Below are 53,158 nucleotides of genomic sequence, written 5' to 3'. Positions count from 1 at the left end.
CACGCAACCTTTCCCTCAGATTTGCGCGAATATGGCGGGTTAACGCAAAGCGAGGCGGAGAGGTCAACTTTGGCCTGCCTGCCACCATTGCTTGAGGCTGTGGCACGACGGCAAGGTCCACCCAACCGATCTGCAAGATACCGCGTCGAACGGCAGGTATTGGGGCTCCCTACTCCGGGGGTGAACGACCGTCTTGAGGGCTCTCAGCTGCCGGATGGCTCAGGGCCTGGCAGCGGCCCGCTGGCTCGGGGGCCGTCTACAGCCAGGCAGGTTACGGGCGGCCGACCCGAGGAAGCAGACGGTCACAGGGTACGTCGCTTGCTATTCCAACCAGCCCAGACCCGCCCTGTATTTGGGCGCAGTCGGGCCCCAGACCGCCATTTTAGCCGCAGGTGATCCGCAAGCGGCACGTCACGGGGTTTCGGTCGAGCCGCGGGAGGCCTTAACGGGCCTTCGGTTATCCCGCGTGCCGGGCGATGAAACCCTGCTCAGACCCCGCGAAGCTCCGCCATTGTCGGGAAGGCCGATAGGACGCCCGCCCGGCCGACGGTGCGCGCGGCAAGGGCCATGGCCCGCTCGATCGCCTCCGGCAGGGGTAGCGCCCCGGCGCGCAGCGCAGCGATCGCGCCGATCGCCATGTCACCGGCGCCCGCGGTGTTGACCACCTCCACCTTGGGGGCGGGAAAGGCCTCAGCCTGACCGGCCTGGAGGAGCAGTGCCCCCCTTGCGCCGCGGGTCATCACGATGTCGCCGGCGCAGCGGCCCCGGAGCGCCGCAAGGTCCTCCGGGGCGGTGCCGCCGGCCAGCATCCCGATTTCCGGTTCATTGCCAACGACGAGATCGGCGAGGCAAAGCATCTCGCTCATGTCCCACCAGATCGGCGCTGTGTTTAGCAGAACCGAGGCGCCGCGCGCCCGGGCGAGCCGGGCCGCCGCCACAGTCGTCTCGGCGCCGAGATTGCCCTGCAGCAGCAGGATGTCCCCCGACGCGAGCGTCGCGACCGGGCCGAGTTCTTCGGGGCGCAGCGACCGCGCGCAGGCGGCGGAAGATACGATCTGGTTCTCGCCGGCCTCGATCGTCCAGATGGTGGAGATATCGGTCGGCGCCTCCCGGGGCCGCCAGTGCGGGGTCAGGCCGGTCTCGCCACGCAGGGCCTCGTCGATGAAGGAGGCGTTCGCATCCTGCCCGATCGGCGCGAGAAGCTCCACCCGGACGCCGAGCCGGGCCGCGGCCACAGCCTGGTTCAACCCCTTGCCGCCCGGGCTCTGGGTCATCTCGTCGGCCAGGACCGTTTCGCCCGGCGCGGGCCAGCGCGCCATGCGGAAGACGAAGTCCACCGTCGCATTGCCGATCACCAGGATGCGTGTCACGGGAAGGCCTTCCGCGCAATGGCCACGAAGTCGCGCACCCGCTGCGGGTCGACATCGTTCCACCAGGAGCCGTCGTGCTTCAGCGCGCTGGCGATGATAACCGCGTCGGCGTAGCGGAAGATGTCGGCGACATTTTCGCCAGTGACGCCGCTTCCGACCATGACGGGGAGCGCCGTGGCCTCGGCAAAGAGCCGAAGCTCATCGAGGTCGACCCCGTGGCCGGTGCGCTGGCCAGTGACGATGATGCCGTCGCTGTCGAAGAATTCTGCATCGCGCGCCAGCTCGGCCAGCGGCCGGTCGGCGACGATGGCATGGGCGCCGTGCTTGACATGGACATCGGTGAAGACGCGGATGTCGCGGCCGCCGATCCAGGACCGGTACCGGCTCGCCGCGCCGGCCTTGCCCTCCACGAAGCCCTCGTTGGCGACATAGGCATTGGCCCATTGGTTGACGCGGATGAAGTCGGCTCCGGCCGCCTTGGCGACGGCGAGTGCGGCTACCGCGGCATTTGCCAGCACGTTGACACCGACCGGGCCGCCGACCGCGGCGCGGACCGCCGCCGTCATCACCGCCATGGTGGCCACCGTTTCCGGCCCGATCTCGTCGGGCTTGGCGAAGGGGATGTCGCCGTGGTTCTCCACGATGACACCGTCGCAGCCGTTCTCGCGGTAGCGGCGGGCCTCGGCGATGGCATAAGCGCAGAGGCTTTCGACGGTTTCGCCGGAGTAGCGCGGGGCGCCGGGCAGCGGGCGCGCATGGATAACGCCGATGATCGCCTTTCCGCGACCGAACATGGCGCGGATCGGATCCGGTTTGGACTGATGGATCGAGGCAGGATGGGGCATGGCTTTTTCTCCGGGGTGGCCGGCTGGGTCAGGGCCCGTAGGCGGCGTCGTGGAAGTCGATTTCAAGCGCCATCGCTTCGGCAAAGACCTGCGACAAGCGGCGGCGGCAGGCGGCGTCGGCACCTTCGCCGAGGCTGTCCAGTTCCCGCTTCAGCCACAGCGCTTGGTCGGCAAAGTCCTGTGCAGCATGCAGGCCGACCCAGGCGCGCAGCTCCGGATTGCCGATTTTGCAGGTGTTGGCGGCACGGCACCAGGTCCAGTACATCCATTCGGCAGCGAACATCGCCGTGATGATCTCGGCATGGCTGCCCCGCTCGGCGATGGCGCGCATCCCGTCGTTGAAGGCGACCACGCGCGGGTCGCCGGGAACCGCGGCGGGGTCGATCCCGAGGATGGCAAAGCTCCGCTCGAAATAGCCGATCTGCTCGTTGGCGAGCGCCTCGAGTACGCCGATCAGCCAGCGCCGCCCGGCGATCGACGGCGCCTTCGCGACCGCGAGCGCGAAGATGGCAATCGCGGTTTCGACGAAGCCGGCCTCGTAGACGAGGTAGCGGCGGAACACCGCATCGTCGAGCCGGTCTGCCATGATGTCCCGCACGAAGCGGTGGTCGACCATCGCCTCGAACCTGCCGGCGTTCTCGGCGAGGATGTCATCCGAGAGCATCGCGTCCAGCCCCGGTGCCCGCCACGCGGCCACTCCGCACGCGGCTCATGCCCGCGCCTCGGACAGCCAGCCGACGAGATTGGTCCAGAGCCGGCCGTAGCCCTCCCAGGCGCAGAACTCCGGAGACAGCCAGTGCGGCCCGATGTCCGAGGTCCAGGCTGCACTCCGCCCCTTGCCGGAGCGACCGAGAACCAGCAGCGGATGGCCGCCCTGATCCTCGGGCAGCCGCGCCACAACCTCCACGTCCGGACGCTCCCGCACCACGACCTCGTTGACGCCGAGAAGCGGCGGCCAGTCGCCCGAGAGCCCGGCGAGCACCGGATGCCCGGGCCGGGTCAGCACCGCCTGCGCGCCTTCCGGCATCTCCACCCGGTCGTCGTAAGGCAGGCAGGTCACCGGCAGCGCCGCCTCGACCGGGGTGCGGTGCCAGCGGGCGCGGCCGTCGATGCCCTGGAACGACAGGTAGCCGCCGACCATCAGCAGGCCGCCGCCCTCCTCCTCGACCCAGCGGCGCAGCAGCTTGAGCCGGTTCGGCACCGTGCGCGAGTGCAGCCAGACCTCCGGCGGCAGCAGGATGGAATTGGCGCCGATGTCGGATAGGATCACTGCATGATAGGCTCGGAGCCCCGCCATCTCGTAGGGGAAGTGCTCCACTGCCTCATGAGCCTTCATGTAATCGACCTCGAAGCCGCCGGTCCGGAGCGCAGCAACGAAAGGCTCCGCCCCAAGATGAAAGGTGACGCTTCCGAATGCGTCGAAGCCCTTGTAGTGGGTCGCCGAACTCATCCAGCTTTCGCCGACCAGAAGAACCTTCTTTGTCATCTTTCCTCCCAAATACGGTTCGGCCGCTTATACATCGAAGGTCGCATCGAAGACGCGGCGGGGGTTGTGCTGCATAAGGGCCACAAGCGACGGCTCGTCGAAGCCGTGGCGCTGCAGTCGCGGCAGGAAATGCCGCAGGATAAAGGCGTAGCCGTTCCCGCCATAGCGCGTGAGCATCATCTTCACGAAGACATCGTGCGACAGCAGCACTCGATCGAGATAGCCAGCTTCGGCGAGCCGGGCAATGCCGCGGGCGGCCTCGTCGTCGCTCGGGCACTGGACCTGCTGGTCGGCATAGAAGAAGTCCATTCCGATCATGTCGTATTCAACAAAGGCGCCGCGCGCGGCGAGCGAACGCTGGTAATCGAAATCGCCGTGCGACGGGTTCATGTGGCAGAGCACGGTGTGGCGAAGGTCGGCACCCTCCTCTGACACGATGTCGAGCACCCGGTGGGCGAGCCGGAACCACCCCGGCAGGTGGACCATCAGCGGCAGCCCGGTCCGGGCTTGCGCCCGGGCGGCGCCGCGCAGCGATTTTTCCTCCTCGGCGGTAAATTCGGAGGAGACGCCAATCTCGCCGATCAGCCCGATGCGAACACCGCTGCCGTCGACGCCGTCGCGCGCTTCGGCCACGATCTGATCGGCAACATCTGCCGCCGACATCGCGGCCAGCTCTGCCGGATGCGACGAGGCGAGGTAGTACCCCGCCCCCATGACGATGCGCAGGCCGGTTGCCCCGGATATACGGACCAGCGCTGCCGGGTCGCGGCCGATGCCGCGGCAGGTCGGGTCGACCACCGTGCGGCCGCCGGCGGCAGCGAACTGGCCCAGCTCCTCGATCGCCAGTGGCTCGTCGTCGAGGGCGATGTTGTGGAGGTTTACGAACGGATCCTGGCGCAGCTCCGACAGGATCTCGATGCTCACCGGACGATGCGCGAGGTGCTCCCGCTCGGACTCCTTTGGGGCGTGCCACCAGCAGCGGCAGTCGTTCAGGATGTGCTCGTGCATGAGGGTGACGCCGAGGTCGGCGGCCGCGACGGGGCCGGTGACGGTCATCACCTGACCGGAGCGGATATGTGCGGGCGACAGGTCTTCGGCGGGTGGATTGGCCACGACGCTAACCCTCCTTTCGCTGCTTCAGACGAAACCTGGTGGAGAAGATGCGGGTGTTGATCCAGATCGCCGCAAGGATGATCGCGCCAGTGACGATCTGGGTGAAGAAGGGCGAGATGTGCATCAGGATCAGCCCGTTGCCGATTACCGCGATGGTGAGCGTGCCCAGGATCGTGCCGAGGATCGTGCCACGTCCGCCCATCAGCGAGGTGCCGCCTAGGACGACTGCGGCAATCGCCTGCAGCTCGAAGCCGACCGCGGCGTTGGAGGAGCCAGAGCCGAGTCGGGCGGCGAGCATGATCCCGGCCAGGGCGGCGCATACGCCCGAGACGATGTAGACAGAGGCGACGATCCAGCGCGCGGGCATCCCGACCCGCCGCGCCGCCTCGGCGTTGGACCCGACGGCGACGACCTGGCGGCCGTATTTGGTCCGGCCAATCGCGACATAACCGACGAGCGCCACTGCGGCGGCGATGATGGCCGGAAGCGGGATGCCATAGACCGTCGCGCGACCGATGGCGAGAAAGCCTGGAACACCGGAGATCGGGATCGAATATCCCTTGGTCAGATAGAGCGCGACGCCGCGCAGGATTGACAGCCCGGCGAGGGTGACGATGAAGGCCGGCACGTCCTGATAGGCGATGAACCAGCCCTGGGCGAGGCCGATCAACCCCCCGAGGGCGAACATCGCCAGCACCACCAGCGGCCAGGGCAGCCCGGCGGCGAGCGCGATTGCGGCCACCGCGTTGATCAGTGCGATCAGCGAGCCGACCGAGAGGTCGATCCCGGCTGTGACAATGACGAAGGTCATCGCGGTGGCGACTATCAGGAGTGGTGCCGCCTGGCGCAGAATGTTCAGGATGTTGCCTACAGTCAGGAAGTAATCGGCAGAGGCCGAGAAGAAGATGGTGCAGGCGACGAAGAACACGGCGATCGACAGGACCTGTGCATTGTCGATCAGGAAATCGGCGATGTCCGGGCCTTGCCGGCGTTCGGCATATTCGGTCACTGCAGAGTCCCCTGTCCAACGATGAGCTTGACGAGATCTTCGAGGTCGGTGTTCTCGATCGCCCGCTCGGCGACCTTGGTGCCCTCGTACATCACCGCGATCCGGTCGCAGACTCGAAATAGGTCCTGCAGCCGGTGAGTGATGAGGATGACCGAAACGCCGCTCGCCTTGACCCGGTTAATCAGGTGCAGCACCGCCTCGACCTCTGCCACGGCGAGGGCAGAGGTCGGCTCGTCCATGATCAGGACCTTGGGGCGGAACGAGGCAGCGCGAGCGATGGCGATCGCCTGGCGCTGTCCGCCTGAAAGTTGAGCGACGCGGGTCGTCAGCTTCGGGATCCGGATTTCCAGCGCGTCCAGCATCTGCCGGCCCTCGGCCAGCATCCGAGCGCGGTCGAGGAAGGGGCCACGGGTGCGTTCCCGTCCTAGGAACAGGTTCCCGACCACGTCGATGTGGTCGCACAGGCTCAGATCCTGGAAAACCATCTCGATGTTGCGGCCGCGCGCGTCGGCCGGGCCGGTCAGCCGGACCACCTCGCCGTCGATCTCGATGGTGCCGGCGTCTGGGATGTAAGTGCCGGAGATGATCTTGGTGAGCGTCGACTTGCCGGCGGCATTGTCGCCGACAAGGCCGAGGCATTCGCTGGGAAAGAGCTCCAGATCGACGCCCCGCAGGGCGTCAACCGAGCCGAACCGCTTGCGGATTCCCCGGAGGCGGATGCGGGGAACTGTCCCGCCCACGGCGGAGCGGAGGGGCGATGCCCCTCCGTCCGTTAGCGATGCGCCTGTCGCCATCACTTGAACACAGACCGGTAGGGGGCCACGTTCTTCTCGGTGACGATGGTCACGGGGACGTAGATGTTCTTGTCCACCGTCTTACCGTCGGCGACCTTGACCAGCGCCTTGATCGCCTCCTCGCCCATCAGCGCCGGATCCTGCTGGACGACAGCGATGACTTCGCCCTTGTCGATGCCTGCGATTGCCTCAGGGCTCAGATCCCAGCCGAAGATTTTGATCGACTTCTGCTTGCCTTGGCTTGCGACGGCGGCGATGGCACCGATCAGCGCCGGCTCGCCGGTGGCATAGATTGTGGTCATGTCCGGGTTGGCGGTAATCAGGTTCTCGGCCGCATTCAGCGCAGTGTCCTGCACGTTGCGGCCATCGACCACGCCGGCGATCTTGATGCCGGGCGCGGACTTGACGACATCCTCAAAGCCCTTCTGGCGGACGTTCTGGATGTAGGAGTTCAGCGCTCCCACGATGCCGAGCGTAGACTTCCCGCTCATATGCGTCTTTACGTAGTTGAGGTAGTAATGCGCGAGATCAGCACCGGCCTTGGCGTTGTCGACGCCGACCTGTGCCTTCTGCGGACCGGCGGGCAGAATCGCGTCGAGCGCAACGACGGGGATGCCGGCCTTCGTCGCCTGCTCGATCGCCGGCATAATGCCGTTCACGTCGATCGCGTCCACCGCGATGCCGGCCACCTTCTGCTGGATGTAGGTGTCGATCGCGTCGTTCTGCTTCGACGGGTCGTTGTTGGCGTTGTAAATCACCAGCTTATTGCCGGTCTCCTTGGCGCCCTTCTCGGCGCCGGCATTGACTTGGTTGAAGAACAGCGCCTGCTGGTTGATTTGGACCAGCACGAAGGTCTTGCCCTGGGCCCAGGCCGGAGCCGTACCGGCCAGTCCAAGCACGAGGCCGGCGCCCATCGCCGAAAGAAACACTCTTCTGGGTATGCCCGTCATCATGTCGTTCTCCTCTGTTGGGGTTCGCGTTGCACTGGTTGTTCCGCGGGCGGCGCAACGGAATTCCGCACCACGAGTTCTATCGGCAGGAGCTCTTCTGGCATTGTCGGGTCGAGGGCCTGCCAGCTGGTATCGAGCAGAAGCTCCAGCGCTCGGCGGCCGATCTGCCGGACCGGCTGACGAACCGCCGTGATCGCTGGAGCGAAAAGATGCAGCGGTCCGACGTCGTCGAAGCCGATGACTGAAACGTCGCGCGGCACTACGATGCCGCGGTCGCGGAACACTTCAATCACGCCAATGGCAATCTCATCAGAGCTGGCGAAGATCGCTGTTGCCGGACAGCCCTCATCGAGGAAGCGACGGGCCGCGGCGCGACCAAATTCGATGGTGTATTCGCCCTCGTAGCGGGTCAGCTCGGCGCGGGCACCGAAGGCCTCGCGTAGCGCGTGCTCCAGCCCGGCGTAACGGCGGTGGGCGCTGAGCATCCGGTCGCCCTGCCCCGCGAAGAGAACATGCCTGTGCCCATTTTCGGCCAGATGCGCGCCGGCAAGATAGCCGCCCATCTCGTTGTCGCAGAAGAGCCGAGGGGCGCGCGCGTCGGGCACGTCCTCGTCCACAAGCACCACCCTGCCGGTGCGGTTGATCGCCCTGCCCAGATTGCCATCGTCGGCGTGGTTGGTGATGAAGATTAGACCGTCGACATGATTGTCCTCGATGCGCCGCAGATAGGACAACTCGCGCCCCGGACGGTTGAGCGTAGCATAGAGCGTCAGCGCCATGCCGCGGCGGTCGGCCTCCTCTTCCACCGAGGCCACCAGCATGGCGAAGAACGGGTTGGCTATGTCCGGAACAACGAGTCCGATGGTGTCGGAGCGCCCGCGGCTCAGGCGGCGGGCATGCGGATTGGGTTGATAGTCGAGGCTGCGGATCGCCGCCTCGATCCGCAGCCGCGTCTCGTCCGGTAGCTGGAGCGAGCCGTTCAACATCCGTGAGACGGTGGTAACGGAGACCCCCGCTGTACGAGCAACATCCTTGAGGCTGGGAGAGCGCCGGTCTGCCATCGCTTCGTGGATTCCTGCCAGATACGCTAGTGAATCGGTTTACTAAACCGCTTTACAAGACTTGGCGGGCATTAACCTGTCAAGAGCTTTTGCCAGTCCGGCCGATCGAGGCGGGTTAACCCAGATGAAACGCCCACCGTTCGTGCATCGTGACGCTACGACCGCCTTCGGTTTCGGCACTCCAGAGCGGCGAGCCGTGGCTGAGCCGTTCTGCCGGGGCCCGACCGATTGCAGAGCGACGCGGTCGCTCCTGGTCTTATGGTGTGAGACTTCCAAAGCGCCTTCGCACTTTGGTTCGAAGGCCGTCTTAACTTCTCAGCAGCGCGTCGATCTCGCCCGGGGTGATAGCGGATCTCCTCGAACCGCGCGTCGCCCATGTCGTCGATCAGCAGCCGGCCAAGAACGTCGGCCTTCACGTACTCCGTCGCCAGAAGTCCGATCACCGGATTGTCGGTGCGCACCGCCTCAACGCTATCGTCAGGGTGGAATTCGGCCACGATCGCCTCGCGCCCATCCGCAACCAAAGTCATCAGGCGCCGTCCTGCCATGCGCTCCATCGCCGAGCGCCCACAGGCGGTGAGGTCATAGGCCACCGGCCCCTCCAGACGTGCGGTGTCATAGAGCGCCAGATGGACGCGGCACGTGGTGAGCTCTCGGCGGCGCTCTCCGCAATCCCCGTCATTTCCTGACACGTGACGCGGTCGGGCGCCGAACGTGCGGAGACGACGCGGAGAGAGCGAATTTGGTGACGGGTCGGGGAGTTTCTCGCGCCACTGAAACAAAAGTGTGGCTGTTGGCTATGGTAATTCATACCAATCTACAATCAATACAATATTGATTGTAGATTGGTATGATGAAAACGTCAACCCATTAAGCTATTGGAAAATATGGCGGCACATAGCAATTAGAAAGCGTTCTGCTGCAGAAGGGAGCCCTTGCAGCGGGGCAGCCTTCGCCTCATGTTGCGGGCATGGACGACGTATTTCAACACATCCGCGCAAGGCAGGCGGCGATCCAAAACGAGATCGACGACCTCAATGACGAAGCACGTTCGTGGAAACTGGCCGGCGATCTCTACTACCACCGTCACCTTCTCATTCCTGAAGATGTAGTCACCAAGCGTACCGCTCACAAGTTTGCGGTGCTTGGACAGGTGGCTAAATATCTGACGAAAAATGCGTATAACCGCCAAAGCGGCGCGTCGGCGACTGACATCTATCGGCAGATCGCGCGCGATTTCCCGACGATGTCACCCAGTACGTTCCGTAGCCAGCTCACGCGTTTCAAGAATGAAGGGCGACTGATCTACGACGACGACAAAGGAACCTGGAACTTGGCCAAGCGAGAGGAGGTAGCGCCTTAGGAAATTAGCGGACGGGAGGCCGGTCCAAGTTTGGCGACTACGAGCCGGCCCCCGCCCTGACTTTCACACCCAGCACGCTGAGCGTTGCCACCAATTTGCCAATCAAGAAGCTAATGTCAAGTTGACGTGGCGTTCAGCGTGTCCTCAGCCATAGGACGCTGAACATGAAAATCTTGAACTACGACACCGAGTCCACTGGGCTCGAAAAGCCCTTCGAAGCACCGCTCCAGTTTGCGGCGAAGGTCTACGATGCGACGGGCAGCGAGTTGTCCGCCGTAAACTTGAGGGGCCGTCCGCCGCTGCACGTTCTGCCAAGTCCCGGCGCGCTTGCTGTCACTGGTCAGCGGATCAACTCGGTCATGAGGCAGGAAACCAGTGCCTATGCCCTTGCGAGGCAAATCCACCTTTTCTTCGAGCAAGCAGCACCTGCCGTGGTCACTGGCTATAACATAATCGGATACGATGAGGAGATTCTGCGGCATACGTTTTACGCCAATCTTCTGCAGCCCTACGTGACCCAGTTCGGGGGAAACGAACGTCTCGACGTTCTGCTCGCTATGAAGGCGGCGGCGATCTGCGACCCGGATGCCTACGACCTGCCGGTGAACGAAAAAGGGAAGCGGTCGTTCAAGCTGGAACACCTGGCACCGGTGTTCGGGTTTGAGAACCACGACGCCCACGACGCCTTGGGGGACGTGGACGCCACCATGCACGTCGCGAACACGATCCGCGCCCGTTCGCCGAAGCTCTGGCGCGCTACCCACTCGCTCCGATCGAAGAACTCGATCGACGAATTGCTCGCCTCGGGTCAACCGGTGGTCAAGCTGGACTGGAACCACCGCGGCGACAAGGCCACCACGCGCGTCCTGCTGCCGATCTGCCGTGACGCTGAAATCTCGACGAAGTGGTGGTGCGTCAACTTGGCAGCCGATCCTAGTCGCGTGATAGGGATCCAGCCCGACCAACTCGTTCGCGCCTTCAAGTCGTCGGGCGGTCTCACGCCTATCGTCGGGGTCACGACCAACAAGATGCCGCTTGTGTTCTCGATGGAGGACCCGGCCATTGCGGGTCTGATCGTCGAGTTCGACGGCATGCTCGCCGAACAGCTGCGCATGGACGGCTCGCTGGCCACGAGCATTCTGACGGCGAGCCAGATGATACGCGACGGCTATGAAGAAAAGGTCCATGTGCAAGAGCAGTTGTACTCGGGCGGCTTCTTTCCGGCTGCGGACGACCGGGCGCTATTCGATGCGTTCCATCGGGCCGATCCCGCGCAGAAGCCCGAGATCATCGCGGCCTTCCACGACCCGCGCGCTCGTGAACTGGGCAAACTGCTCATGGGTTCAGAATGGCCGGAGGCAATGCCTCCGGGCGACCGCGCGACCTACCTCGATGAATTGCAGTATCGCATGACAGCCATGGACGTGCCGTGGATGTCGATCCCCAAGGCGCTCGACGAGATCAAATCCCTGCGCCCGGCGGTCGGCGAAACCGCTGTCATCCTGGATGAGTATGAGGCCTATCTCCGGGCGTGGTCGTTGCGCGGTGCCAGCTTCGCGGCGGAATAGTTCACCGAGTGGAAAGGGCTGCGCGAGTTTATCCTCCCGCCGCTTTTCGCTTACTCCGAGACCTGAAACGCTGCAGCATGATCTGGGCGCAGTAAGATACATGGATGGCGTAGCCCGACCCTGTTCGAGGGCGAAGGCGTAACATGACCGCGTCGAAAGGGGTGAGATTATGTTGCCGGCTGTCTGTTTCAGTTGTCGGCGACAGTTGTCCTCGCTCTCCGGAGAAAGTCGTCTGTCCTGATCAATGATAACCGCCCGTGGAAGTGAGTGTGCGTTGTCATTCGGCCCATAGCGCCAGAGCTACCCACGCGCAAGAACCGCGTCATTCGCGTGGCAATCGAAGGGATCTAGGCGGCTTCCGGCGTCAGGCCGAGGCGATCATAAGCTTCTGCTGGGGCATCACTTTTCCGCATCAGCCGCAGCATCTTCGCGACCATTTTCGCTTCCAGCCGGTCGTCGTGGAGGGGTTTTTCCTGCATGGGATCGCTGGTCAAGTCGTATAGCCGGCTGTCGTCCTCCATCAAGGCGCCCGGGCCGTAGTTGTTGTACATCGGTGAGCGCTCGATGACCGGGACCTTTAGCAGGGGCACTTCCTTGGTCCAGTCGAAGGGCGGCGCGAGGGTCGCGGATCGCAGCTCCTCTGGCGTGAAGCGCGAGGTGATGTGGGTGGGCATTAGGGTATACTGATAGATCTCCTGATCTTTTAAGTGCTTAGGGAACCGGTGGTAGCTGGTCTGACCGTCGGTGACATTAACTGCCCCGCCGAAATAACCGAAGATTACCGCCTCTCGTTTGTTGTCCCGAATCACCGACACGCCCTGGGTCTCGACCGGGGGCGCAACCCCCCAGAAATCAAGGAAGGTGGCCGCGATGTCCGTGCTCTGGGTCAGGCGCGAAACGCGGGCGGGACCGGGACTATGCGGGTTGTGTACGAACAGCGGGATATGTGCCAGCTCCTCGTAGAGGTGCATTCGGTTCTTTGCCCAAAAGTCGTGCTCACCTAGAAGGAAGCCGTGGTCGGTCGTCACGACAAGCGCGGTGTCCTTCCACATGTCGTGCGTGTCGAACTCGTCGAGAACGCGGCCAAGAAGCTCGTCGCACAGCGCGGCAAGGGCGTAGTAGTTGGCACGCAGTTCCGCGGCTTCTTCCGGCAATTCCTCAACACGACCATAGCGCGGCCAGTCGTAGATGCCGCCGGTCCAGCCGGTGTCAAAGCGGTCCCTGAACCTCTGCGGCGCATAAAAGGGCTCGTGCGGATCGAACGTCTCGATCTGGAGAAACCAGTCGTCAGCCTCGCGGTTCTGGTCAAGGAATTCGAGTCCCTTGGCGAAGACCTGGACTGACGGAAAGTCCTTCTCTTCGCTCATGTATTCACGGTTAATGATATGGGCGCGGTGATGGGGTGCGGCGTCGAACATTGCCTGTTGGCGGGCGTGATATTTCTCTCGCAGCCGCTCCCACGGTGGCTGGACCATGGCCTTCCACGGATCGCTCTCTTGCCCCCTGACAAAGTCGAAGGTGGAGTAACGATTGTGGTAGGTCGCGCCACCATCTTCCCAATAGTGATAGTGGTCGGTGACGAGGTGGGAATGTACACCTTTCGTCTTCAAAAGCTCAGGGAATGCATTATCGAAAGGCTCGAGCGGGCCCCAGCTCCGGTGTAGAAAGCTGAGGTGGCCGGTCAGCATGTCCCGCCTCGCGGGCATGCATGGCATCGAACCCACATAGTGGTGATCGAACACCTGCGCCCGAGCAGCCAACCGATCAAAATTCGGCGTCGATATACGGGTACCGCCATAGGGACCGAGCAGATGGCGGTTGAGGGAGTCGAACAGGACAAAGACGGTTTTCATGGCGGGCTCTCTGATTTGACCGACCCAGGCTCAGGCCAGCCGAAGGCCTGTATCTTGCCGGAATAAGTGAAGATGGTTCTGGTTGGCCGCTAGGCTTACCTGCTCGCCGACGTTTATGCGGAGGGTGCCCGGCACTCGCCAACAGAGCTCGACGCCTGAGCAATTCAGGAAGACATAGGTCTCCGCGCCAAGGTGCTCGACCACCGTCACTTTCCCTGCGAGCGGTCCGTTGTCGGCCTTCTGAAGGTCCTCTGGACGGATGCCGACGTCCACCGCGCCCGCTGGCGCGCGCTTGAGGTTCAGTTGATAGCTGCCGTTGCCCATGGCGAGGCGGCCGCTCTCGGACAGCTCGCCGGGCACGATGTTTATTGCAGGCGAGCCGATGAACTCGGCCACGAAGCGGTTGGCCGGGCGCTCGTAGAGCTCCAGCGGACTGCCGGCCTGGACGATGCGGCCCTGGTCGAGCACGACGATCCGGTCAGCCATCGTCATCGCCTCCACCTGATCGTGGGTGACGTAAATCGAGGTCGCGTTGAGCTGCTGATGCAGGCGCCGTACCTCGGTCCGCATATGAACCCGAAGCTGGGCATCGAGGTTCGACAAGGGTTCGTCGAATAGGAACACCTGCGGCTGGCGTACGATGGCCCGTCCCATCGCTACCCGTTGGCGCTGTCCGCCGGAGAGCGCGCGAGGAAGCCGGTCGAGAAATTTCTCCAACCCCAACGCTTTGGCCGCGCCGCTGACGGCTGATTGGGTGTCCTCGGCCGGGGTCCTTTTCAGCTCCAGCGAGAAGCTCATGTTCCGGGTGACGTTCATATGCGGATAAAGAGCGTAGCTCTGGAACACCATGGCGATGTCGCGCTCGCGGGGTTCCAGCTCGTTCACGACCCGCCCACCGATGGATATCTCGCCGCCGGAGATCTCCTCCAACCCCGCGATCATCCTCAGAAGAGTGGACTTGCCGCAACCCGACGGGCCTACCAGCACGACAAACTCGCCGTTCCCGATCTCAACATTGATGTCCTTCAGTGCTTGAAAGGCACCGTAAAGCTTCTGGACGTTCTTCAGGACGACCTGCGACATGTCTTGCCTTTCGACCTATTTGACCGCGCCCATGGTCAGACCTTGGACGATGAACCTCTGACCGAAGAACATCAGCAGAAGCGCGGGAATGGTGGACAGAATGGAGGCGGCGGCCATTTGGCCGTTCTGCACCTCGTACTGCTGCGAAAACTGGGCGATGGCGACCGGCACGGTCGCAGTGGCCCGGCCGGTGAGGTTCAGGGCAACCGCGAACTCATTCCAGGAGAACACGAAGGCCAGCACGCCCGCCGCGATCAGGCCAGGCCGGACCAACGGCAGGGCTATGCGCCAGAAGGCGTCAATTCGGCGGCATCCGTCGACCATTGCCGCCTCCTCGATGTCCTTCGGCAACTCGTTGAAATACGCCATCATCATCCAGACCGTCATCGGCAGGTTCAACGTTATGTGCGTCAGCGTTAGCGCGAAGAGCGTCTGATAAAGGCCGATCTCGCGGAAGATCAGGAACCATGGGCCAACGAGAGTCAGAGGCGGGATCATGTTGAAGATCAGCGTCCAGCCAAGGAAGACCGCGGCAATCCAACGCTTCCATTTCAATCGCGAAAGGGAATAGGCCGCCAGCGTGCCCACGAGGAGAACGCAGATCGTCGAACTGGTCGCCACGATCATGCTGTTTGCGACATTGGTCATAAAGTCGGACCGCTGCGACCAGAGGACGTCGATATAGTTGTAGAGCGTCGGCATCGTGAACCAGGTGCCCTGAAGGATCTGGATCTCGTACTTGAAGCTCTGCATCGCAACCCAGAGGAAGGGGGCGACGATGATGAAGACGCCGAGCGCCAGCAGAAGGATGCCGACGATCCGGGAGTATCCGCGCAGCACAAGCATCACAGCCGCCCCATCGCGCTGGAAACCCGATGGCCGATCCAGATGAAGACGACCGTCGCGGCGATGATAGCGACGGACATCATCGCCCCGTAGCCGAGCTGATTCTGTTCGAAGAACACCTGATAGAGGTGGAGGCTGACGACTTCCGTTGCGTTGCCAGGTCCACCGGATGTGAGCAGGAAGATTTCGTCGAACACCTTGAAGGCCAGGATCATCCGGAACAGCGCCGCGACGACGATCGCGGGCTTCAAAAGCGGAATGATGATCTTGAAGACGATGCTCCAGGTCCCGGCGCCGTCGATCCGCGCGGCCTCGATCACCTCGGACGGCAGCCCCTCGACCGCGGCAAACAGAATGAGGAAGACGAACGGCGTCCAGTGCCAGACATCGACGATGATAACCGACATGAGCGCGAGGGAGGTGGAGCCGAGCCAGTTTACAGGCTGCAAGCCAACGCCGGTGACAATCTGGTTCAGCACTCCGAAATCGAAGCTGTACATCAGCTTCCACATCGAGCCGATGGCGACCGGAGGCAGCAGGATCGGCACGATCAGCAGCGTCCGCAGGATGCCCTTGCCGCGGCGCATCGAGCTTACGAGAATCGCAAGGCCAAGACCGAGGACCATCTCCACAGCGACCGAGATGGCCGCATAGATCGCTGTGTTGCGCAGCGCAACGCCGAAGATGCCGTCGTGAAGAAGGGTGGCGAGATTGCTCCACAGCGAGAATTTCCAGATTTCATGACCCTGCTGAAAATTGATCGTGGAGCCCGCCATCAGCACGAGGTTGACGATCGGGTAGATCGTGAGCAGCACCAGCAGGACGATGGCTGGGCCTAGCGTAAACCAGCCGAGGTGCCGATCGATGAAGTCGGAAAGGCCAGGCCGGGGCGCCTCGGACGCGGGGGCTTGCGCGAGCGCCATTGAGTCAGGCAGGGGCATAGCTTCGGCGCGCGCCAAGAGCGACGCCGGATACGAGAAACAGGTTCACGCGGTATTCCATCTCGGCTCCTTCGGTTCCAACGCTTCCTGGTTGGGTTGGCGAATGCAGAAATGCAGGAAGTCAAAATCATGAAGTGGTCGCCGCCACACCGCTACTTGGTGCGGCGGCGACCTGTTGGCCTTACTCCGGAAGGGGAGGAAGCATCCCGGTCTTGCGGCCATCCTTCTTGAACAGGTCGTACATGTCCTGTGCGCCCTTGTTCAGCGCGGCAGCGGGGCTCAACTCGCCAACGAGCGCCTGGTTGTATCGCAGGCCAAGCATCTGGTTGATCGCAGGACCTTCCTTGAAGCCGAGAATCTGCTTGCCGTATTTGATCTCGTCCAGATAGGCCGTCATCCAACGATACTTCTCCTTGTTTTTCAGATCAGAGGAGAAGACGTCGGTCCGGACCGGAATCCCGCCGGCTTCGGCATAAGCATACTGCGCTTTGTAGGTCAGGAACCATTTCGAGAATGCAATCGCACCTTTCTTTCCAGCTTCAGAGGCGTTCTTCGGGATAGCAAACACCCAGCTGCCGATCGCAACGCCGGGCTTCCCGCCCGGTGTCGCGGCAGGTAGAACTGCAGCGTTCATCTTATCGACGACAGCGGACTTTCGTGGGTTGTCGAAGTTCGGGAAAGCGGCGATGACGGCCTGAGCCTGCAACCCCTTACCGGTCTGGACCAACTGAATCAGATCCCCCTGCCCTAGCGAACCGGCATTGGCCGGGCCGCAGGCCTTCTGTATTTGAATGTACTTCTTGAGCGCTGCCAAAGCCTGTGGGCTGTTGATCTCTACAGTAAAGTCACCGTTCTCGGCGTCTTTGACGTATTTGGCGCCGTACGCCAGCATGAAGGCGTTCATGTCGTAGAAGATCGAATCACCTTTCTGGCCGCGGACGACATAGCCATAGGACTTCGGCGGCTTCTGCAGCACCTTGCAGTTGGCCAGCACGTCGTCAAAAGTCTTCGGGACCTTGAGGTGCAGTTTGTCGTAGACGTCCTTGCGATAGTAGAAGAGCTCGATGTTGCCATTAGGGGCATAGCCCATGAGCTTTCCAGTAGAGCACGTGCGAAACTGCTTCTTGGCGTCCCAGCAGCCTGCATCGTCCAGCGTCAGGACTTCCTTGGGCAGGGCGAAGCTCGGGTCGATCTCTTTGAGTGGCTCAAGGAAGCCGCCAGCATAGAACTCAACGACATTCTGGCTGTCGATATTGAGTAGATCGAGTGGACTCGTGCCACCGGCTCGGACGGCGTTTCGCGCTTTTTCCAACATGCCGGGGAATGGGGTGACCTCAAGATTCACCTTGTTTCCGGTCTGCTTCTCATAAAGCGCGACGACCGCTTGAAAACCATCATACCATGGCGACGCATTGATCAGAACGTTGATCGGGGCCTGTTTGCCGACGTCGAGAAAACTTGCCCCAAGCGCAGGTGCTGCCAGTAGTGGCGCGATGATGGCCGTGGCAACCAGCCGCCGGCCCGTCGTTGTCCATTTCATTATAATCTCTCCCTGTTTGCCGACGATTTCCTGCGGCGTTTTGGCCAATGCTTGCTGGCGCAGGCCACGCGCGCAGCCACCGATCCCTCCCCGGTCGAAGGCAGCTGCCTCGGAGGACGATAGCTTGCGCAACGATGACAAAGAAATGATATATTCTACCCACATCGATAACCGAGAGGAATGGAATGGATCGCAATCTCAAGGCGTTTCTGGCGGTCGCTCGATCAGGAAACCTTACCGCAGCGGCTGAACAGATCGGCCTGACCCAGCCTGCGTTGACCAAGGCCATCCGGAGGACCGAGCAGGAGTTCGGCGCCGAGCTTTTCGAGCGATCCGTCCGGGGAATGGCACTGACGCAGGCTGGGCGAATGCTCTTTTCACGGAGCGAAATGATCGAAATGCACCACCAGCAAGCTCGGGAAGAAATCCAGCTGATCCGGGACGGAACGCTCGCCGAGTTCAGGATTGCTGCAGGGACGGCCTACCACAGCGCCGTCGCGCCCGATGTCGTCAAGCAACTCAGTCTGGAGTATCCGCGCATGCGCTTCCGGCTTGGATTCGAGGCGGCCAACAACGCGCTTCCGAAACTCATGGATGGCGAAATTGATCTGCTGTTCGGAGCGTTGCTCTCCGCCTTTACCGAAGGGATCGAAACCCGCCCTATCATCAATGTGCAGATCATCGCATACGCCTCCCAGGACAGCGCCCTGGCGCAGGCTGAGAGAGTCACGCCCGCCGATCTCGTCAGGCGAAAATGGGTGATCTATCATCGCGACCGCCTCAACGCGGAGCGGCTGCGGGAGTTCTGCTCGGATCACATGCTGCCTGATCCTGAGATCGCGATGGAGGTAGACTCGCTTGTCGCCACGTTCCGCATCGTCGCCGGAACCGATTACATCACACTGGCGAATCCTTACGTGCGCGACCTCGCCGAACGTGCGGGTCTGGTAGCGCTTCGGCTCGAACAGCCGATTTGCTCCTTCGAGTCGGGCGCTTGGTATCGACAGTCCCTGCGCGATCACCCAGCGCTGCTCCGCGCAATCGAGTTGGCCCGGCATTTTGCAGAGACTCAAATCTCCGGGCATTCCTAAGAGTTATCGAGGCACAACCCTAATATCATTATTCCGTCATATCTGGACCTCCTATGTTCGGCACAACATCAGGAGCAAAGCCGAATGTCACAGGGCCGACCGAACGTTATCGTCTTCTTCACTGACCAGCAGCGCCACGACACGACCGGTGTGCATGGAAATCCAATGGGGTTAACCCCTAACTTCGACCGCCTGGCCCGGTCAGGGACGCATCTCTACAACTCGTTCACAAGCCAGCCACTGTGTGGGCCTGCGCGCTCATCGATGCAGACAGGTCTCTTCGCAACTCAAACCGGGGTCTTTCGCAACGGAATTCCGCTGTCAGAGGACGCCGAGACAATGGCCAAGGTCTTCGCCCGGAACGGATACGACACCGCCTACATCGGCAAGTGGCACCTCGGTGGAAGTGACCCAGTTCCGGCGCGCGAGAGGGGAGGCTACCAGACGTGGCTTGCCGCGAACCTGCTGGAGTTCTGCTCGGACGCATATGACTGCGTCCTATTCGACACTGAAGACCAGCGCACCAAGCTGCCGGGTTACCGTGTAGACGCAATAACCGATGCGGCGATCCGCTATTGTGATGCGCATCATGACAATCCGTTCTTCCTCTTCGTGTCCTTCCTCGAGCCTCATCACCAGAACCACGTGGACGACTATCCCCCGCCGGAGGGCTACCGCGAAGACATGACGGCGAAGCTCTGGATCCCGCCGGACCTCGCGACTCTGAAGGGCACCAGCGGTTGGCACCTGGGCGGTTACTACGGGATGGTGAAGAGGCTGGACGAGGCCTTTGGCCGGCTAATGGATGCGCTGAAGAGCCTCGGCATGGCAGAGAACACTATAGTCATGTTCACGTCCGATCACGCCTGCCACTTCAAGACTCGCAACAGTGAGTACAAGCGCTCCTGCCATGAAAGCGCGGTAAGGGTTCCGACGATGCTCACCGGCCCGGGCTTCAACGCCGGCGGGCAGGTCAGGGCGCTATTCAGCACCGTCGACGTGGCCCCTACGCTGATCGAGGCGGCGGGTCTTGCGGTCCCAGAAGGAATGGTGGGCCGTTCGATCATCCCAGTTGTACGAGACGCACGCGCACCGTGGAGGGAAGACGTTTTTTTCCAGATAAGCGAGACGGAGACTGGCCGTGCGCTGCGAACGCACCGCTGGAAATACGGCGTGACCTCCGAGTACGACGAGGACGCGCCGCGATCGCAAGTGTATCGCGAGGCCTATCTTTACGATCTCGACAGTGATCCCTACGAAATGGTCAACCTCGTTGGGCTGACTGTGTTCCGAGACTTGGCGGACCAGCTCAAGTCGCGCCTTTTGGCCTGGATTGCCGAGATAGAGCAGGGTCATTCGCCGGAGATCCTGAATGCGGAGCCACGATACTCGCGTCAATATCGGCTCAAGCCGACAGACTTGACGGGCTTCAGCGACGCCGAAGCTCCCGTGGGCGCGATCCGGGGCGGCTGAACTCAGCATCGGTGCGGAGCCTCGGCAGCAGTTTCTCACGGGCCGCATTATTGGATAGCCAGCAAACAAGCGCGAATATTGACCCTTTTCAGCTCGCAACTCTACCTCCGTCGCCTCCAGGACAGTGCCTTCTGCCTTAGGTTTTTTGGATGTTGAGACGGGCCCCTACCCGTTTAGTCTGGTCGCACGGGTCTGCGGCAGTTCACGCTTACCCGCCCGCGAGCACTCGACCACAAGGGCGCCGAAGACTGTTCAGTTGCGAGCGGAAAGTCGGGGGAAGCTCTTGCGCATGAAAAGATCCCCTTACGAAATCCAAACTTTTTGCCGAAGATTCGGCCTCATTTTTGCCATTTTTTGTCACTTTCAGAACATCTCTACCAAACGTTTACGAAGCGGAACCCAATGCCATCGCAGAGCCGATGCCGCTCTTGCCAGATCCCACACCTATGGAGTGCCAATCGGCAATCCCAGAAATTCAACCGCGCTCAAGTGCCGCTTCACAACATAGCCTCCACGGGTAGAAGGCCGCGTCCCCAACAGGGCAATCCCAATTCGAGGAACGGCAGAGGCACAAGCAGGTCCGGTTGCTTGAACTGAACCAATTCAGCCCGTGAAGCCGGATTGCTGATCTCAACCAAGGTTGCGCCCAGAAAATGACGCCTCAGGTGCACCAATACGACATTTTCCGAGGGTGAATTCTAAGGCACGGGGCTTGCGCGGCGAAAAATGTGAAAGCGCTCAGGAGCAGACGAAGGTGCCTCACCGACCTACCAGTTCGACCGGCCATGGCCTCCCGGCCGCCTTCTGCGAATTGATGCCCGCGGAGCCGTCGCAGACCTATGCCCCCCGCACGAGTGTTCGCTCGATACTCCCGCGTCTTCGCCGGCACCGTAAATCCGCAAAAGGCGTTGCGCGCCAGCAAAGACGGATGATCGATCAAATACCGGGCGCCAGAGCGATGCTCGTTGCCGTGATCCTATTCGGAGCGGCACTCGTTGCGAGCACCGGTGCCGGATTGCTTGCCGGCGGTCAGTTTTAGGCCACTCCCCCCCATCACGCTGCCTCGATCTCGGAGAGATCGTCGTGCATTATCTTAAAATTACAATGTCTTAATCACATTTCTTAATTATGGATTGGCCTTGCCCTCTACCCACACACCCTGCAATTCATAGTCATCTGAAAACCAGACAAAATCGGCACGAGCACCCGGCTTGATAAGCCCGCGCTCAGCCTCAAGCCCAATGCAAGCCGCTGGAGCTGCCGTTATGGCCTCTAACGCCGCCGCTTCCGACAAACCCGCGATTTCAACGAGAAAACGGAGTGACACGGGCAACGTGACATCTGCTCCTGCAAGGGTGCCATCGGCCAGCGTCAAACGGCCGTCGCGACGCAAGACCTCCCGACCGGCCAGGTGGAAGGACGGCAGGTTGGTACCCGCAGCAGCCATCGCGTCCGTGACGGCAAACAGTTTCACCCTGCCCCGCTTGGCGGCGAAGGCCACTCGCAGGACCTCGGGCGCGACATGAATGCCGTCGCAGATGATGCCAGCGAAAACATCGGGGGCATCCAGCGCGGCGCCGACTACTCCCGGCGCCCGGTGGGACATGGGGCTCATCGCATTGAAGAGATGGGTCACGCAGGTGGCGCCGGCGGCAATAGCGACGTTCGCCGTCTCGAGAGACGCATCGGTATGGCCCAGACTTACAATTACGCCGGCCCGGACCAGTGAAGAGATCTGGTCCGTTGTGACGGCTTCCGGGGCAAGCGTCACCATCAGGCGGGGCAGTTCGGCGGCCGCGTGCAGCAAAAGCTCCAGATCGTCTTCCGTCATCGGCCGGATGAGCCCGGCATCATGCGCGCCCTTGCGCCGCGGGTCGAGGTGCGGGCCCTCCAGATGTAGGCCGATAAAGCCTGGCACACCCAGGTTGGCAGCCGCGATCCCGGCCTCAATCACCCGCGCCGTCATCTCCGGGGTATCGGTGATGAGTGTCGGCAGCAGGCCCGTGGTTCCGGCCGACAGATGCGCCCGGCAGATCGTTTCAATCTCCGCCAGCGTGCCCTTCTCGCCGAGCATTACGCCGCCGCCACCATTCACCTGCAGATCGATCAGGCCCGGAGCGAGTATGCCACCGGCAAGCTCTGTCACCTCGCCGGGCGGCGCATCACATCTCCGCAAAAGCGCGGCGACCCACCCGTCTTCTACGACGACGGCCGCGTCCTCAAAGAATTCAGACCCATCGAAGACACGAGCGCCAATCAGGATCTGTCGGGTCATACCGTCTCCGTCACTTTCCGCAGATGTTGTGGGATATCGGGATTGAGGCCTCTGCGGCGGGCCAGTTCTTCGACGAAGATGTAGAAGCTGACGACCAGAACCAGCGGCGCTACGAGCGGGTGCAACCCTTGAACTGCAGGCAACGCTGTCGCGCCCGAGACCGGTTCCGGGCCGGTGAAGAAGGCGTCCGCGCCCTGCCCCACCAGCCTGGTTACGGTTTCGGTCGCCTGTTGAAGTGCAGCGTCCTGGACGCCGAGGGCAAGAACGGGAAACCGCGCGTTTACGATCGCGGCCGGTCCGTGAAGCACCTCAGCCGAGGAATATCCTTCGGCATGCAGGTCGCAGGTCTCCTTGAACTTCAACGCCATCTCGCTGGCGATGGCGAAGCTTGGGCCGCGACCAAGGACGTAGAGAGATCGGGCCCGGACAAGGCGATCGGCCAAGGGCGTCCAATCGCAGGTCAGCGCCTGTTCGAAGGCGATGGGAAGCGTGGCCACGGCACGGCGGAGGTCGTCATCACCGCTCCATTCCGCCAGCAGTGCGAGCCCCGCAAGGACGGATGTCACGAACGTCTTTGTTGCTGCGACGCTGCGTTCACGTCCGGCATGAAGGGCCAGGGTATGAGCCGCCTCTTCGGAAATTGGGGCATGGCGATCGTTGGTGATGGCTATGGGGAGCGCTCCGCCCTGCCCCGCCGCTCGCATCATAGCGACGATATCCGGGCTGCGACCCGATTGGGAAATGCCGATGCAGGCCGCGCGCTCCAGTCGCATCCTTGCGCCGTAGATAGACGCGATAGACGGGCCGATCGAGGCAACCGGCACGCCGATCATCAGCTCGATCGCGTATTTTAGATAGGTCGCGGCGTGATCCGAAGAGCCGCGCGCCACGCTCACGACGAACCGCGGATCAAGCTCCCGAAGCGCAGCACCGGCAGCGGCAAGCGCAGGGCGGCCGGTGTCGAGAAAATGGGCAGCGATTGCGGGGATCTCTTCGATCTCCCGCCGCATATGCGTCTTGGCTGTCATTGTACCTCTCTTTGGAAGATTTGCGTGCCCCGACTGGCCGTCCTAGGCGGAACCGCGTTGCGAGCCGCGCAAGGCCAGGTCGGCGACCCCCACCACACCTGCTTTTGCGCCGAGCGCAGCCGGCACGATGACCGGGAGGAAGATTGAGGGATAGGCCTTCAGGGCACCCTGCAGGCGTGCCTGGTAAGACGGAAGCAGACCGACGCCACCGCCCAATACGACGCGCTCGATATCCGCGATGGCCTGCAAGTTGACGAGCGCTCGAGCGACTTCGCCCGCTGCATCCGCGATGATGGAGGCGGCCCAGGGTTCACCGTCCGCGAGCGCCGAGAATATGGCCCGCGTATCGTCAGGCCAGCCCTCGGTACCGGCGCGCCGGCTCATCGCGAACCCGGACGCGAAGCTTTCCAGTCGGGTGCCATCCGTGAGCCGGGTCTGTCCAAGGCTTCCAGCGAGACCCCGGCTCCCACGCCAGAGTTGTCCGCCAATGACAATACCTCCGCCAATTCCGGAGGAAACCGTGACAAAGGCCATGTCTGTGCCACGCCCCGCGCCGTACCGATATTCCCCCCATGCAGCGGCCTGAGCGTCGTTGACTGCCAACGCGCTATCGCACTGAAAGATTTCAGCCAGTCGCTCGGCTAGAGGTGTTTCGGGCGGAATATCGAGCGTGTCGGAATTCAGAGCGCTCCAGCGCCCTTCTCTGACGACACCCGTCACCGCGGCGCCGACGGCACAGTACCGGCCGGCCCAATCGGCGGCCAGGGTCCTCAATTCGGCGAACCAGTCCTCAGTAGCGATCCGCCGCATCGTGGGAGCCGTCCGCTCGTCAAGGATTTCGCCGTTTTGGACAAGCGCAAGCAGGGATTTCGTTCCGCCAATATCAAGCGCCAACGCCGTTCCTCGGCGCACAGCGTTGGCATGCGCGATCGCATCCCCGAACCAGCGCGTAACATATTCCTGGCGGGTAATTGCGGATCCCGCACAGACGGCATCCGCTCCAGCCTCGATCGCTGAACCCGCAAGAGCTGGTGTGTTGAACCGCCCTTCAGCGATAACAAACGTGCCCAGTCGGGAGCAGACCGACAGCAACTCGAAATCCGGGGCTGTCGGTATCGGACCGCCGGTGTAGCCGGACATCGTGGTCCCGATGATATCGAAGCCGAGGTCGCATGCGGATCTCGCCTCATCCAGCGTTGCCAGATCCGCCATTGCAAGGCATTCGGTAGACCTTATCGCGGCAAGCAGATCCGACACAGACACGGGGCGCACCCGTTGGGTCGCATCGACAGCGATGACCGTCGCGCCGGCTTCGGCAAGTGCCCGAACATCTCGGACGAACGGGGTAATCCGTACCGGGCTCTCGTCAAGATCCCGTTTGACGATGCCAATTATCGGCAGGTCGCAGGCGGCGCGCACCGCGGCAACCCGGCTTGCACCCTCGATTCTCAACGCCCGCGCGCCACCATCTCGTGCAGCCAACGCCATGGCGACCACGGTTTCCGTCGTATCCATCGGCCCGCCATCCACGGGCTGGCAGGACACGATCAGGCCGGCCGCCAGTCTCTCAAGGAGCGGTTCGCGGGGCATCATATTATGGCCTCATCCCGAATGCAGGCCATGCTGTGCCCGGGCACCATCTCGCGCAGCGGCGGGACCGACGTAGCGCAGGCATCGACCGCGAGAGGGCAGCGGGTGCGGAAAACACAACCCGAAGGTGGGTTCGCGGGGCTGGGAATGTCCCCGGTCAGGACCTGCCGCTTGGCCCGGCGGATCGGATCCGGTGTCGGGATCGCTGAGAGCAGGGCGCGGGTGTAGGGATGCCTTGGGCGTGCATAGAGTTCAGCCGCCGGAGCGATTTCCATGATCCGGCCGAGATAGAGGACGATCACCGTATCGCAGATGTACTCGACCACGGCCAGATCGTGGGAGATGAACAGCATGGTGAGTCCCAGCCGCATCTGGAGACCGCGCAGCAGATTGAGAACCTGTGCCTGAATCGAGACGTCCAGAGCGGACACCGGCTCGTCAGCCACGACGAACTCGGGCTGCATCGCCAAAGCCCGCGCAATCCCGATCCGTTGCCGCTGGCCACCGGAGAATTCATGCGCGAACCGGTCGAACGCGTCTTCAGGAAGCTCGACCATCTCAAGCGCTGCTCTCGCTCGAGCCTGCCGATCGGACTTGGAGCCCAAACGCTGGATATCCAGCCCTTCCATCAGGATCCGGCCGATCGTCATGCGCGAAGACAGACTCGCGAAGGGATCCTGGAAAACGTATTGCATCTTGCGCCGCTGACGCCTCAGACCGCGTGCCGACAGTCGCACGACGTCAGTACCGTTCATGATGACCTGTCCGCTCGTCGGCTCAATCAAGCGTAGGATCGAGCGCCCGATTGTCGTTTTTCCCGACCCGGATTCTCCGACCAGGCCAACGACCTGCCCGCGAGGAATATCGAAGGATATGTCCTGCAGCGCCTTCACAGCAGGGCCACGGGAAAACCCGGAAGGCTGGAAATGCTTCGTCAGGTTGCGGACCGAAAGGTAAAGATCATCCATTACTTACACCTCCCGCCAGCGGATGCAGCGCGCGTGGCGACCCGAGCTCACCTCCTCAAGCACCGGGACCGCGGCCCGGCAGCTCTCCGTTGCGAGCTCGCAGCGGTTCGCGAAGGCGCAACCTGGAGGCAGGTGGCGCAATGAGGGAACATTTCCGGCAATGGTCGGCAGGTCCCGACCTTGCGCCTTCAGCTGGGCCGCCTCCCCGAGCTTCGGCACCGATCTGAGGAGGCCCTTGGTGTATGGATGACGCGGGTGGTCAAAAACGTCCTGCACCGGACCGGTCTCGACGATCCGGCCCGCATACATTACGGCAACCCGGTCCGCGATCTCTGCGACGACGCCCAGATTGTGGGTGATGAACAGAACTGCCATGCTGCGCTCGGCCTGAAGCTTCGCCATGAGCGTGAGGATCTGGGCTTGAATGGTCACGTCGAGGGCCGTTGTCGGCTCGTCGGCGATCAGCAGCTGCGGGTCGCAGGCGAGCGCCATCGCGATTGTGACCCGCTGACGCATGCCGCCTGAAAGTTCATGCGGATATTGCTTCGCGCGCCTCTCGGGATCAGGAATGCCAACCTCGCCGAGCAAACGTACCGCGTCGGCCGCCGCGCTCCGATGCGACTTGCCCAGGTGAATCCGGATCGGCTCGGCGATCTGCTCGCCGACCGTGAATACCGGGTTCAGGCTGGTCATGGGCTCCTGAAACACCATTGCGACATCGTTGCCGCGGAGCCGCCGAAGCGACTCCGGGTCAAGCCCTGTCAGACTGGTCGTTTGCCCCGACTTGCAGCGCAGCCGGATCGAGCCTGCCGCTACCTGCCCCACTCTTCTCGGCAGCAACCCCATGATCGAGAGGCTCGTGACGGATTTGCCGGAGCCCGACTCACCGACCAGGGCGACGGTTTCCCCCGCAGCGATGGCCAGGTCGAGATCCTGGACCGCCGGGATAGCCCGCCCGCCGATGGTGAACGTGGTCGTGAGGCCGGAGATATCGAGCACGGCGTCCTTCATTTTGCCATCAGCCCGGTCGCGGAAAGAATGGCGTCGATCCGGCTGGTCTCGGACTCGTTCAGCGCCCGCTGCGGCCGCGCCATGGTGTTGCTGGCGATGATACCGAGACTGCGCATTGCGGTCTTGAACGCGCCGACACCGGCCGAGCCCGCACTTGTGCGACCCAACGAGACCCAGACGATCTCGAAGAGCGCGCACAGCCGCTCCTGCTCTGCCCTCGCTGCAGCGTGATCGCCGGCTTTCATGAAGTTCCAAAGCCGGACGTAGCCGAGCGGATCGACGTTTGCGAGGCCGGGGACAACGCCGTGTGCGCCCATTGCAAGGCAGCTGTCGACTACAATCTCGGAGCCGGTCATGCCGAAGAAGGTCTTGTCCTCCTTCATATCGGCGAGAACGTAGCGAAGGTTGCCATCGTCGCCGCTTGAATCCTTGAGCCCAACGATGGTCCCTTCGCGCGCAAGTGCGACCGTCGTTGCGCGCTCAAGCTTCAGGCCGACGCAGACCGGGATGTCATAGGCGATCAACGGCAGATCCACCGCGTCCCGCACGTAACGGAAGTGATCGAGCGTTTCGGCCTGGTTCGTGCGCGTGTAAAATGGCGCGGTGACAACCGCCGCGTCTGCACCCAGATCCTTCGCTTCCCGCGCATGCGCGATCACGCGATCGGTGGTCGGGTCGATCACGCCGACGAGCACGGGCACCCGCCCGTTAACAACGTTTAGTGCATGTTCGACGATCTTTCTGCGTGTCGCCAGGTCGTGGAAGACAACCTCGCTGGTAGAGCCGAGCACAAAGAGGCCATGCACACCGCCCGCGAGCAGATGCTCGAGAACCCGGGTGAAGGACGCATAATCGACGGTGAAATCCGGGTTGAGAGGAGTGACGACCGGAGGAACGACGCCAGTAAAGAGGGGCATTTCAGAGCCTTTGCTAATTGAGATCAGAGCGCGGATCGAACGCATCGCGTAGACCGTCGCCGATGAAGTTGATGGCCAGAACGGTCAGCACCAGGGCGGCGCCGGGAAACATCCATTGCCAGGGGTATTGTTCCAGAACGACGCTGGACCTGGCGGAGTTGAGCATGTTGCCCCAGCTCGCCTCCGGCGGTGGGATGCCGAGGCCCAGGAACGACAGGCCCGCCTCCAGCAGCACAGCGTTGGCGATCTGAAGCGTCGCGAAGACCACGATGATGTCCATACAGTTGGGCAACCCGTGGCGCAGAAGCAGATGGCGTATCCCGGCGCCCATGCCCCGCGCCGCAACGACGAAGTCACGTTCGCGAAGCTCCATCAGCCGGGCTCGCACCATGCGCGACAGAACGGGCCACGACAGCAGCGCAATCACCATGATTGTGGGGAACAGGCCGGTCCCTGCGATCGACGCAAGCACGAGAAGGAAGATCACCGGGGGAAGCGTCATGGCCAGATCGACAAGCCGCATGAGCGTGCCATCCACAAAGCGCCCTCCGAAGGCGGCAAGCGCCCCCACAAGGAACCCGAGCGCCGTGGAAATGACCACAGAGACGACCGCCACGGTCAGCGATGTCCGCCCGCCTTGCAGGAGCCGCGCGAACACGTCCCGGCCGACTCCATCACTGCCAAGCCAGTGCGTCATCGAGGGGCCTTGGTTGAGAGCGGACAGATCGATCGCGTTGGGCCCATAGGGCCACCAGAGGCTGTAGGTGCAGATCGCCAGAAGAATCGGAAGAAAGATCACAAGTCCCATGACGGCGGCGCGATTGGACAGGAAGCGCAAGGTCGCGCGCATCATTGACCCCGAGGGTGCCATGCCAACATCGTTCGGTGCGGTAGCGCTCATTTGGACACCTGAATTCGTGGATCGATGACCGCATAGAGCAAGTCGGTCAGCAGATTGACGAGGATAACGCCGGCTCCCGTGATCAGCGTCGCGCACATGATGACCGGGTAGTCGCGGCTGCTCACGGCATCGACGAGGAGAAGCCCCATACCCGGCCAGTTGAAGACGCTCTCCAGGAAAATCGCCCCGCCGACTGCAACGCCGATGGTCGATCCGATCAGCGTTATGACCGGAAGCAAGGCGTTGCGCGTGGCGTGCTTCAGGATCACCCAGACTTCCCGGACTCCCTTTGCGCGTGCGGTGCGCACATAATCCTGGTTCAGCACCTCGAGCAGTGACGACCGCATGTAGCGCATGATCATTGCGGCATAGCCGAGCGACAGAAGACAGGCGGGCAGGATCAGGTGCGCGAGAAGGTCAGTCAGCGAGAATGGTACGCCAGGCGTCAGCATCCCGCCGGCCGGTGCAACGTGGAACTTGACCGCGAACAGATAGAGGCCCAGCAGCGCCGTCAGGAACGCCGGGCTGGAAATACCGAGCGATGCCACCGCCGAAAGCGCGACATCCAGCGATGAATTGCGACGAACCGCGCTGACGATTCCAGTCGCGATTCCGGCGACTGTGGCAATGACGAGACCGGTTCCCATGAGCAAGGCAGTGGGGCCCACCCGCCCGAGGACCAGAGGCAGAACCGGCACACCGCCGCGCTGGATCGAGTATCCGAAATTCCCGCTGAGCGCGGCCCGCAGCCAGGCCAGATACTGCACGGGCAGAGGCTGGTCGAGACCGAGCCGGGCGCGCAATTCGGCCAGCGCTTGCGGCGACAGAGGCGCGGAGGGATTGATATAGGCCGCCACGGGGTCGCCCGGTGCGAGGCGCAACAGAATGAAGACGAGAACGCTCAGCGCCAGGAGCATTGCAAGCCCGACGGCAAGACGCCGAAACATATAGGTAAGCATGATCGGTCCAGGTCGGAGGGAGGCGGACGAAAGGCCGGCGGCGCGATCTGTCGCGCCGCCGCAGTTGGGGAGGATCGTTACTTGATGTCCCACTGTTCCGGATGGTCGGCGAACGGGCCGCCGGCCGGCGCCGGAGTCCAGACAAAGTTGACCAGCTTCTTCGAGGCGACCCCGTAGCGGTTGGCCGCCCACATCGTTCCCCAAGGCAGCTCTTTGTTCATCAGACGGCAGACATCCTGCCACCTCGCGTCGACCTTGGTCTTGTCGGTCTCGCCCAGGGCCGCGTCGAAGGCTGCGCTCAGATCATTGAACTGCACCCGCATGATGTTGGCGCCGGCGGGCGGAAGCTGTGACTTGTTCAGCCCGACGTTTATGCTGGCCGGGTTCGGTCCGTCCTGCAGGCCGGCATAGACCATCGGGAAGGCGCTCCAGTCCGGATTGTTCTGCTTGTAGACGATGCCGTTGTAGGTCGGCGCATCGACTACCCGAGGAACGACATTGATCCCAACCTGCGCGAGCATCGACTGGATGGCCGCCATCACATTTGCGGCCTGCTGGCTACCGTAATAGGTCAGCCAGGTAATCGGCTTGCTTCCGTTGATCTTGTTCCAACCGGCCTCGGCGAGAAGCTTCTTCGCCTTTGCCGGGTTGTAGGCGTAGTCGTTCAGCCCGGACGGTACCAGTTGCGGCGCAACATATCCGCATTGTGCGGCCTTCGCGGCGCCACCGTAGAGGCTCTTGATGATGGCCTCGCGGTTGATCGCATACATGACGGCCTGGCGAACCCGGACATCCTTCCAGAGATCAACCTTCTGATTGAAGCCGATGTAGTTCACGACATAGGAGGAGCCTTCGATCACGCGGAAATTGGGCTTGCCTGCGAAGGTTCGCGCGTCGTCCGGCTCGACATAGGTGAATTGAATTTCACCGGCCCGGAGCGCGGAGACGGCCGCGGCAGCATTCGCGAAATACCGGTTGATGAGATGGTCCACCTTGGGCTTGCCGCCGCGGTAGTTGTCGTTGGCCGACAATTCCACGTATTGATCCGTCACGTACCGGCTGAAGGTGAACGGCCCCGTCCCGATTGGCTTCGTCGACCACCAGGAGCTGGTCGCAAGACTTGCGGGCGCCTTGTCAGCGAGCGCGTGCTTCGGAAGCATCATCACCTGTGTCAGCGTCGAGAGTAGACCGCTGTCCGGCCTCTTGAGCTTCAGGATGACGGTCTGATCGTCCGGCGTCTCGACGTCGGCGATAGCGCCGAGGCGTGCGACGAAGACGCTGCCGGTCGCGGCGTTGCGCGCCAGATCCAGCGTGAACTTCACGTCGGCAGAGGTGAATGGCGCACCATCCTGCCAGTTCGTCTTCACCAGCTTGAAGGTGTAGGTCTTCTGGTCCGGGCTAAGCGAATAGCTCGACGCCAGATCGCCCTCGATCTTCGAAAGGCCCGCATTGTAGATCACCAAGGGCTCGTAATAGGTCGTGAGCCAGGTGAAGCCAGCCGTGGCCGCCAAGGGATTGAAGTTTTTCGGGAACCCGCCGGGCCCGACGTCAAATCCACCGGTGATGGTCTTGCCCTGCGCGAGCACGGGCCCCGGCAGCACCGCCGCCCCCATCATCAGGCCCGCAAGCATGAGGCCCCGCGACACCGTCTTCACGTTCATCATTCACTCCTCCTCTGATTTTTCTTGGTTCAGGGCCTTGCGGCTCCGACCGATCACGTCGCGGATGCCGCTGTAGTGGTCGCGCAACCGCGACTTCGCCAACTCCACGTCCCGGTTGGCTATGGCCTCGACGATTTCGTGGTGGTCGCGCCAGGTGCTCAGCGGATCGGGGTTTTGCAGATTGCTGAAGTCCGACGCCTTGTTGAAGGCGAGCCAGAAGATGTCGATCAGCGCGCTCAGCATGCTGTTGCCCTGGCAGCGAAACAGCAGCTGGTGAAACCTTTGGTCTTCCGCCGCGAAGCTCTCGTGGCGCTCGGCGCGCGCCTTCATGCGCTTCGTTACCTCACGAAGCTCCGCGAGGTCCTCCGGACCAATCATCTCGATCGTCTTCTCGATCAGACCGGTCTCAAGGACGCTACGGATCTCCCGAAGCTCATCGACGCTGCGAAGTGAGTCCTGCAGTCCGTAAGCCAGGTTGTCGAGCAAGGGCTCGAAGGAAAACTCCTTCACGAAGACACCGATTCCGCGGCGCGTCTCGAGAATGCCAAGCGACTCGAGCGCCTTGATCGCCTCCCGGACGGAGTTGCGACCAACCCCGAGCTGCTGCGCAAGGATAGCTTCGGCCGGCAGCGGATCCCCGCCCCGCAACCCATTGCTTTCTATGTATCCCTTCAGCGTCTCCTGCACGGTCACGTGCAGCAGCTGCGGACGCTCGACCTGCGGTATCGTCACTTGGCGCTCCATCCTCAGGGTCCCGTTTCTCTTTCTTCATCGGCCCACACTTAAAGGCGCGGCACACTTCGCGGCTTGTGCTATAGCAACATATGGGATATCCCACAACCCCATATCGGATAGGGAGTCAAAATGAAGATCGCGTTGCTGGGAACGAGTCATTGGCACGCAAAGATGCACCATGAGGCCGCCCTGGCCGCCGGCGCCGAAATCGTGGCCGCCTGGGATGCGAGCGAAGCGCATTCGGCAGAATTCGCGGCGCGCACCGGGATCCCCAATGCGGCGACACCTGAGGCCGCCCTCGCCGGTGCGGACCTCGCCGTCCTGATGGGGCATCCGCGAGAGATCCCCGACCTGGCGAGACGACTCTTCGCCATGGGAATGCCGATGATCCTTGAAAAGCCGGCTGCTGCAGGGACAGTCCAGCTGGAGGCGCTCCTGGCTGAGGCGGCACATAACAATGCTTTTGTCGCCGTGCCTTTGCCCAACCGGCATGGCCCCGCGATGACAGAGCTTCGCCGACTGATGGCCGAAGGGCACACCGGGCACGTCCGCCACGCGGGGTTCCGCCTGATCAACGGCCCCCCGAAGCGCTACCGGCTGGACGGGGTGGACTGGATCCTTGACCCGCACATTGCAGGCGGTGGCGCACTGCGCAATCTCGGCATCCATGGCGTGGACGCAGCAATTTCACTCGCCCGCGGCCCGCTTCGAGTGGCATCGAGCCATATTGGGAAGAGGATCCACACCAATGAGGCCATTGAGGATCATGCGGTCGTCGTTCTGTGCGACGAAAGCGGCGCACTCTTTGTCATCGAAACCGGCTACACCTATGCCTCGATGGAGCCCGGCGGCGATTTCGAATGGCGGATCGCGACCACAAACACCACTCTGATCGATCGCGGCGACATGGCCTTCGCCGTCCGTCTGGATGACGGCCAGAGATATGAACTTCCGCCAGAGCCGACCTCCCTTCGCTACCGCCGATTCATGATCGACACATTAGAAAGGCTCGCGTCCGGCCGACCACCGGCCGTCACGCTTGCAGACTATGTCAAAGCAATGCGGCTCATCGACGTCGCATACGAAAAGGCAAAACAATGATCGGTATCGGGATCATCGGCGCGGGTCACTTCGGCGCCGTCCACGCGCGGGCAATAACCGAGGTCGAAGGATTGGAGATCGTTGCTGTCTGCAGAGAAGACCAACAACAGGCGGAAGTCTTCGCAAGAGAATACGGAGGCAAGGCCTATTCCGACTGGCAAGTCCTTCTCGAGGATCCCGATGTCGATGCGGTGGTTATCGCGACCCCCCACCACCTGCACAAGGAGATTGCCCTCGGCGCCGCACGGGCCGGCAAGCACATCCTCCTGGAAAAGCCCATGGCCCCATCCGTGGCAGACTGTGACGAGATCGCGCACGCCGTCAGCGAGGCGGGCGTCCAGTTTATGGTGGGGCACGTGATGCACTTCGCTCTCCCTTGCCTGATGGCGAAGGAGATCATCCGGTCGGGAGCCATTGGCCTGCCGGCCGTCGGCACAAGCGGGATGATCAAGCTCTGGATGGAAGGAAACCGCAGGCCATGGCATCTGCATCGCGAGACCGGTGGCGGGATGCTGATGACGGCCGGCATCCATGCCCTCGATCGGCTCGTGTGGCTCATGGGGCAGGACGTGGTCGGCGTATCGGCTATGATGGGTAGCCATTTTCATCAGCAACAGGCGGACGATACCGCGCTCATCGGCTTGCGATTTTCCGACGGTGCTATCGGACAGGTCCAGAGCATCGGCTATCGTGACGGCGGCTCAAGCTTCGCGATGGATCTCGTGTGCGAACGCGGCGCCCTTCGCATTGATTTCAGCAGCGGGCTCTGGCTCGGACGAAACGGCACATTCGAAAAGATACCCGACTCGCTCGAACCGGAATGGATGCATCGGGCGGTCGTACGGGAATGGGAAGCTATGTGCACAGCCATACTTGACCAGGCCGCTCCGCCGGTCTCGGCGGACGATGCGCGTCAGATCCTGGCGATCATCGAAGCGGCATATCGTGCCAACGATGAGCGTGCGGAGGTGGAGATCGCTTATGACCGTTGAAATTGACCTGATTGCTGGCGCTTTGGTCGCGGCACGAACCGGCGCTGGACCACTGGTCGGCGCCGAACAACTGAGCGGGCTCTCGGAAGATCAGGCAATGGCTGTTCAGGCCGCCGTCAGACGACGGCTCGGTCAGAGTGCCCCGGTAGTCAAATTGTCCCTTTCCGGCGAAACGGCCCTGGTCGCGCCCATCCTGTCCGACGAAGTGGTGACATCCGGAGCAAGCCTCGTGGTCGGCGAAGGCACCTTTCTCGGACTGGAAATCGAAGTTGCCGCCGTTCTTGGCGAGGATCTCACAGCCGAACACGCGTCCGCCGGACGGGCAGGTGTGCTTGCTGCGGTCAGTCATTTCTCGGTTGGAATCGAGCTCATCGGCACCCGCCTCGACGATCGAACAAAGGCAGGAAGATTTGGCGCGCTCGCCGACAACTTGTTGAGCATGGGCTACGTGATCGGACGCCAAGCCATCCCGCAGCTGCCAGCGGTCGACGGATTGGCGGTCAAGGCATTGATTGACGATCGAGCCCACTATTTGGGCGAGGCCAAACATCCTTTTGGCGACGCCTTGGCTCCACTCCTCGCTTACGCCCGACACCCCTCGGAGCCCTTTGGGACTCTGCGCACAGGCACCGTTGTGACCACCGGCTCGCTCGTCAATCTGTTGAATGCGCCAAAGGTCTCTTCTGTTTCAATTGCGCTTGGGGACTATCAGGCAATCGAAGTCCATCTTCTCGAGCGTCCAGGCTGAATGTCTGCATCCGAACTGGCTTGGCTCGGCGTTTCTTAGAGCCTCTTGTGGATTTCGCCAATTGAACCACGCTCGATCAGCCGGGTTGGGACAACGAGGCGCCGGTGCTCGTCAACGCCCCCCGAAATCCGTGCGAGGACCAGGTCAGCAGCGCTCTTGCCAAGCTCATAGATGGGTTGGTCCACAACGGTGACTTCCGGCGCGGTTACCCTCGTCCAATCGGCGTCGAAGTAGGAAATGAGAGAAACGTCGTCTGGAATGGACTTTCCAAGCGCCCGAATTGCCGAAAACGTCTCGACTCGGCCATTACCTATCGCACTACCGGCGGTCGGCCGGGGCGACCGTAGGTCGCCATAACCTCGCAGAGCCGCGCGGTGTCGATCCCTGGGCAGATGCCGCCGACCGGCTTGATGCAAGGAACATCCTCCCCTTGCACGATTGAGTTGATCACGCTTTCCTCCACCGCTTGGGCAGCGGCCTCATAGATCGGGTTCATCTCGTCCCAGTTCAGGCTGTGGCGGGTGATAACATGGCCCGCCTTCGACGGCGTGGGTATCTCGTCGGCAACCGAGAAGGCCAAGAAGATGTCGCCGGAACTGTTGCCGCTCGGCGTTCCCGTTCGCGCGATCCCCATCCCCGCGCGCTTGGCAAGCCCGCGCAGGAGCGTGTCCGACAGCGGCGCGTCGGTGGCGAGTACCACGATGACCGAGCCCACCTCCTCCTTCGCTCCGCGGAAGGGTTTCACCGGCATCTCTAGGCCGACGGGGACGCCGAGAACGTTGAACCATTCGCGGATGCCGAAATTGGCTTGGACAAGCGCGGCGACTGTATAGCTCTCTCCCCCGATCTCCACGCGGCGCGAGGCGGTGCCGGTGCCGGCCTTGAACTCGTAGGCGATCATTCCGTTGCCGCCGCCCACCGAACCCTCGGCCACCGGGCCAGAGGCAGCGGCCTCGAGCGCAGCCACCGCGTGCTCCGGGCAAACATGGGCCGTGTTGATGTCGTTCAGCACGCCGTCGTAGGTTTCTGCAACGACGGGCATCGCCCAAGCGTGCTCCTCGCGGAAGTAGGTGTCGTACGTGCGGATCATCCATTCGATCGCGCCTTGATGGCAGGCGCCGATTCCGTGGGTGTTGGTAATCAGCACCGGGCCGAGGAAGTAGCCGGCATCGTTGATCCAGTGGACGCCGGTCATCTCGCCGTTGCCGTTGAGCGCGTGGAACCCGGCCCAGACCGGGTTCGGCCGGCCGGTATCGGGCCGCGGCAGGATCCCGGTCACCCCGGTCCGCATCTTTCGCGCGGGATCGGTGAGCGTGGTGAAGCCTACGCGGACGCCGGGCACGTCGGTGATTGCGTTGAACGGCCCGGGCGTTCCGCGGAACGGCAGGCCGAGCGCGCGGGCACGGGGTTTCTGGGTCATGCTGGCCTCCTTTGCGCCGGCGCGAGCCCTCTATTTGGACGGCGGGGACCGGTCCGGTGGGTCGCTCGTCTCATACATGCCGGCGGCCGCGAAAAAGGCCTGCGTCGTCTGCGTACTGAGGCAGATCGAGATGATCTCGGCCTCCCCCTCGCCGATGCTAACGAAGGCATGTTCCATCTCGCTGTCGATATAGGCGCTTTCGCCGACCTTGAGCTCTACCGGGCTGTAGAACTCGGTGTAGAGCCGGACCGTCCCCTTCATGATGAAGATGAACTCCTCACCGGCATGCGAGCTCCAATTGGTGATGTCCTCGAGCGAGCGGGCCTTGATCCTCATGATGAGCGGAATCATTCGCTTGCGTCGCAGCTCGCCGGAATGCACCTCGTAGTCATACATGCTGGTGGCGAAATGGACCGTGTCGCCGGGGCCGGTGACGACCAGCCGTCCACCTGCGCGCGAGGCGCCGACATCCATCAGCATGCTATCGAAGGTGACGTTCAGGCCCTGGGCTACCTTGACCAGCGTGTCGAAGGTCGCAGCAACCTGGGCGTTCTCGATCTTCGACAGCGTCGCCGTCGAGACCTGCGCCCGGCCGCTGAGCTCCTTCAGCGTCCAGCCCCGCTCCTTGCGCAGATGCTTTATGCGCTCGCCAATCTGGTTACCTGAGAGGTCCATCGTCAAAGTTCTCTGATACGGTTCCTACGAGTCTCCGGGATAATGCAAACCGCGGGTGGCGGCAGGTCTGGTCCCCTTTTGTCCCAGTCTCCGGGTTCTGGATCATGCGGAGCCGTTGTTCAAGCGGCGTAATCGATCCCCTCGCCCCGCGTGGCCTCAGCGCAAGACCGCTGACATGGCGGAGATCGCGTTCATCCAGCCGATTGCCTCGGCGACCGTGGAGATCGCGAAGCGGACCGTTACGGCATCCGTCCGCTCGGCCGGGGGCAACGCCTCAACCAGATCGGCGAGCGACGGATGCGTCAGCGTGAACTCGACCATACGCGGCCTTTCGATCACGAAAGGGGCTTGCCGCTTCTCCGCGCCGAGCGCCGCCTCGGCCCCAGCGCGTATCGCGTCGCGTGCCGCCTGTACCGAGATTGCCTGTGCAGCGCGGTTGGCCAGTGCTGTCTTGACTACGACGAAGCCCGCATCGGGGAAGAAAGGCCGGTTCTCGGCGGCACAGCGATCGTCGCCGGTGACGAGCACAACAGGCACGCCCATCTCACCCGCATAGGCGCCGTAGATCCCGGGCTCGCCCAGCCGCTGGCCGTCGATGCTGACCGTGCGGAAGGCGAAGCCGTTGGTAGTGTGGGCGAGCACGCCGAAGCCGGAGGCGCTTGCATGATGGCCGACGCAGAACACCGCGTCGAACTTCGGTGTGAGGCCGGAGAACATGTTGAAGGGCTTGGGCCTGCCGATGATAAAGGACGCCTCGGGCCGGAGCATCTCCGGCACGAGATTCGTCATTGGCCCGTGAGCGTCGTTGACGACGACGGTTTCAGCTCCGGCGGCCAGCGCGCCTTCGATGGCGGCGTTGGCCTCCTCCGTCATCAGGCGGCGGGCGCGTTCGTATTCCGGGTTGCCGGGCATCCCCTGTTGGGGATTGACCACGCCGGCCACGCCTTCGATGTCAACACAGATATAGACCTTCATCTTACGCTCCCTCTGCTCCGGACGGTGGGCCCCGGAAACGATTGTCGTCTCTGCCGATCACGGATCGGTCGCCTCGACCCGGAAGGCGAGCATCTGGATGCGTGCTGGTTCCGGCGGACCGAGCCAGACGGTGGCCGTGATCACTCCGGTGCGGCACGGCATCCGGACCTCGAAGCGGCCGAACATCCCCGTGTCGGCCGGTCGGATCTCGATGTGACCGGCATCAGGCGAGCCGACCTTTGCGACGAGTCCGGCAAGTTCCGCGCCACGCTCGGCGAAGGGGCGGTCCATCGCGACGTTTTCGAGGCAGAGTTGTGCGAGCACGCTTTCGTCCCAGTTCGCAACCAGCCAGACCAGCTTGCGGCCGAGGACGACGATCTCCTCCGGCGGCTCGGGCGTCGGTGCGTCCGGGTGCAACCGGTCAAGAATACGCCGGAGCCCAGCGGCAACCGGCTTCCAGGCGCCGGAATAGGTCGCATTTTCGAATCCGACGATGCCGATCTGCGCCTCCGGGCTCCAGCGCATATGCGAGCTGAAGCCGGGATAACCGCCCGAATGGTGGACAGTCAGCCCGTGGCGGGCGTCCGTCTCGGCCATCAGGCCGAAGCCGTAGCCCTTCAATAGCAGGCCCTCCCCCGGCTCAGGAGCGATCGGGCAATGCACCCGCTGCATCTCGCGCCGGCTCGCCGCCGAGAGTGGGCCGCGCTCGGGCACATCGTCGCGGAACGCCTCGAAGAGCCAAGCGGCCCATTTCGCGAGATCCGCGCCGGTGGAGATCACCCCGCCGATGCTGGAGAAGGCACCTGGCTCGCTCAGCTGCAGGGCCAGCCAGTCGCCGCCCACAGGACGGTAGCCGGTGGCCATCTGCTCTTTCGGCACGGTGGTATAATCGAATGTCGTCATCCCGAGGCCGAGCGGGCGCAGGAGCGTCTCGGCCACGAAATCCGGGAAGGTCTGGCCGGTGACCTCCTCGATCACCTGGCCGAGAAGCGCGAAGCCGAGGTTGGAATATTCGAACCTGCTACCTGGCACGGTGGAGAAGCGTACTCCCTTCGTCAGGATGGCGAGGAAGGCTTCGCGAGAGAGCGACTCCTGCCGGTCTGCCCATGGGTCGTCGGTCGGTAGGCCCCCTGCCATCGACATAAGCATCCTGAGCGTCGGTGCGACCGGGGAACCGGTCGGCAGCGTGGCGCGCAAAGCCGGCACGAAGGTGGTGACCGGCTCGTCGAGAACGAGCCTGCCTGCGTCGCGCAGAGTGAGGAGGGCGGCGATCGTGAAACTCTTGGTGCAGGAGGCGATTCGGAACCGCGTTTGCCGGTCGGGCGCCGGCCCGTCGAGGGTGCGACAACCGAAGCCGCCCTCGAACAACACCCCGTCTCCATCGAAAACCGTGAAGAAGGTGCCGGGGGTCCGGCCCTCGCGCACCCGCGCCTCGAAGAAAGCGGAAATCTCGGATTTCATCTCGTCGAAATCGGCGCGGGTGCTCGCTGATGGCATCGGGTCCTCTTCGCTGCGGCTCTCGTGGCGCTATGGCAGATCGGGCGCAGCAGCTAGGAGCTGCCGCGTGTAGTCGTGTTGCGGGGCGTCGAAGATGGCCTGGGTAGCGGCCACCTCCACGATCTCGCCTTGACAGATGACTGCCACCCGGTCGCAGAGCGAACGGACAACGGCGAGGTTGTGGGAGATGAACAGGATCGACAGGCCAATCTTGTCGCGCAGGTCGGCGAAGAGATTGATGATGCCGGCTTGCACCGAGACGTCGAGTGCCGATGTCGCCTCGTCCGCCACGACAAGCCTGGGATCGACTGCAAGCGCGCGTGCGATCGCCACCCGCTGGCGCTGCCCACCAGACATGCCGGCCGGGCGGACGTCGAGCAGGCCCGCCGGCATGTGGACGAGGCGCATCAGCTCCCCGCAGCGCTCGCGCCGCGCCTCTCGCGTGCCACCGATGCGGTGGACGACAAGCAACTCCTCGAGCATCTGCCAGACCGTCATCTGGGGATCGAGCGAGGCGTAGGGGTCCTGGAAGACCATCTGGATCGCCCGGCGCTGCGCGATGGTGCGCCGGTGGGCGAGCGTCTCGCCGTCGAAGCGGACGCTGCCGGTGTAGCTCTCCTGCAGCCCCACAATCACCCGGCCGAGGGTGGACTTGCCAGAGCCGGATTCGCCGACAAGGCCGACAATCTCACCCTTGCCGACGCGCAAGCTCACATCGGTCAGGGCGCGGTGACCGGGATCGTGCCGCCGCGTGGCAAAGGTGACGGAGATCTTCTCCGCGACGAGCTCCGAGCCGCTCATGCCTCGCCTCCAGCGCTGAAGAGTTCGATCTCCTCCTTGCTCGCCGGCGCGGCCTGCCAGCCGGGCCCGACCTCGGCCAGCGACGGCCCGGGCTCCTGCGACCGTTCGGTCAGCGGCGGGGCGGAGGAGGAGAGCCCCTTGAGCCGCTTCGTTGGGCCCTTAATGCGTGGCACCGAGGCCAGCAGCGCCCGCGTATAGGGATGGACCGGCGCGGCGATCATCGCCTTGAGGTCGTCGGCCTGTTCGACGATCCGGCCGGCGTACATCACGCTCAGCGTGCTGCAGAATTCGGCCACCACCGAAAGGTCGTGCGTGACGTAGAGGAAGCCCGCGTGCAGATCATCCTGCAGCTTCTTGAAAAGCTTCAGGATCTGCGCCTGTACCGTTACGTCCAGCGCGGTCGTCGGCTCGTCGCAGAAGATCATCTCCGGTTCGCAGGCGATGGCGGCGGCGATCATCACGCGTTGCCGCATGCCGCCCGAGAGCTGGTGGGGATAGGCGTCCACCCATCTTTGCGGGTCGCGGATGCCAACCTGCGTCATCAGCTCGACCGCGAATTCCCGCGCCTGCTTCCGGCCCCAGCCGCGCCGCCAAGCGACGCTGTCGACGATCTGCCGGCCGACCCGCAGCACCGGGTTGAGCGCCACCGCCGGTTCCTGGAAGACCATGGAAATGCCGGTGCCGCGGATCGCGGCCAAAGACTTCCCTCCGTCTGTCAGTAGGTCGCTACCCTTGAAGCGTACGCCGCCGGAACTCACGGAGAGCGTCTGCGGCAGAAGTCCCATCGCCGCGCGCAAGGTGATGCTTTTGCCCGACCCGGATTCGCCAACGAGGCCGCGCGCCTCGCCCCGCCGCACGGTGAGCGAGACGTTGTCGAGCGCCTGCCAGTCCCGCCCCTCGATCCGGGCCGAAACGCAGAGGCGGTCGATCTCGAGCAATGCATCGTTGCCGGCCTGGGCAACGCCGCGCGCACTGGCTTCGCTCATCTCTTCACCCTGAGCACATTGGCAAGGCCATCGCCAATCAGCGAGAGGCCGAAGCTCGTGACGATGACGGCGAGCGCCGGGATGACCATCAAGCCGTAATAACCGCCCACAAAGAAGGGCTGGCCGTCCGCCATCATGCTGCCCCAGTCCGGCGTCGGCGGCACGATACCCATGCCGAAATAGCTTAGCGTGACGATCACCCCGATGTTGGCCACGATGTCGCTCATCGCATAGACGATGGCCTGACTCACGACGTTGGGCACGAGGTGGCGGAACACGATGCGCACGGTGCCGATGCCGCCAACGCGGAGCGCATCCATGAAGTCGGTCGAGCGGATCACCAGGGCCTCAGCCCGAACGATACGGGCATAGGCGACCCAAGAGACAATGGAAATTGCGGCGAAGATGCTGCCCACGCCGTTGCCGAAGATGAAGACCAAGCTGATGACGAGGACGTAGAAGGGAAAGGCCACCACAATATCGGCGATCCGCATCACGATGACGTCGAACCAGCCGCCGAAATAGCCGCTGAGGGCCCCGACCGCCGTGCCGATAACGAGCGGCGCGGCCACGGCGACGGTGGCCAGGAACAGGTCGATCCGCCCACCATAGAGGATACGGCTCCACAGATCGCGGCCGAGGTTGTCGGTGCCGAGGAGATGGGTCCAACTCGGCCCTTGCAGCGTGGCAGAGAAATCCTGATCGATCGGGCTGTAGCGCGTAAGCAGTGGCGCGAAGATCGCCATCATGACGACGATGCCGACGATCGCCACCCCGAAATTCAGATGCTGGTTGCGCCGCCGTCCACTGCGGGAGGTGCGCATCATCGGCCCGACGCGTTCGGTGATTTGGGACGCCTCGGTCATTTCAGCCTCACCCGCGGATCGAACAGCCCATAAGCGATATCCGTCAACAGATAGATGAAGATCACCAGAAGCGCGAACACTAAGGCGCTCGCCTGCACGACAGGGAAATCACGGTTCAGAATCCCTTTCATCAGGAAGGTTCCCATTCCGGGGATTGCAAACACATTTTCGATCACAAGAGACCCCCCGGCCAAATACCCGACCTGTATGCCGAGAATGGAGATCCCGGTAATGGATGCATTCTTCAATGCATAATTGATCCAAATCGCCCTGCGATTGAGCCCCTTCGCCTTCGCAAAATTCACGTATTCGCTGTTCAGCGCGTCCATCAGGGCACCGCGCAATCCCCGGATAAGGAACGGTACGATCACCAGCGCCACCGAGAGTGAGGGCAGGATGAGCGAAGCGATATGCTGCGAAACGGTATTTCCGTATCCCGCGACGGGGAACCAGTGCAGATTGAGACTGAAAATCGCAATCAGTACCGCACCAGTGAAGAATAGCGGCGTGCCCTGCGCTATGGCATTGAAGCTGCGCACCCCGGCATCGACTGCTCCGCCCCGGCTCACCGCCATCCAAGTTGCGAGCGGGACCGAGATCACAATGCTGAACAGCGTCGCCATCGCCATGAGCCAGAGCGTCGGCGGCAGCCGGATCGCGAGAAGGGTGATAATCCGGTCGTGAAAGAACATCGACCGCCCGAGGTCACCGACAGCCAGGCCGCCCATGAAGTTAAGATACTGGCGCCAGAGCGGTTGATCGAGCCCCCATTCGTGGCGCAGGGCGGCAATCGCAGCGGGGTTGGCGCGATCGCCGAGATAGGTTCGCGCCGGGTCGCCAGGCGCCATATGCATCAGCATGAAGGTCAGCGTAGCAACTCCGAGGACCACGGGAACGAGAAGCAGCATGCGCCTTGTGAGAAATCTCAGCATCAGTCCTTCCTGAGGAGACCGGTGGACGGGCAAGGCCCGGCGGCACCGCCGCCAGACCCCGCCCGGATCACAGGATCACTTCGACATCCAGACGTTGACCAGCCCGTAATTGCCGGTCACGAAAGGATGGAAGCCGTGGACATTACCCGAATAGGCATAGACTTCCGGCGTGTAGAACAGCGGCACGTCGGGGGAATCCTTGTTCCACTGCTCCTCTACCTTGAAGTAGAGCTTCTGCCGTGCTGCTTGGTCGTTCAGCATCGCCGCCTTGTTGATCCACTCGTCGATCTGCTTGTTCTTGTAGAAGGAATAAAGCGAGTGCGACCCGCCTTCGTACGAGCCGACGAAACGGATGATCTCGTCGGGGTCGACGATATCAGTCGTATCGTATCCGAAGCCGATCTCGTAATTGCCGTTCTGCAGCGCCTCATAGGCCGCCGAGGGATCGAGCGTCTGGATCGTCAGCTTGATGCCGAGCTTGGCCACCGAGGCCTGGATGATCTGCGCCATGGTCTGCTGGTCGGAGTTCCCGCTGGCCACCATGATCGTGCCGGAGAAACCGTTCGGCACTGGCGATTTCTTCAGATACGCCTTGGCCGCCTTCATGTCGTAGGGATAGCCCTTGATGCTCTTGTCGAAGGACCAGGAGCTTGGCGACATGTAGGCGCCGGCCGGCGTGCCATGGCCGAACAGCACCACCTTCACCAGCGTATTCTTGTTGATCGCCGAGGCGATGGCCCGGCGCACGTCGACGTTGTCGAAAGGCTTCTTAGTGTTATTGATCGACAGGAAGTCGACCCGGCTGGAGGGGAAGGTGCCGACCTTCACAGACCCGCCCGAGTTCTGTAGTGCCGAGATGCTGGAATATGCGGGAAACTCGTCGATCTGAGCCTGACCACCCTGCACTTCATTGGCCCGCGTGTTGCTGTCGGCCACGGTTTTGAAGGTGATCGAATTCAGATAGGGCAGGCCTTTGCGCCAATAGTGCGGATTGCGATCGAAAGTCGCCTCCACGCCCGGCGTCCAGCTTTTCAGCATGAACGGCCCGCTGCCAATCGGATGCTTTGCAAAGTCCGCAGGCTTCATGCCGGCATAGTTATAGGGCACGATCGAGTTGGCGAAGATTGCCATGTCGGAGGGCAGCGGCGCGAAGGGTTTCTTCGTTGTTATCACGACCGTATAGGGATCGGGCGTTGTGATCTTGGCGATCGAGGCATCGATGAAGGCGAAGGGGCTGGAGGGCTTTGCAGTCTGCTCGATTGAGAATTTCACATCCTTCGAGGTCAACGGCTGGCCGTTGGTGAAGGTCACGCCGTGGCGCAGATGGAAGGTCCATTCGAGCCCGTTGGAGGATTGCGTCCACGAGGTCGCCAGATCGGGAACCACCCCTGTTCCGTCCGCCTTAGGCAAGAGGAGCGTGTCGAAGACCTCTTCAATGACCCAGATAGAGGCATTGTCGGTCGGCTGCGAGGGAAGGAGCGTGCGAAGTTGCTCCGCCCGGAGCATGACAAGGTTGCCGCCACGCACTGGCGTGTCCTGGGCGCTCGCGGCGGAAAACGCGAGCGGGCTCACGCTCATTGCGACCCCCGCCGCCAGACCAAGTAGGCATGAGCCGATTGGTGATGCTTTCATTGTAGATACTCCCTGTGGATTTAAGGTTATGGCCACTGGTTCCCTTCGTGCGGCATTTGATGTCTTTTCCGAATCGGAACTCCAATTATGCTGATTGCTCTCAGTCATTTTTCTTCGGTTTCCCGAACTATACAGCGAAACTCAGGATGTGCCCGATAACTATAGCGTTAGGGTCCGTTGCGCTGAATTATTCACCAAGGCTACTTCACCAATTGCGTCGGAAGAGGCAGAAATTGAAGCTTTTGCGTTTGACTTGAGTGAGCTTCGGGAAAGGGCTTCCGCGAAGCGCACCTCCATTGTGGAGGCGACCGGGATAGCCGGCTGCGACGGGGTCTGCCGACCTTCCCGCGCCGATCGACGGCCAAGTCAAGCTCGGGGGTCAAAGGCAAATGAACCTCAGGGCGCGTTGGATCTCAAAGAAGTCGGTTGTCTCGAAGGCCACGGCGCAGGGCCCGTGGGCCTTCGCGCCAGGATACCAAGACGCCTTGTAGGCGTCTGATGGGTTATTGAACTCGATGATCATCTCGAAGCGGTCGGCAATCGTTGGGATTTGGCCGGCCATGTCCTTCGATAGGGCTCGTTCCACGCCCTCCCGGATCATCGCCCGCGCACGCTCGGGAGAGTGCGAAGAGGCGCCATAGCCGGCACCTTCCAGCGTTGCGACGGTCACAATCCCGGGCAGCATCGCCTCCGCGTCGGCACAGATGCCGGCATCGCCCGACAGGAACGCCGAGGGCACGCCGTAACCAGCAGCGCAGAGCGCGTTGAGCGTAAGTTCTGAGGCCATCTCGCCATTCAGAAGGAGCCGATTGATGCGCCCGGTGAGCGTATGGGCCAGCGGATTGGCATCGCTGCCTGCCTTGGCGTGGTAGCCGGTGTAGATCGCGGCCGCGAAATCCGGATCAAGCCCGTACATCATCAGATCGGGGTGGCCCGACCAGCCGCGGATGATGCGGGCATAATCCGGTAGCCTGTCTAGGATAAGATTCCGTGCACTCGAATGGGCATCTTTGATAACGATCTCGTCAGCCCCTGCCGCGCGGGCACCCTCGCAGGCCGCGACGACCTCACCGGTCATTAGCGCGTGGAATTCGGCATAGTCGGAATGGGTTCGGGTGGCTTCGTCCCAATGCACGATTCCGGCCGTGCCCTCGATGTCGGCGCTCAGAAAAACTTTCATGGCGATGCGGCCTCCTCAACCCCCTGGAGGCCGGGACTGGCGGGGCATCGAATTACGGCCCCTGGTGTCCGGGTCTCGCGCTACGGCTCGCTCACCCGTCGAGCTAGACCCTACGGGCGAGCCCTGCGGACCACTCGCCGGGCCCACCGATGGGGCAACCATGCGAATGGGAGTGATCACCGTCAAGGGTAAAATTTTCTTTTAAGAATTTTTTTTACTATTATAAACTGCACGGATTCCGCCAGTTGCGGTAGGGCGGGCCAGCTGCACTCAGCTAACCCTTGAAAAGGATCGAACAGAGATGCTGGGTGTCTGCGACTCCCTCAATGACCTGCTGACACCCTGCGTTTGCGTCGACGAAGACCGTATGCTGGCCAACATCGACCGCATGGCCGACTTGGCCCGTAGCAGCGGCGTGGCACTGCGCCCGCACATCAAGACCCACAAGTCGATCCGGCTCGCGCGCGCGCAGATAGCACTGGGCGCGAGCGGGATCACTGCGTCGAAACCGGCCGAAGCCATGGTGTTTATCGAGGCAGGCTTTACGGCGATCACCCTAGCGTACCCGCTGTTCCATCCGCAGGTGGTACGTGAAGTCCTCGCCGCGGCCGCACGTCACGGTACCGCGCTACGACTGATCGCGGACAGCCCCGAGACTGTGGCAGTCGCCGCCGACGCCAGCCACGCGCTCGGTCAGCACACGGAGGTGCAACTCAAAATCGATGTCGGCCTGCACCGCTGTGGGGTCGATCCATACTCCCGAGATGCGGTCAGCCTGGCCCTTGCCATCGCCAGGGCCCCTTACCTCGCCTTTGCCGGGATATTGAGCCACGCGGGCCACGCCTATGCTTCGGGCAGCGCCGATGCAGTACGACGGATTGCCCGTGAAGAATGCGCGACCATGGCCGACATGCGGGCGCGGCTCGAAGCTGCCAAGCTGGAGGTGCCCGAAGTCTCGGTCGGCAGCACACCTACGGTTCTGCTGAACGATGGTTTGGACGGCATCACGGAGATCCGACCCGGCAATTACGTGTTCTTGGATCGGATGCAGATTTCGCTCGGAGCTGCCCGGCCAGAAGATGTCGCGCTAACCGTCCTGGCGAGCGTGGTCAGCTCGAACCAGCAGTACGCGATCATCGACGCCGGATCGAAGGTGCTCAGCTCGGATCGTGGGCCGCACGGCTCCGACAATATTCCGGGTTTCGGCATAGCGGTGCGCCTGAACAACCCGTCGGACCAGCCCTTCGTCATCTCCCAGCTGTCGGAGGAACACGGGTTCATCGCCCGTGAGGGGCGCCCGCTGGCCGTTGGCGAAAAGCTACGGATCATTCCAAATCATGCCTGCCCCGTCATGAATCTGACTGACCGTTTTGTGATGGTTCGAACCTCAGGCCGATGCACGGCGGTGCCGGTCGACGCCAGATGCACCTCTAGCCAGGCTCCTTTACCCCAATCCGCTTCCACCTGACTGACAGAGCTTTGTTTTCAACGAGCCACGGCTTAGTGCGCTGGAGCGGTCGAGCGGGTCCGATCATTGTGTCGAAAAGCCAATAGGTCCACTGACAATCAAGACCCGGAAGTCGCGCAGGTGGTTGTCGGAAACTGTAAGGTAGGCCTTCGCGGAGAACCGCGGTCAGTCGGCCTTGACGTGACACGGCAGTATTCCAGGCCCAGGGCAGTAGCTCGGGCAGGCGTGAGACCGTCATATCCGAGACGCGGGCGATGACACGAGCAAGCCAGGCCTGCGGGACGATGCCGTTGAGCTTCGCCGAGCCGATCAGGGAATACTGGAGGCTGCGCGGCGGCCCCCGCGTTCTGAGCCGGCAAAGAGCCATGATTTTCTGCCGAGAGCGCCCCCCGCAGTGATCTCTCGGCACAATTGTTCGTAAGGCAGACCCTGCCGTCCGACATTCCGGGGCGGTTATCTGCCATCTCTAAACCGCGACACGCAATGGGCGAGGCAGCCGCGCGAATGCTTCTTGAGCGCTTTTCCGGCTTGGCTCTTCCGGCTCGGCGCCTTGCAATGGCACCTCGATTCATTCGGCGCGACTCCGCGGCACTACGCGGTCGAACAGCCTCACGTTTCGGCGCACGGAGAAATTGACGCAGGTCTTCCGCAGATGGTTGTCAATCTGCCGCTGCGGGTCCTTCTGCCCAGTTGACCCTGCACGCGGGGGGCGCGGAGCGCGATATTCGAGAGTTCTGGGATTGTTCTATAGCACATCCGTTATGTTATAATATCACATGTCGGCATTGGGGTTTCCGTGCGAGCGGTCTGCGGAATCCCGGCGTGACCCCCAGCGAAGTCCCGGCGTCCGTGCAGCCGGTCGAGTTGGTCCCACGGCTGGCGCCCCAAGGCTTTCAAGATCACAGTGTCAACGATTGGTGGAGAACCGAGCGAGGCCCCTGGCCAACCTGGGCAGACCCCCTTGCGCATAGGTTGGCCAGCATTTCGCCCTTATTTTTAAGGCTGTGGCCAACCTGGTCAACCTGGGCAACCTGTTTCTAATAGAGTTGCTAGAGGGAAAACGGAAAACACCGCCGAAGGCGCGGTGAGACACCCGCGAATCCACGCAAGGGCCCCAAAACCGTCTCACATTAGGAGAACAGGTTGCCCAGGTTGGCCAGGCCCGGAATCGGTGTTTGATTCCAATGCGTTACCCCGGGCAACCTATCTCCGGCCTAGGTTGGCCACAGCGGGTAGGTTGGCCAGGATTTCGGGCATTTCGGCGCGCAGCGCCCGGTGAGTTCGCCCGGAGGCCCGGTAGTCTACGAAACGTGGAAAAGGAAAAGCCGCCTTTCGGCGGCTCTACCAAATATTGAAATGCGAGATTCGAGTCAGGTTCCGGCCTCGAATGGCTCCCATTCGGCCGCTTCCCAATCGGACCCGTTGCGGGTCATCATGGTCGTCCGGGCTCCAGTGCTCAAGCGGCGCCGTGCCTGCGTCCAGCCGGGAACCATCCGCATCGCGGCGCCAAGCGTGGTCGTGTCGGAGTGGTTCATCTCCCGGTCTTGCCCGAGGCCGATATGCCAGACCTCGCTCATCGCCGCTCGAACCCGGCGCATCATGACGCCTTCACCCGCGCTCTCCCGGTCGAAACGGTCGTCTCCGCCCTCGGTGATCGAGGACAGGTCCCGAGGCGTGTTCAGCCACTCCTCGATCTTCTCGGCCATGAGTTCGGCCGGCGATACCTTGCGGCTGGCATCCTGGAGGGCCACGCTGATCCGCTTCGACTCCTCGTCGCGCAGATAGAGCGGCAGCGTGCCGAACGGCTGGACCCGGCGGGCCTCCAGATACCAGGTGTAGACCTCGGCCCAAATCTGCCGGACGACCTTCTCCAGTGCCACGGTGTCGATCTGCGGCACCTTGCAGAGGATCGGCCAGTACCGGCGGTTTCCGGTCTCGTCCTTGAGGTACTGCTCCTGGTTGGTCGTGCCCCCGAAGACGCACGTCCGCTTGAAGGTCTCGGCGTTGTGCCGGTAGGCCAGCCGGAAGGTGTCCTTGGTCTCGGTGATGAACTGCTTCACCTCCTCGGAGTCGGCCTTGGAGAGCGTCGTCAGTTCGCCGATCTCCACTATCCACTTGCCGAGCATCGACTCGATCATGCGGCCCAGGTTGTTCACGTCCGTATGCAGGGCGCCCGAGTAGCCGAGCGACATCACATCCACGAACGTCGATTTCCTGATCCCCTGCGCACCGCCGAAGATCGGCACGAAGTCCCATTTGTGGCCGGGCTCGAACAGGCGCACTACCGCGGCCAGGAGCCAGAGCCGACACGTCTCGCGGTGGTAGGGGTTATCCTCGACGCCGAGGTAGTCGATGAATACCGTCTCGGCCCGCCTCATGCCGTCCCAGGGGAACGACCGGATGCGATCCCGGAGAGGGTGGATCGAGTTCTGCCGCGAGGCCAGATCGACCGCCGTCCGCACGTCGAGAAGGGCGACATCGAATTCCCAGCCGCCGAGATCGTTCGGCGCGGCAAGCGCGGCTCGCACGTCGCTATCATCGGTGTCCAGCCACTCCCGGCCGCCGTGCAGCTTCAGGTCGTCGGCCGTCACCGGCCCACGGGCCAGTGTCGTGAGGTCCGGGAGGTCGATGGGCTGGGTGCAGACGATCTTCTTCGAGAACTCGTTGAAGGCCACCCGCCCACGGAAGGCGGGGTCGTTCTGGAGGATGAGCGCGGCGTTGTGGACCGACTTCGCGAGGGTGCCGGTCTCCATGTTCATACGAAGGTCGGCCTTCCACTTGCGCTTCTTCTTGGGCTTGGTCTTCTCGCCCGGCTCGTTCAGACCCAGGAAGTCGTCATCATCCGTCTCCCCGAGACCGAGGAAGTCGTCGTCATCGTCATCGAAGCGGGCGTCGGACGTGTCGGTCGCATCGTCATCTTCGCCCGACGTGTCGAAATCATCGCCGGATTCCGACTCGTCGTCCTCGTCGTAGCTCTCCTCGAACTTCCCGCGGGTGTTCTCGATGAGTTCGAGCTTGACCGCCTTGTCCTTCGAGGCCATCTCGACCATCGCCTTGTGCGACGGGAGCTTGGTCGGGCTGTCGTCTTCCTTCGCCTTGGCGTCGAGGTGGCCGAACTTGTGCAGCCGCACCATGTCCCAGGCGTTCGCCCCGCCTTGGATCGGGTCGGTGCCGTGGTTCGAGTAGATGACCAGCCCGTCGTCGTAGACCACGGCGCCATTGGCGGCCGAGCCCAGGGCATAGGTGTAGCGGATGTCGGAGCCGGACGAGTCCCCCGGGACATAGACATCCGGTATGAACTCGGCGATGGCCGCCTCAATGTCGTAGGCCCGGCAGAAGGCGCCGATGATCCCCTGCTTGTCGCGGGGGTCTTCGAACCGCTTGTTCGGGTCGGAGCCGGCGGCGGACTTCTCGTGCTCCTGCCGCGGCAGCGTGGTCACGTCCTGCCAGTTTGGGTGCTCGGCCAGGAACTCGTCCACCCGAACGATGGAACCGGAGGTGTTCCGGTCGGTCTCGTAGGGCTGACCATCCGAGATCGACGGCCAGTACATGGCCTGGTTGTTGCGGAACGACACCTGGTCGCACATGTCGACGCCCTCTTGCGGGTCGTCGGCGAGCAGGGTCGCGAGCAGGCGGGCGAGCGCGTTGGCCTCGTCCAGATCGACCATGCGGTCGAGGAAGACGATCAGGCGCCAGCGGGGCTTCTCGGGGGTGTGCGACCGGGTGGTGTGGCCGATCCAGACGAAGCGATTGATCGGGGCCAGGCCGAGGCGGATGTGCTCGATCTGATCGGGCTGCACATCGTCCAGGTCGAGCGAGATCGCGGAGACGCCCAGGAGGTGGCCGAGCTTCCGCCGACCGTCCTCATACTGCCCCATCTTATACCAGCCCGGTTTGGCCTTCAGTTCGGCCTTGAGGGTCTGGTCCTTCTGGGAGGACGGGTTCAGATTCAGGTACTTGGCCCACGTGATCGACGTATCGACCATCGGCTTCTGGAACTTGGTCCAGAGCTTGGTGGCGGTCCACAGATCGTTTTTGCCCTTGCCGCGGTGAGTACCGTGGCAGATGGCAAAGCGGGATGGTGCGATGTCGCTCATCAAGGCGTTTCGCCTGACCCATCGCGGTTCGACCAACAGAACCAGCGCACCGTGTCGACTATCAACCGAAACCCTAGCTTTTCCCTGAGGCCGGCCAAAATCATGTGGCGTCGAACGCCCGCATTCGATCCCAGCAAGCCCGCATCACTCGCATGCCAATGCATTAGTCGACCTCAACGATATGACTGTCCAGCCAAGCGTCGAGCTCAGATCGCCGATACATCACCACCGAGCCGATTTTCAGATATCGAGGACCTTTCGACTGACTAAATCGCATGCGCATTTTCGCAAGCTTGGATTCCGATAACCCACAATAGATGGCCGCAGCTGGTGGCCGAAGATATTCGCTGGCCGGCCGTTCGCTACCAGTCCAACCAAGCCCACTGCCCATAGGTTTGTCATGATCTGTCATTTCCAATCCTCCTGTATGACTTCGCTTCAGGAGGTATGACAGATTTTCAAAGAGGTCGCGTACACAGGCAAGGCCTGAGTCTGCGTGTACAGAATCCGATCACTCGGAAGCGTTGTCGAAACGCGCCTCCAACGCGAGAGTCCTGATGACCTCGTAGTTCAATCTGCTCTTAAGATCTCCACCTTCCCCTCTCTCCGGATCGAAAATCTTATTTTGCACCGTTCCAAAACCGATCTCTGCAAAGCCTGAGTCCCTCAGAGCGTAGAAAACCACATCGCTTGCTGCCGTTCCCTCAGTTTCCTTATTTCTTGTCAGACTAATGTCATAGCGATCGCACAGCAACCGAGCCACATGATTGATCATATAATCCCTAACCCAATTTAGCCGACCTTTCTTCCTTTTGGTGGAACCCTGTCTTGGGCGAACACCCCGCAGCTCATCGACAACCCTTACCCTCCAGGCGTCCGGTATCGGCACGCCTTTGGAAATAAATGATGCCACAAACTCCAGAAAGAGATCGAAGGCATCATCATTCGTTTCGGCCTCTTTGAGAAGGAAAACAGCTTGCTCTTCAGTCAGAGACGGATCGTCGCGCAAATCGGAGGTATCGGTGAGACCAATTTCGTACCAATATCTTGTCCAGTCACGGCCTTGCTCGTGGATCATCGCCGAACTTAGATTCTTGATCTCCTCCCTAGCCACATTCAAAGCCTCTGACAGGCCGTCAGCCTTTATTTCTTCGATGGTGCGCGCGGCCCAGCCATCCGGTTCATCACCTGCAGCCTTTAGCTTACTCATCTCACCCACCATTTTCGGAGATCGAATGTCCGGGCGAGCACCTTACTGGACTTAGATCGGAACGCTTAGCCAGCTCCGATGTAATTTGTTGCATGGCGGGTCTTAGCCCACGATATTCACCGGCCCGCGTCTCTTGGGCTCTTGAGG

General features: G+C 62.4%; 47 protein-coding genes and 1 pseudogene. 8 read left to right on the top strand and 40 right to left on the bottom strand.

The features are described from left to right. Window positions 1-488: 488 nt before the first annotated feature. The 10 genes from EIP85_RS19640 to EIP85_RS19595 all read right to left on the bottom strand — a co-directional run bounded on the left by EIP85_RS19640 (window position 489) and on the right by EIP85_RS19595 (window position 9,221). Entirely contained in the window at window positions 489-1,370 is an 882-nt protein-coding gene (locus EIP85_RS19640; protein ID WP_164871818.1) for a PfkB family carbohydrate kinase, read from the bottom strand. After that, window positions 1,367-2,215: a BtpA family protein gene (locus EIP85_RS19635; protein ID WP_127903914.1), complete on the bottom strand. Its 849-nt coding sequence runs from the start codon at window positions 2,213-2,215 to the stop codon at window positions 1,367-1,369. The genes EIP85_RS19640 and EIP85_RS19635 overlap by 4 nt, the downstream gene beginning before the upstream one ends. A 28-nt stretch (window positions 2,216-2,243) precedes the next feature. Next, window positions 2,244-2,912 (bottom strand): TenA family protein, encoded by a 669-nt coding sequence (locus tag EIP85_RS19630; RefSeq protein WP_241560106.1) that lies wholly within the window; start codon window positions 2,910-2,912, stop codon window positions 2,244-2,246. 12 nt (window positions 2,913-2,924) lie between these two features. After that, the gene (locus EIP85_RS19625; RefSeq protein ID WP_127903913.1) at window positions 2,925-3,701 is read right to left on the bottom strand and encodes a glutamine amidotransferase; all 777 of its coding nucleotides are present in this window, start codon (window positions 3,699-3,701) and stop codon (window positions 2,925-2,927) included. A gap of 27 nt (window positions 3,702-3,728) precedes the next feature. Beyond that, window positions 3,729-4,814, bottom strand: a complete 1,086-nt coding sequence (locus tag EIP85_RS19620; protein ID WP_241560105.1) for a phosphotriesterase family protein — start codon at window positions 4,812-4,814, stop codon at window positions 3,729-3,731. A 4-nt stretch (window positions 4,815-4,818) separates the two neighbouring features. Beyond that, the gene (locus EIP85_RS19615; protein WP_127903912.1) at window positions 4,819-5,823 is read right to left on the bottom strand and encodes an ABC transporter permease; all 1,005 of its coding nucleotides are present in this window, start codon (window positions 5,821-5,823) and stop codon (window positions 4,819-4,821) included. Beyond that, complete coding sequence (locus EIP85_RS19610; protein WP_127903911.1) at window positions 5,820-6,617, bottom strand: ATP-binding cassette domain-containing protein; 798 nt, start codon at window positions 6,615-6,617, stop codon at window positions 5,820-5,822. The genes EIP85_RS19615 and EIP85_RS19610 overlap by 4 nt, the downstream gene beginning before the upstream one ends. After that, complete coding sequence (locus EIP85_RS19605; protein WP_241560104.1) at window positions 6,617-7,570, bottom strand: ABC transporter substrate-binding protein; 954 nt, start codon at window positions 7,568-7,570, stop codon at window positions 6,617-6,619. Before EIP85_RS19605 ends, EIP85_RS19610 begins: the two co-directional genes overlap by 1 nt. Then, the gene (locus tag EIP85_RS19600) at window positions 7,567-8,628 is read right to left on the bottom strand and encodes a LacI family DNA-binding transcriptional regulator (protein WP_127903910.1); all 1,062 of its coding nucleotides are present in this window, start codon (window positions 8,626-8,628) and stop codon (window positions 7,567-7,569) included. Before EIP85_RS19600 ends, EIP85_RS19605 begins: the two co-directional genes overlap by 4 nt. Before the next feature lie 155 nt (window positions 8,629-8,783). Then, complete coding sequence (locus EIP85_RS19595) at window positions 8,784-9,221, bottom strand: phospholipase D-like domain-containing protein (RefSeq protein WP_127903909.1); 438 nt, start codon at window positions 9,219-9,221, stop codon at window positions 8,784-8,786. Window positions 9,222-9,598: 377 nt separating this feature from the next. Between EIP85_RS19595 and EIP85_RS19590 the strand changes: the two genes are divergently transcribed. Together EIP85_RS19590 and EIP85_RS19585 are read left to right on the top strand one after the other, a co-directional pair. Beyond that, the gene (locus EIP85_RS19590) at window positions 9,599-9,991 is read left to right on the top strand and encodes a hypothetical protein (protein WP_127903908.1); all 393 of its coding nucleotides are present in this window, start codon (window positions 9,599-9,601) and stop codon (window positions 9,989-9,991) included. Between the two features lie 164 nt (window positions 9,992-10,155). Further along, window positions 10,156-11,559, top strand: coding sequence for an exonuclease domain-containing protein (locus tag EIP85_RS19585; protein WP_127903907.1), 1,404 nt, complete (start codon window positions 10,156-10,158; stop codon window positions 11,557-11,559). 347 nt (window positions 11,560-11,906) lie between these two features. Here EIP85_RS19585 and EIP85_RS19580 read toward each other — a convergent pair whose 3' ends face one another. The 5 genes from EIP85_RS19580 to EIP85_RS19560 form a co-directional block, all read right to left on the bottom strand. Further along, a complete protein-coding gene (locus EIP85_RS19580; RefSeq protein ID WP_127903906.1) occupies window positions 11,907-13,412 on the bottom strand; it encodes a sulfatase in 1,506 nt (501 codons plus the stop codon). 30 nt (window positions 13,413-13,442) lie between these two features. Then, window positions 13,443-14,495 (bottom strand): ABC transporter ATP-binding protein, encoded by a 1,053-nt coding sequence (locus EIP85_RS19575; protein ID WP_127903905.1) that lies wholly within the window; start codon window positions 14,493-14,495, stop codon window positions 13,443-13,445. Window positions 14,496-14,510: 15 nt separating this feature from the next. Beyond that, window positions 14,511-15,341, bottom strand: a complete 831-nt coding sequence (locus tag EIP85_RS19570) for a carbohydrate ABC transporter permease (protein ID WP_127903904.1) — start codon at window positions 15,339-15,341, stop codon at window positions 14,511-14,513. Further along, window positions 15,341-16,300, bottom strand: a complete 960-nt coding sequence (locus EIP85_RS19565) for a carbohydrate ABC transporter permease (protein WP_206615598.1) — start codon at window positions 16,298-16,300, stop codon at window positions 15,341-15,343. The genes EIP85_RS19570 and EIP85_RS19565 overlap by 1 nt, the downstream gene beginning before the upstream one ends. A gap of 163 nt (window positions 16,301-16,463) precedes the next feature. Continuing rightward, window positions 16,464-17,822 carry an ABC transporter substrate-binding protein gene (locus tag EIP85_RS19560; RefSeq protein ID WP_164871817.1) on the bottom strand — a complete coding sequence of 453 codons (1,359 nt, stop codon included), beginning with the start codon at window positions 17,820-17,822 and terminating at the stop codon, window positions 16,464-16,466. Between the two features lie 185 nt (window positions 17,823-18,007). Here EIP85_RS19560 and EIP85_RS19555 point away from each other — a divergent pair, with 185 nt between their 5' ends. Then, entirely contained in the window at window positions 18,008-18,913 is a 906-nt protein-coding gene (locus EIP85_RS19555) for a LysR family transcriptional regulator (protein WP_127903902.1), read from the top strand. An 84-nt stretch (window positions 18,914-18,997) separates the two neighbouring features. Beyond that, a complete protein-coding gene (locus EIP85_RS19550; RefSeq protein WP_127903901.1) occupies window positions 18,998-20,386 on the top strand; it encodes a sulfatase family protein in 1,389 nt (462 codons plus the stop codon). A 1,126-nt stretch (window positions 20,387-21,512) separates the two neighbouring features. On the opposite strand, the gene nagA is transcribed toward EIP85_RS19550, so the two are convergent. The 10 genes from nagA to EIP85_RS19500 all read right to left on the bottom strand — a co-directional run bounded on the left by nagA (window position 21,513) and on the right by EIP85_RS19500 (window position 32,440). Further along, window positions 21,513-22,661 (bottom strand): N-acetylglucosamine-6-phosphate deacetylase, encoded by a 1,149-nt coding sequence (gene nagA / locus EIP85_RS19545; protein WP_127903900.1) that lies wholly within the window; start codon window positions 22,659-22,661, stop codon window positions 21,513-21,515. Next, window positions 22,658-23,689: an SIS domain-containing protein gene (locus EIP85_RS19540; RefSeq protein ID WP_127903899.1), complete on the bottom strand. Its 1,032-nt coding sequence runs from the start codon at window positions 23,687-23,689 to the stop codon at window positions 22,658-22,660. The genes nagA and EIP85_RS19540 overlap by 4 nt, the downstream gene beginning before the upstream one ends. 42 nt (window positions 23,690-23,731) lie before the next feature. Next, a complete protein-coding gene (locus EIP85_RS19535) occupies window positions 23,732-25,279 on the bottom strand; it encodes a putative N-acetylmannosamine-6-phosphate 2-epimerase (RefSeq protein ID WP_127903898.1) in 1,548 nt (515 codons plus the stop codon). Continuing rightward, a complete protein-coding gene (locus EIP85_RS19530; protein WP_127903897.1) occupies window positions 25,279-26,247 on the bottom strand; it encodes an ABC transporter ATP-binding protein in 969 nt (322 codons plus the stop codon). The genes EIP85_RS19535 and EIP85_RS19530 overlap by 1 nt, the downstream gene beginning before the upstream one ends. Before the next feature lie 3 nt (window positions 26,248-26,250). Next, window positions 26,251-27,258, bottom strand: coding sequence for an ABC transporter ATP-binding protein (locus EIP85_RS19525; protein WP_127903896.1), 1,008 nt, complete (start codon window positions 27,256-27,258; stop codon window positions 26,251-26,253). After that, window positions 27,255-28,175, bottom strand: coding sequence for a dihydrodipicolinate synthase family protein (locus EIP85_RS19520; RefSeq protein ID WP_127903895.1), 921 nt, complete (start codon window positions 28,173-28,175; stop codon window positions 27,255-27,257). Before EIP85_RS19520 ends, EIP85_RS19525 begins: the two co-directional genes overlap by 4 nt. Window positions 28,176-28,188: 13 nt before the next feature. Then, window positions 28,189-29,028 (bottom strand): ABC transporter permease, encoded by an 840-nt coding sequence (locus tag EIP85_RS19515; RefSeq protein WP_206615597.1) that lies wholly within the window; start codon window positions 29,026-29,028, stop codon window positions 28,189-28,191. 44 nt (window positions 29,029-29,072) lie between these two features. Further along, window positions 29,073-30,035 carry an ABC transporter permease gene (locus EIP85_RS19510; protein ID WP_127903894.1) on the bottom strand — a complete coding sequence of 321 codons (963 nt, stop codon included), beginning with the start codon at window positions 30,033-30,035 and terminating at the stop codon, window positions 29,073-29,075. 77 nt (window positions 30,036-30,112) lie between these two features. Beyond that, the gene (locus EIP85_RS19505; RefSeq protein ID WP_206615596.1) at window positions 30,113-31,699 is read right to left on the bottom strand and encodes an ABC transporter substrate-binding protein; all 1,587 of its coding nucleotides are present in this window, start codon (window positions 31,697-31,699) and stop codon (window positions 30,113-30,115) included. Continuing rightward, window positions 31,700-32,440, bottom strand: coding sequence for a FadR/GntR family transcriptional regulator (locus EIP85_RS19500; RefSeq protein ID WP_127903893.1), 741 nt, complete (start codon window positions 32,438-32,440; stop codon window positions 31,700-31,702). A gap of 120 nt (window positions 32,441-32,560) precedes the next feature. Here EIP85_RS19500 and EIP85_RS19495 point away from each other — a divergent pair, with 120 nt between their 5' ends. The 3 genes from EIP85_RS19495 to EIP85_RS19485 are packed head-to-tail and all read left to right on the top strand — an operon-like array spanning window position 32,561 to window position 35,272. After that, on the top strand, window positions 32,561-33,532 hold the full coding sequence (locus EIP85_RS19495; RefSeq protein ID WP_127903892.1) for a Gfo/Idh/MocA family protein: 972 nt from the start codon (window positions 32,561-32,563) through the stop codon (window positions 33,530-33,532). Continuing rightward, window positions 33,529-34,524 (top strand): Gfo/Idh/MocA family protein, encoded by a 996-nt coding sequence (locus EIP85_RS19490; protein WP_127903891.1) that lies wholly within the window; start codon window positions 33,529-33,531, stop codon window positions 34,522-34,524. The genes EIP85_RS19495 and EIP85_RS19490 overlap by 4 nt, the downstream gene beginning before the upstream one ends. Continuing rightward, entirely contained in the window at window positions 34,514-35,272 is a 759-nt protein-coding gene (locus tag EIP85_RS19485) for a hypothetical protein (protein ID WP_127903890.1), read from the top strand. Before EIP85_RS19490 ends, EIP85_RS19485 begins: the two co-directional genes overlap by 11 nt. Before the next feature lie 35 nt (window positions 35,273-35,307). On the opposite strand, the gene EIP85_RS23510 is transcribed toward EIP85_RS19485, so the two are convergent. The 11 genes from EIP85_RS23510 to EIP85_RS19430 all read right to left on the bottom strand — a co-directional run bounded on the left by EIP85_RS23510 (window position 35,308) and on the right by EIP85_RS19430 (window position 46,236). Further along, complete coding sequence (locus tag EIP85_RS23510; protein ID WP_127903889.1) at window positions 35,308-35,688, bottom strand: substrate-binding domain-containing protein; 381 nt, start codon at window positions 35,686-35,688, stop codon at window positions 35,308-35,310. Further along, window positions 35,583-36,692, bottom strand: coding sequence for a DmpA family aminopeptidase (locus tag EIP85_RS19475; protein WP_127903888.1), 1,110 nt, complete (start codon window positions 36,690-36,692; stop codon window positions 35,583-35,585). The genes EIP85_RS23510 and EIP85_RS19475 overlap by 106 nt, the downstream gene beginning before the upstream one ends. A gap of 30 nt (window positions 36,693-36,722) precedes the next feature. Further along, window positions 36,723-37,367: a helix-turn-helix domain-containing protein gene (locus tag EIP85_RS19470; RefSeq protein WP_127903887.1), complete on the bottom strand. Its 645-nt coding sequence runs from the start codon at window positions 37,365-37,367 to the stop codon at window positions 36,723-36,725. A gap of 156 nt (window positions 37,368-37,523) precedes the next feature. Continuing rightward, entirely contained in the window at window positions 37,524-38,342 is an 819-nt protein-coding gene (locus EIP85_RS19465; protein WP_127903886.1) for a M55 family metallopeptidase, read from the bottom strand. A 57-nt stretch (window positions 38,343-38,399) separates the two neighbouring features. After that, the gene (locus EIP85_RS19460; protein WP_127903885.1) at window positions 38,400-39,839 is read right to left on the bottom strand and encodes a serine hydrolase domain-containing protein; all 1,440 of its coding nucleotides are present in this window, start codon (window positions 39,837-39,839) and stop codon (window positions 38,400-38,402) included. 30 nt (window positions 39,840-39,869) lie between these two features. Next, window positions 39,870-40,640 carry an ABC transporter ATP-binding protein gene (locus EIP85_RS19455; RefSeq protein ID WP_127903884.1) on the bottom strand — a complete coding sequence of 257 codons (771 nt, stop codon included), beginning with the start codon at window positions 40,638-40,640 and terminating at the stop codon, window positions 39,870-39,872. Continuing rightward, on the bottom strand, window positions 40,637-41,626 hold the full coding sequence (locus EIP85_RS19450; protein ID WP_127903883.1) for an ABC transporter ATP-binding protein: 990 nt from the start codon (window positions 41,624-41,626) through the stop codon (window positions 40,637-40,639). Before EIP85_RS19450 ends, EIP85_RS19455 begins: the two co-directional genes overlap by 4 nt. Beyond that, entirely contained in the window at window positions 41,623-42,492 is an 870-nt protein-coding gene (locus EIP85_RS19445) for an ABC transporter permease (RefSeq protein WP_127903882.1), read from the bottom strand. The genes EIP85_RS19450 and EIP85_RS19445 overlap by 4 nt, the downstream gene beginning before the upstream one ends. Continuing rightward, complete coding sequence (locus EIP85_RS19440; protein ID WP_127903881.1) at window positions 42,489-43,424, bottom strand: ABC transporter permease; 936 nt, start codon at window positions 43,422-43,424, stop codon at window positions 42,489-42,491. Before EIP85_RS19440 ends, EIP85_RS19445 begins: the two co-directional genes overlap by 4 nt. Before the next feature lie 75 nt (window positions 43,425-43,499). Next, a complete protein-coding gene (locus EIP85_RS19435) occupies window positions 43,500-45,002 on the bottom strand; it encodes an ABC transporter substrate-binding protein (RefSeq protein ID WP_164871816.1) in 1,503 nt (500 codons plus the stop codon). Window positions 45,003-45,435: 433 nt separating this feature from the next. Continuing rightward, complete coding sequence (locus EIP85_RS19430) at window positions 45,436-46,236, bottom strand: M55 family metallopeptidase (RefSeq protein WP_127903879.1); 801 nt, start codon at window positions 46,234-46,236, stop codon at window positions 45,436-45,438. A gap of 301 nt (window positions 46,237-46,537) precedes the next feature. Here EIP85_RS19430 and EIP85_RS19425 point away from each other — a divergent pair, with 301 nt between their 5' ends. Next, a complete protein-coding gene (locus EIP85_RS19425) occupies window positions 46,538-47,704 on the top strand; it encodes an alanine racemase (protein ID WP_127903878.1) in 1,167 nt (388 codons plus the stop codon). A gap of 196 nt (window positions 47,705-47,900) precedes the next feature. Here the strand turns inward: EIP85_RS19425 and EIP85_RS19420 are convergent. The 4 genes and pseudogenes from EIP85_RS19420 to EIP85_RS19405 form a co-directional block, all read right to left on the bottom strand. Then, a pseudogene (locus EIP85_RS19420) lies at window positions 47,901-48,147 on the bottom strand (transposase domain-containing protein); the annotation flags it as partial. A 927-nt stretch (window positions 48,148-49,074) separates the two neighbouring features. Further along, window positions 49,075-51,801, bottom strand: a complete 2,727-nt coding sequence (locus EIP85_RS19415; protein ID WP_127903877.1) for a VapE domain-containing protein — start codon at window positions 51,799-51,801, stop codon at window positions 49,075-49,077. Between the two features lie 163 nt (window positions 51,802-51,964). After that, complete coding sequence (locus tag EIP85_RS19410) at window positions 51,965-52,213, bottom strand: helix-turn-helix transcriptional regulator (RefSeq protein WP_206615595.1); 249 nt, start codon at window positions 52,211-52,213, stop codon at window positions 51,965-51,967. Between the two features lie 99 nt (window positions 52,214-52,312). Next, complete coding sequence (locus EIP85_RS19405; protein WP_127903876.1) at window positions 52,313-53,011, bottom strand: hypothetical protein; 699 nt, start codon at window positions 53,009-53,011, stop codon at window positions 52,313-52,315. Window positions 53,012-53,158 lie beyond the last annotated feature (147 nt).

It is taken from the genome of Solirhodobacter olei (assembly GCF_004010155.1).
GTDB lineage: Bacteria > Pseudomonadota > Alphaproteobacteria > Rhodobacterales > Rhodobacteraceae > Solirhodobacter > Solirhodobacter olei.
This window is presented reverse-complemented; position numbering and strand designations above follow the sequence as displayed.

What these genes read in the sequence shown, in the direction of transcription:
- EIP85_RS19635 (WP_127903914.1), bottom strand. Translation starts at nt 2,215, where the DNA reads ATGCCCCATCCTGCCTCGATCCATCAGTCCAAACCGGATCCGATCCGC.
- EIP85_RS19625 (WP_127903913.1), bottom strand. Translation starts at nt 3,701, where the DNA reads ATGACAAAGAAGGTTCTTCTGGTCGGCGAAAGCTGGATGAGTTCGGCG.
- EIP85_RS19610 (WP_127903911.1), bottom strand. Translation starts at nt 6,617, where the DNA reads ATGGCGACAGGCGCATCGCTAACGGACGGAGGGGCATCGCCCCTCCGC.
- EIP85_RS19605 (WP_241560104.1), bottom strand. Translation starts at nt 7,570, where the DNA reads ATGATGACGGGCATACCCAGAAGAGTGTTTCTTTCGGCGATGGGCGCC.
- EIP85_RS19600 (WP_127903910.1), bottom strand. Translation starts at nt 8,628, where the DNA reads ATGGCAGACCGGCGCTCTCCCAGCCTCAAGGATGTTGCTCGTACAGCG.
- EIP85_RS19590 (WP_127903908.1), top strand. Translation starts at nt 9,599, where the DNA reads ATGGACGACGTATTTCAACACATCCGCGCAAGGCAGGCGGCGATCCAA.
- EIP85_RS19585 (WP_127903907.1), top strand. Translation starts at nt 10,156, where the DNA reads ATGAAAATCTTGAACTACGACACCGAGTCCACTGGGCTCGAAAAGCCC.
- EIP85_RS19580 (WP_127903906.1), bottom strand. Translation starts at nt 13,412, where the DNA reads ATGAAAACCGTCTTTGTCCTGTTCGACTCCCTCAACCGCCATCTGCTC.
- EIP85_RS19575 (WP_127903905.1), bottom strand. Translation starts at nt 14,495, where the DNA reads ATGTCGCAGGTCGTCCTGAAGAACGTCCAGAAGCTTTACGGTGCCTTT.
- EIP85_RS19570 (WP_127903904.1), bottom strand. Translation starts at nt 15,341, where the DNA reads ATGCTTGTGCTGCGCGGATACTCCCGGATCGTCGGCATCCTTCTGCTG.
- EIP85_RS19560 (WP_164871817.1), bottom strand. Translation starts at nt 17,822, where the DNA reads ATGAAATGGACAACGACGGGCCGGCGGCTGGTTGCCACGGCCATCATC.
- EIP85_RS19555 (WP_127903902.1), top strand. Translation starts at nt 18,008, where the DNA reads ATGGATCGCAATCTCAAGGCGTTTCTGGCGGTCGCTCGATCAGGAAAC.
- EIP85_RS19550 (WP_127903901.1), top strand. Translation starts at nt 18,998, where the DNA reads ATGTCACAGGGCCGACCGAACGTTATCGTCTTCTTCACTGACCAGCAG.
- nagA (WP_127903900.1), bottom strand. Translation starts at nt 22,661, where the DNA reads ATGACCCGACAGATCCTGATTGGCGCTCGTGTCTTCGATGGGTCTGAA.
- EIP85_RS19540 (WP_127903899.1), bottom strand. Translation starts at nt 23,689, where the DNA reads ATGACAGCCAAGACGCATATGCGGCGGGAGATCGAAGAGATCCCCGCA.
- EIP85_RS19535 (WP_127903898.1), bottom strand. Translation starts at nt 25,279, where the DNA reads ATGCCCCGCGAACCGCTCCTTGAGAGACTGGCGGCCGGCCTGATCGTG.
- EIP85_RS19530 (WP_127903897.1), bottom strand. Translation starts at nt 26,247, where the DNA reads ATGGATGATCTTTACCTTTCGGTCCGCAACCTGACGAAGCATTTCCAG.
- EIP85_RS19525 (WP_127903896.1), bottom strand. Translation starts at nt 27,258, where the DNA reads ATGAAGGACGCCGTGCTCGATATCTCCGGCCTCACGACCACGTTCACC.
- EIP85_RS19520 (WP_127903895.1), bottom strand. Translation starts at nt 28,175, where the DNA reads ATGCCCCTCTTTACTGGCGTCGTTCCTCCGGTCGTCACTCCTCTCAAC.
- EIP85_RS19515 (WP_206615597.1), bottom strand. Translation starts at nt 29,028, where the DNA reads ATGATGCGCGCGACCTTGCGCTTCCTGTCCAATCGCGCCGCCGTCATG.
- EIP85_RS19510 (WP_127903894.1), bottom strand. Translation starts at nt 30,035, where the DNA reads ATGCTTACCTATATGTTTCGGCGTCTTGCCGTCGGGCTTGCAATGCTC.
- EIP85_RS19505 (WP_206615596.1), bottom strand. Translation starts at nt 31,699, where the DNA reads ATGATGAACGTGAAGACGGTGTCGCGGGGCCTCATGCTTGCGGGCCTG.
- EIP85_RS19500 (WP_127903893.1), bottom strand. Translation starts at nt 32,440, where the DNA reads ATGGAGCGCCAAGTGACGATACCGCAGGTCGAGCGTCCGCAGCTGCTG.
- EIP85_RS19495 (WP_127903892.1), top strand. Translation starts at nt 32,561, where the DNA reads ATGAAGATCGCGTTGCTGGGAACGAGTCATTGGCACGCAAAGATGCAC.
- EIP85_RS19490 (WP_127903891.1), top strand. Translation starts at nt 33,529, where the DNA reads ATGATCGGTATCGGGATCATCGGCGCGGGTCACTTCGGCGCCGTCCAC.
- EIP85_RS19485 (WP_127903890.1), top strand. Translation starts at nt 34,514, where the DNA reads ATGACCGTTGAAATTGACCTGATTGCTGGCGCTTTGGTCGCGGCACGA.
- EIP85_RS19475 (WP_127903888.1), bottom strand. Translation starts at nt 36,692, where the DNA reads ATGACCCAGAAACCCCGTGCCCGCGCGCTCGGCCTGCCGTTCCGCGGA.
- EIP85_RS19470 (WP_127903887.1), bottom strand. Translation starts at nt 37,367, where the DNA reads ATGGACCTCTCAGGTAACCAGATTGGCGAGCGCATAAAGCATCTGCGC.
- EIP85_RS19465 (WP_127903886.1), bottom strand. Translation starts at nt 38,342, where the DNA reads ATGAAGGTCTATATCTGTGTTGACATCGAAGGCGTGGCCGGCGTGGTC.
- EIP85_RS19460 (WP_127903885.1), bottom strand. Translation starts at nt 39,839, where the DNA reads ATGCCATCAGCGAGCACCCGCGCCGATTTCGACGAGATGAAATCCGAG.
- EIP85_RS19455 (WP_127903884.1), bottom strand. Translation starts at nt 40,640, where the DNA reads ATGAGCGGCTCGGAGCTCGTCGCGGAGAAGATCTCCGTCACCTTTGCC.
- EIP85_RS19450 (WP_127903883.1), bottom strand. Translation starts at nt 41,626, where the DNA reads ATGAGCGAAGCCAGTGCGCGCGGCGTTGCCCAGGCCGGCAACGATGCA.
- EIP85_RS19445 (WP_127903882.1), bottom strand. Translation starts at nt 42,492, where the DNA reads ATGACCGAGGCGTCCCAAATCACCGAACGCGTCGGGCCGATGATGCGC.
- EIP85_RS19440 (WP_127903881.1), bottom strand. Translation starts at nt 43,424, where the DNA reads ATGCTGAGATTTCTCACAAGGCGCATGCTGCTTCTCGTTCCCGTGGTC.
- EIP85_RS19435 (WP_164871816.1), bottom strand. Translation starts at nt 45,002, where the DNA reads ATGAGCGTGAGCCCGCTCGCGTTTTCCGCCGCGAGCGCCCAGGACACG.
- EIP85_RS19430 (WP_127903879.1), bottom strand. Translation starts at nt 46,236, where the DNA reads ATGAAAGTTTTTCTGAGCGCCGACATCGAGGGCACGGCCGGAATCGTG.
- EIP85_RS19425 (WP_127903878.1), top strand. Translation starts at nt 46,538, where the DNA reads ATGCTGGGTGTCTGCGACTCCCTCAATGACCTGCTGACACCCTGCGTT.
- EIP85_RS19415 (WP_127903877.1), bottom strand. Translation starts at nt 51,801, where the DNA reads ATGAGCGACATCGCACCATCCCGCTTTGCCATCTGCCACGGTACTCAC.
- EIP85_RS19410 (WP_206615595.1), bottom strand. Translation starts at nt 52,213, where the DNA reads ATGACAGATCATGACAAACCTATGGGCAGTGGGCTTGGTTGGACTGGT.
- EIP85_RS19405 (WP_127903876.1), bottom strand. Translation starts at nt 53,011, where the DNA reads ATGAGTAAGCTAAAGGCTGCAGGTGATGAACCGGATGGCTGGGCCGCG.